The organism is Corynebacterium sp. LaCa_70, assembly GCF_058182015.1.
This window is the reverse complement of the sequence record NZ_CP190914.1, coordinates 518348-576018: the sequence shown is the minus strand read 5'-3', so window position 1 is coordinate 576018 and position 57671 is coordinate 518348. Positions and strand designations below refer to the sequence as shown.

The 57671-nt window shown below is 57.1% G+C and carries 46 protein-coding genes, 4 tRNA genes, 1 pseudogene and 1 riboswitch (2 of these 52 running past the window's edge); of the genes and pseudogenes, 19 read left to right on the top strand and 32 right to left on the bottom strand.

The genetic code is table 11. From position 1 onward, the window contains the following. The 4 genes from obgE to ACP8MI_RS02580 all read right to left on the bottom strand — a co-directional run. A protein-coding gene (gene obgE / locus ACP8MI_RS02595; RefSeq protein ID WP_126844469.1) for a GTPase ObgE crosses the window boundary here: on the bottom strand, positions 1-1513 show its 5' portion. The gene continues 17 nt to the left of window position 1, outside the view; 1513 of the gene's 1530 nt are visible here — the first part of the coding sequence; it begins with the start codon at positions 1511-1513; its stop codon lies beyond the left edge, outside the window. A gap of 124 nt (positions 1514-1637) precedes the next feature. Continuing rightward, positions 1638-1916, bottom strand: coding sequence for a 50S ribosomal protein L27 (gene rpmA, locus ACP8MI_RS02590; RefSeq protein WP_018120949.1), 279 nt, complete (start codon positions 1914-1916; stop codon positions 1638-1640). Between the two features lie 20 nt (positions 1917-1936). Further along, entirely contained in the window at positions 1937-2242 is a 306-nt protein-coding gene (gene rplU, locus ACP8MI_RS02585; RefSeq protein ID WP_018120948.1) for a 50S ribosomal protein L21, read from the bottom strand. A gap of 304 nt (positions 2243-2546) precedes the next feature. After that, a complete protein-coding gene (locus ACP8MI_RS02580; RefSeq protein ID WP_425654045.1) occupies positions 2547-6098 on the bottom strand; it encodes a translation initiation factor IF-2 N-terminal domain-containing protein in 3552 nt (1183 codons plus the stop codon). Positions 6099-6458: 360 nt separating this feature from the next. Between ACP8MI_RS02580 and ACP8MI_RS02575 the strand changes: the two genes are divergently transcribed. Continuing rightward, positions 6459-7184 carry a hypothetical protein gene (locus tag ACP8MI_RS02575; protein WP_126844472.1) on the top strand — a complete coding sequence of 242 codons (726 nt, stop codon included), beginning with the start codon at positions 6459-6461 and terminating at the stop codon, positions 7182-7184. A gap of 324 nt (positions 7185-7508) precedes the next feature. Here ACP8MI_RS02575 and ndk read toward each other — a convergent pair whose 3' ends face one another. The 4 genes from ndk to ACP8MI_RS02555 all read right to left on the bottom strand — a co-directional run bounded on the left by ndk (position 7509) and on the right by ACP8MI_RS02555 (position 12807). Beyond that, entirely contained in the window at positions 7509-7919 is a 411-nt protein-coding gene (gene ndk / locus ACP8MI_RS02570) for a nucleoside-diphosphate kinase (protein ID WP_018120945.1), read from the bottom strand. A gap of 69 nt (positions 7920-7988) precedes the next feature. Then, entirely contained in the window at positions 7989-8354 is a 366-nt protein-coding gene (locus ACP8MI_RS02565) for a DUF4233 domain-containing protein (protein WP_049167541.1), read from the bottom strand. Between the two features lie 131 nt (positions 8355-8485). Then, complete coding sequence (folC, locus tag ACP8MI_RS02560) at positions 8486-10048, bottom strand: bifunctional tetrahydrofolate synthase/dihydrofolate synthase (RefSeq protein WP_425654043.1); 1563 nt, start codon at positions 10046-10048, stop codon at positions 8486-8488. Next, positions 10048-12807 (bottom strand): valine--tRNA ligase, encoded by a 2760-nt coding sequence (locus ACP8MI_RS02555; protein ID WP_284571909.1) that lies wholly within the window; start codon positions 12805-12807, stop codon positions 10048-10050. The genes folC and ACP8MI_RS02555 overlap by 1 nt, the downstream gene beginning before the upstream one ends. 125 nt (positions 12808-12932) lie before the next feature. Between ACP8MI_RS02555 and panB the strand changes: the two genes are divergently transcribed. From panB to ACP8MI_RS02540, 3 genes are read left to right on the top strand one after another with little or no spacing between them, the layout of a single operon-like run. Next, the gene (gene panB, locus ACP8MI_RS02550; RefSeq protein WP_018120941.1) at positions 12933-13763 is read left to right on the top strand and encodes a 3-methyl-2-oxobutanoate hydroxymethyltransferase; all 831 of its coding nucleotides are present in this window, start codon (positions 12933-12935) and stop codon (positions 13761-13763) included. An 11-nt stretch (positions 13764-13774) separates the two neighbouring features. Continuing rightward, positions 13775-14641, top strand: a complete 867-nt coding sequence (gene panC / locus ACP8MI_RS02545; protein WP_425654040.1) for a pantoate--beta-alanine ligase — start codon at positions 13775-13777, stop codon at positions 14639-14641. Continuing rightward, positions 14634-15338 carry a hypothetical protein gene (locus ACP8MI_RS02540; RefSeq protein ID WP_018120939.1) on the top strand — a complete coding sequence of 235 codons (705 nt, stop codon included), beginning with the start codon at positions 14634-14636 and terminating at the stop codon, positions 15336-15338. Before panC ends, ACP8MI_RS02540 begins: the two co-directional genes overlap by 8 nt. Before the next feature lie 44 nt (positions 15339-15382). Here the strand turns inward: ACP8MI_RS02540 and clpX are convergent, their stop codons facing one another. Continuing rightward, the gene (clpX, locus tag ACP8MI_RS02535) at positions 15383-16717 is read right to left on the bottom strand and encodes an ATP-dependent Clp protease ATP-binding subunit ClpX (protein ID WP_018120938.1); all 1335 of its coding nucleotides are present in this window, start codon (positions 16715-16717) and stop codon (positions 15383-15385) included. 324 nt (positions 16718-17041) lie between these two features. Between clpX and ACP8MI_RS02530 the strand changes: the two genes are divergently transcribed. After that, positions 17042-19252, top strand: coding sequence for a sensor histidine kinase (locus ACP8MI_RS02530; protein ID WP_490290695.1), 2211 nt, complete (start codon positions 17042-17044; stop codon positions 19250-19252). Positions 19253-19302: 50 nt separating this feature from the next. Here the strand turns inward: ACP8MI_RS02530 and ACP8MI_RS02525 are convergent, their stop codons facing one another. From ACP8MI_RS02525 to ACP8MI_RS02505, 5 genes are all read right to left on the bottom strand, one after another. After that, positions 19303-19974 (bottom strand): response regulator transcription factor, encoded by a 672-nt coding sequence (locus tag ACP8MI_RS02525; RefSeq protein WP_018120936.1) that lies wholly within the window; start codon positions 19972-19974, stop codon positions 19303-19305. A gap of 457 nt (positions 19975-20431) precedes the next feature. Next, complete coding sequence (locus tag ACP8MI_RS02520; RefSeq protein WP_049148560.1) at positions 20432-21061, bottom strand: ATP-dependent Clp protease proteolytic subunit; 630 nt, start codon at positions 21059-21061, stop codon at positions 20432-20434. 38 nt (positions 21062-21099) lie between these two features. Further along, entirely contained in the window at positions 21100-21702 is a 603-nt protein-coding gene (locus ACP8MI_RS02515) for an ATP-dependent Clp protease proteolytic subunit (RefSeq protein WP_126844490.1), read from the bottom strand. Between the two features lie 246 nt (positions 21703-21948). Then, a complete protein-coding gene (gene tig / locus ACP8MI_RS02510; RefSeq protein WP_249606361.1) occupies positions 21949-23331 on the bottom strand; it encodes a trigger factor in 1383 nt (460 codons plus the stop codon). Between the two features lie 92 nt (positions 23332-23423). Beyond that, positions 23424-23497: transfer RNA gene (locus tag ACP8MI_RS02505), tRNA-Pro, on the bottom strand. 150 nt (positions 23498-23647) lie between these two features. On the opposite strand from ACP8MI_RS02505, the gene ACP8MI_RS02500 reads away from it, so the two are divergent. After that, the gene (locus ACP8MI_RS02500) at positions 23648-26002 is read left to right on the top strand and encodes an oxidoreductase (protein ID WP_201809198.1); all 2355 of its coding nucleotides are present in this window, start codon (positions 23648-23650) and stop codon (positions 26000-26002) included. A 26-nt stretch (positions 26003-26028) separates the two neighbouring features. Here ACP8MI_RS02500 and ACP8MI_RS02495 read toward each other — a convergent pair whose 3' ends face one another. Both ACP8MI_RS02495 and ACP8MI_RS02490 read right to left on the bottom strand, forming a co-directional pair. Next, positions 26029-27774 (bottom strand): pyruvate dehydrogenase, encoded by a 1746-nt coding sequence (locus ACP8MI_RS02495; protein ID WP_018120930.1) that lies wholly within the window; start codon positions 27772-27774, stop codon positions 26029-26031. A 178-nt stretch (positions 27775-27952) separates the two neighbouring features. Further along, positions 27953-28027: transfer RNA gene (locus ACP8MI_RS02490), tRNA-Gly, on the bottom strand. A 169-nt stretch (positions 28028-28196) separates the two neighbouring features. Here ACP8MI_RS02490 and ACP8MI_RS02485 point away from each other — a divergent pair. Next, positions 28197-29021 (top strand): hypothetical protein, encoded by an 825-nt coding sequence (locus ACP8MI_RS02485; RefSeq protein WP_018120929.1) that lies wholly within the window; start codon positions 28197-28199, stop codon positions 29019-29021. Between the two features lie 74 nt (positions 29022-29095). Here the strand turns inward: ACP8MI_RS02485 and ACP8MI_RS02480 are convergent, their stop codons facing one another. The 3 genes from ACP8MI_RS02480 to ACP8MI_RS02470 form a co-directional block, all read right to left on the bottom strand. Further along, positions 29096-29569 (bottom strand): ribose-5-phosphate isomerase, encoded by a 474-nt coding sequence (locus ACP8MI_RS02480; RefSeq protein ID WP_018120928.1) that lies wholly within the window; start codon positions 29567-29569, stop codon positions 29096-29098. A 144-nt stretch (positions 29570-29713) separates the two neighbouring features. Continuing rightward, positions 29714-30001: a hypothetical protein gene (locus tag ACP8MI_RS02475; protein ID WP_018120927.1), complete on the bottom strand. Its 288-nt coding sequence runs from the start codon at positions 29999-30001 to the stop codon at positions 29714-29716. Between the two features lie 2 nt (positions 30002-30003). Next, on the bottom strand, positions 30004-30615 hold the full coding sequence (locus tag ACP8MI_RS02470; protein ID WP_018120926.1) for a mycothiol-dependent nitroreductase Rv2466c family protein: 612 nt from the start codon (positions 30613-30615) through the stop codon (positions 30004-30006). Between the two features lie 206 nt (positions 30616-30821). Between ACP8MI_RS02470 and pepN the strand changes: the two genes are divergently transcribed. After that, the gene (gene pepN, locus ACP8MI_RS02465; protein ID WP_284571857.1) at positions 30822-33377 is read left to right on the top strand and encodes an aminopeptidase N; all 2556 of its coding nucleotides are present in this window, start codon (positions 30822-30824) and stop codon (positions 33375-33377) included. Here pepN and ACP8MI_RS02460 read toward each other — a convergent pair whose 3' ends face one another. Together ACP8MI_RS02460 and ACP8MI_RS02455 are read right to left on the bottom strand one after the other, a co-directional pair. Further along, on the bottom strand, positions 33378-34109 hold the full coding sequence (locus ACP8MI_RS02460) for an SDR family oxidoreductase (protein WP_049148546.1): 732 nt from the start codon (positions 34107-34109) through the stop codon (positions 33378-33380). Positions 34110-34154: 45 nt separating this feature from the next. Continuing rightward, the gene (locus ACP8MI_RS02455) at positions 34155-35399 is read right to left on the bottom strand and encodes a cystathionine gamma-synthase (RefSeq protein ID WP_490290694.1); all 1245 of its coding nucleotides are present in this window, start codon (positions 35397-35399) and stop codon (positions 34155-34157) included. Positions 35400-35537: 138 nt separating this feature from the next. Here ACP8MI_RS02455 and ACP8MI_RS02450 point away from each other — a divergent pair, with 138 nt between their 5' ends. Both ACP8MI_RS02450 and ACP8MI_RS02445 read left to right on the top strand, forming a co-directional pair. Then, on the top strand, positions 35538-36587 hold the full coding sequence (locus tag ACP8MI_RS02450; RefSeq protein ID WP_018120922.1) for a mechanosensitive ion channel family protein: 1050 nt from the start codon (positions 35538-35540) through the stop codon (positions 36585-36587). A 7-nt stretch (positions 36588-36594) separates the two neighbouring features. Continuing rightward, positions 36595-36984, top strand: a pseudogene (locus ACP8MI_RS02445) (globin domain-containing protein); the annotation flags it as partial. A 229-nt stretch (positions 36985-37213) separates the two neighbouring features. On the opposite strand, the gene ald reads toward ACP8MI_RS02445, so the two are convergent. Then, on the bottom strand, positions 37214-38302 hold the full coding sequence (gene ald, locus ACP8MI_RS02440) for an alanine dehydrogenase (protein WP_049167490.1): 1089 nt from the start codon (positions 38300-38302) through the stop codon (positions 37214-37216). Positions 38303-38539: 237 nt separating this feature from the next. After that, a riboswitch (TPP riboswitch) is annotated at positions 38540-38652 on the top strand. On the opposite strand from ald, the gene thiC reads away from it, so the two are divergent. The 3 genes from thiC (at position 38640) to ACP8MI_RS02425 (ending at position 41714) form a co-directional block, all read left to right on the top strand. Continuing rightward, positions 38640-40553 (top strand): phosphomethylpyrimidine synthase ThiC, encoded by a 1914-nt coding sequence (gene thiC / locus ACP8MI_RS02435; RefSeq protein WP_284571860.1) that lies wholly within the window; start codon positions 38640-38642, stop codon positions 40551-40553. It overlaps the preceding riboswitch by 13 nt. A gap of 208 nt (positions 40554-40761) precedes the next feature. After that, positions 40762-40974, top strand: a complete 213-nt coding sequence (locus ACP8MI_RS02430) for a hypothetical protein (protein WP_126855241.1) — start codon at positions 40762-40764, stop codon at positions 40972-40974. Beyond that, on the top strand, positions 40974-41714 hold the full coding sequence (locus ACP8MI_RS02425) for a Fic/DOC family protein (protein WP_337891679.1): 741 nt from the start codon (positions 40974-40976) through the stop codon (positions 41712-41714). Before ACP8MI_RS02430 ends, ACP8MI_RS02425 begins: the two co-directional genes overlap by 1 nt. Positions 41715-41776: 62 nt before the next feature. On the opposite strand, the gene ACP8MI_RS02420 is transcribed toward ACP8MI_RS02425, so the two are convergent. The 8 genes from ACP8MI_RS02420 to ACP8MI_RS02385 form a co-directional block, all read right to left on the bottom strand. Continuing rightward, on the bottom strand, positions 41777-42709 hold the full coding sequence (locus tag ACP8MI_RS02420) for a trypsin-like serine protease (protein WP_147578682.1): 933 nt from the start codon (positions 42707-42709) through the stop codon (positions 41777-41779). Between the two features lie 30 nt (positions 42710-42739). Then, the gene (locus ACP8MI_RS02415) at positions 42740-43885 is read right to left on the bottom strand and encodes a DUF418 domain-containing protein (RefSeq protein WP_126844783.1); all 1146 of its coding nucleotides are present in this window, start codon (positions 43883-43885) and stop codon (positions 42740-42742) included. Positions 43886-44060: 175 nt separating this feature from the next. Then, positions 44061-44762 carry a DUF8185 domain-containing protein gene (locus ACP8MI_RS02410; RefSeq protein ID WP_249606358.1) on the bottom strand — a complete coding sequence of 234 codons (702 nt, stop codon included), beginning with the start codon at positions 44760-44762 and terminating at the stop codon, positions 44061-44063. Further along, positions 44762-45412 (bottom strand): acyl-CoA thioesterase, encoded by a 651-nt coding sequence (locus ACP8MI_RS02405; RefSeq protein ID WP_018120914.1) that lies wholly within the window; start codon positions 45410-45412, stop codon positions 44762-44764. The genes ACP8MI_RS02410 and ACP8MI_RS02405 overlap by 1 nt, the downstream gene beginning before the upstream one ends. Before the next feature lie 60 nt (positions 45413-45472). Then, on the bottom strand, positions 45473-47143 hold the full coding sequence (gene ettA / locus ACP8MI_RS02400) for an energy-dependent translational throttle protein EttA (RefSeq protein ID WP_126844784.1): 1671 nt from the start codon (positions 47141-47143) through the stop codon (positions 45473-45475). Between the two features lie 118 nt (positions 47144-47261). Continuing rightward, on the bottom strand, positions 47262-47822 hold the full coding sequence (locus ACP8MI_RS02395; protein ID WP_049167489.1) for a single-stranded DNA-binding protein: 561 nt from the start codon (positions 47820-47822) through the stop codon (positions 47262-47264). Between the two features lie 240 nt (positions 47823-48062). Further along, complete coding sequence (locus ACP8MI_RS02390) at positions 48063-49064, bottom strand: GDSL-type esterase/lipase family protein (protein ID WP_049167488.1); 1002 nt, start codon at positions 49062-49064, stop codon at positions 48063-48065. A gap of 66 nt (positions 49065-49130) precedes the next feature. Then, a complete protein-coding gene (locus ACP8MI_RS02385) occupies positions 49131-51407 on the bottom strand; it encodes a bifunctional copper resistance protein CopD/cytochrome c oxidase assembly protein (protein WP_126844785.1) in 2277 nt (758 codons plus the stop codon). Positions 51408-51517: 110 nt separating this feature from the next. Here ACP8MI_RS02385 and ACP8MI_RS02380 point away from each other — a divergent pair. From ACP8MI_RS02380 to ACP8MI_RS02355, 6 genes are all read left to right on the top strand, one after another. After that, positions 51518-51591, top strand: a tRNA-Arg gene (locus ACP8MI_RS02380). Positions 51592-51752: 161 nt separating this feature from the next. Then, positions 51753-52550 carry a mycolate reductase gene (gene cmrA, locus ACP8MI_RS02375; RefSeq protein ID WP_126844786.1) on the top strand — a complete coding sequence of 266 codons (798 nt, stop codon included), beginning with the start codon at positions 51753-51755 and terminating at the stop codon, positions 52548-52550. A gap of 56 nt (positions 52551-52606) precedes the next feature. After that, complete coding sequence (orn, locus tag ACP8MI_RS02370) at positions 52607-53287, top strand: oligoribonuclease (RefSeq protein ID WP_126844787.1); 681 nt, start codon at positions 52607-52609, stop codon at positions 53285-53287. Positions 53288-53336: 49 nt separating this feature from the next. Further along, positions 53337-53412: transfer RNA gene (locus ACP8MI_RS02365), tRNA-His, on the top strand. 309 nt (positions 53413-53721) lie between these two features. Next, positions 53722-55245 (top strand): molybdopterin-dependent oxidoreductase, encoded by a 1524-nt coding sequence (locus ACP8MI_RS02360; protein ID WP_126844788.1) that lies wholly within the window; start codon positions 53722-53724, stop codon positions 55243-55245. 70 nt (positions 55246-55315) lie between these two features. Then, complete coding sequence (locus ACP8MI_RS02355) at positions 55316-55585, top strand: hypothetical protein (protein WP_126844789.1); 270 nt, start codon at positions 55316-55318, stop codon at positions 55583-55585. Positions 55586-55588: 3 nt separating this feature from the next. On the opposite strand, the gene ACP8MI_RS02350 is transcribed toward ACP8MI_RS02355, so the two are convergent. Continuing rightward, positions 55589-56839 carry an NAD(P)/FAD-dependent oxidoreductase gene (locus ACP8MI_RS02350; RefSeq protein ID WP_126844790.1) on the bottom strand — a complete coding sequence of 417 codons (1251 nt, stop codon included), beginning with the start codon at positions 56837-56839 and terminating at the stop codon, positions 55589-55591. A gap of 51 nt (positions 56840-56890) precedes the next feature. Then, positions 56891-57671, bottom strand: partial view of a branched-chain amino acid transport system II carrier protein gene (gene brnQ / locus ACP8MI_RS02345; protein ID WP_238635901.1) — the 3' portion only. 605 nt of this gene lie beyond the right edge of the window; the window shows 781 of its 1386 coding nt (coding positions 606-1386); the start codon falls outside the window, past its right edge — the gene reads right to left on this strand; the stop codon is at positions 56891-56893.

Sequence of the window (57671 nt, the reverse complement as noted above, 5' to 3'; positions counted from 1 at the left end):
CGCGATCCGATTGTTCTTCTTCCACATCGCCGTACACCAATTCATCGATCAGACCACGGCGTGCCTGCGAAGCACGTTTACGTTCAGCTGCGGTAGCACGATTGGTGGTTTCCAGGCGGGCATCGCGGCCACGGCCAGCCAATGTAGGATCGCCGCCAATCATCGGCTCCCACTCGAAGGTGATCTCGCCAATGGTGACCGGGCAGCCTTCCACCGCGCCCTGCCGGAAAAGCTCGTCTTCCACACCGGCGCGGGCGAGGCGATCAGCCAGATACCCGATGGCCTCGTCGTTCTCGAAATCCGTCTGAGAAATCCACCGCTCGATCTTCTTGCCGTCGACGATGAAACCACCCTCGACCTCTGGATCCTGCCGGACAGTGAAATCGGCGTGGTGGCCGCCCCGTTTAGCACCACGTCCGACAACCGCCTGCGGGCGGATGATTTCTGGGGCTGGCTTCTCGTCATCAGTCGGGCGCTGCTCACGGTCAGCCTCGACAATTTCGGCTAGCTTGTACCGCAGCGCATCCAAGCCTTGGCGAGCCACCGCAGAAATGATGAACACCGGCCAACCGAATTGTTCTTCTAGGTCTTCTTTGACAAATTCCGCGAGCTCACGAGCTTCCGGCACATCAGCTTTATTCAGGACAATCACCCGTGGGCGCTGCATGATATCGCCCAGCCCGGTGTCTTCTTCCAGTGCATCTTGGTACTGCGCCAATTCGTGTTCCAACGCTTCAATATCCGAAACCGGATCACGGCCCGGCTCAATCGAAGCAGTATCAACAATATGCGCCAGCACAGCGGTGCGTTCAATGTGGCGCAAAAACTCCAAGCCCAAGCCCTTACCCTGCGAGGCACCCGGGATCAGCCCCGGCACATCAGCAATGGTAAACACCTTATCGCCAGCCGAAACCACACCCAGGTTCGGGCTCAACGTGGTAAACGGATAATCACCAATTTTCGGTTTCGCCGCAGAAAGCACGGAAATCAGTGACGACTTGCCCGCGGACGGGAAACCGACCAGCCCCACGTCGGCAACAGATTTCATCTCCAGGATCAGATCGTGCTCCTCGCCCGGTTCGCCCTTCAGCGCAAACCCTGGCGCCTTACGGGAGGCGTTGGCAAGTGCCGCGTTACCCAGCCCGCCGTAACCGCCTTCTGCGGCCATGAAACGAGTGCCGATCGTCGTCAAGTCCGCCAACATCTCGCCCTGAGCATTCCGCACGACCGTGCCGACCGGGACTTCCAAAATCAGGTCCTGGCCACGCTTGCCCTGCCGGTGATCGCCTTCGCCATTTCCGCCGCGTTCTGCTTTCACGTGCGGGCGGAAGTGGAAATCAAGCAAGGTATGCACCTGGTTGGACACTTCCAAAATAATGTCTCCGCCGTGGCCACCGTTGCCACCATCGGGGCCACCGAGTGGTTTGAATTTCTCGCGGTGAACCGAGGCACAACCGTGCCCGCCGTCGCCTGCAGAAAGATGCAGGGTTACTCGATCAATAAAGCGAGACATGGCGCGGGCCCTTTCTAGAAAAATACTGGCGGTAAAGACCTATTTAAGCAAAAAAGCGCAGCCCCACGATCAGATGGGAACTGCGCAGCGGAACCGAGTGGGTTCCATGTGAAGCTCAGGCTTATTATGCGCTGGCTTCTACGGCTACTTCCTGTGCCGGAACGATGTTAACTACCCGACGTCCGCGCTTAACACCGAAGCTGACGGAGCCAGCCTCGAGAGCGAACAGGGTATCGTCGCCGCCACGGCCGACGTTCTCACCTGGGTGGAACTTGGTGCCACGCTGACGAACGATGATCTCACCAGCGTTGACTTTCTGGCCACCGAATCGCTTAACGCCGAGACGCTTAGCCTCGGAATCGCGACCGTTCGAGGTGGACGATGCGCCCTTCTTGTGTGCCATTGTGCTATCCCCTTAGTGCTTTACTTAATTCCGGTGATTTTAACGACGGTCTGAGGCTGACGGTGGCCCTGACGACGCTTGTAACCGGTTTTGTTCTTGTACTTCAGGATCCGAACTTTAGGACCCTTGGTCTGGTCTACGATTTCAGCGTTGACGGAAACACCGCTGAGCTCATCAGCCTTGGTCTTGACAGTTGCGCCATCGGCGAGCAGAACCGGGGTAAGAGCCACGGCATCGCCTGGCTCGCCCTCAAGCTTCTCAACCTTGACGAGGTCACCTTCAGCAACCTTGTACTGCTTTCCGCCGGTCTTGACGATCGCGTACATGGAGGGTTACCCCTTATCTATACTCGGCTCGGAGCTTGCGCGCCGCAGGCTGCTGGGCAGCTGCAGTGCATAAGCCCCAAGATGGACTTAATTACTAAAAAGCGTTATTCGCCGCGCTATCCACGTGCTACCTAGAACACTAAGCACCTAGATCACTAGGCCGGATAACCATCTCAAATAATTATCCAGCGCGATAGCTTCCTAGATATTAGCTTCTAGATATTGGCGCGCAGGCTCATAACAGCGACTGCCCAAGACTACCGTGTACACGCCACAAAAGACAAACCCGACTATTTCCAGCCTGCTATTTCTTCGCTGGACGCCGCACTACACGACGCCGCCGTGTGCCCTTGCGCACAGCCTGCTGCTTGTCGCCATGGTCTTGCTTGTCGTCGCGGCCGTTCTTGTCGACGGACGCGCCATCCCCGGCCCCGGTGCCACTCGCCTGTTGCCCGGCGTCGTTCGCCTCACCGTTAGCGCTGATATTGGCGCCTGTTCCGCTTGCCGACGAAATCCGCCGCACCACACGACGCCGCTTCGAGGATTTGCGCACCGCCGATTCTGCCGTCTTGTTACCAGCGTTGGTTTGCTTGGCAGCGCTAGTTTGCTTGTCAGTTCCGGTATCAACATTGGTGCTAGCACCGTTTTCGTGGCGCCCGTCCGCAATACCATGCTGACTGTCACCTGTGCTTTTCGCAGCAGTGGCGTGCCGATCCTCCCACCGGAAATCCTTCTTCCGTGGGCGGTGATCTGAGCGCGAATTGCCGCGGGTACGACGACGCCGCCGCGGGCTGGATTCAAACTCTTCGACGGCCTGCTCATAGGACTTCTCAGCCACCCCACTATGAGCAGCACTATCAGCAGATTTTTGGTCAGCAACATTTCCGCCAGCGGCATTTTCGCCAGCATTATGCGACCCAGCACCATGTGAGCCGGAGGCATGGGTATGGCTAGCCCTGACAACACGCTTTTTGCGGCGGCCCTTGCCGCGTTTCCGGGAAGCTTCCTGTGTGGAATCCGTATCCACCTCCGAATCCGGCTTCTGTTTCCCGATCACACTAGCAGCTAGATTCTCAAATTCCGCTGCTGCAGCACGCTCACGCTCGCGGCGCTTCCGTGCGCCCTGGTCTTGTGCGTCGACCTGCTCGTCATCGATAACGGCATCAACGGCATCGCCGTCGTCGTCAAGCGTTGCCACCCGACCGCGGCCATAGCCATTTTCCGGCTCATGCTCATGTGCTTGGGCAGCAACCTCCGCCTGCTTCAGAGCATCCACCGGGTCACTGTTGATCAGCAGGCCCCGGCCAGCACACGTTGGGCAATCCGTGGCATAGGCCTCCAGCAGACCCGTGCCGATGCGTTTGCGGGTTAGCTGCACCAGCCCCAAGCTGGTCACTTCAGAGACCTGGTGGCGGCTGCGATCCGAGGTCAAACGCTCCTTCAGGCGTCGCAACACCAGATCCTGGTTTTCTTCCAAGATCATGTCGATGAAATCAATCACGATCATGCCGCCAAGATCACGCAAACGGATCTGGCGCACAATTTCATCAACGGCCTCCAGGTTGTTGCGCGTGACGGTTTCTTCCAGATTGCCGCCCTTGCGCTTACCAGTGAATTTCCCGGTGTTAACGTCGATGACGATCATCGCTTCGGTGCGATCAATCACCAGCGAACCGCCCGACGGCAACGACACGTTGCGCGACAATGCCTCTTCGATCTGCTCATCAATGTGATACGCGGTGAACGAATCCTGGCCCTGGAACGCAGCGCGGTCATGCTTGCTGATGCGCTTAAGCAGATCCGGCGCCACCGACTTCACATACGAATAGATGACTTCATACGCACGGTCGCCGTCGACAATAAGCTCAGAGTAATCCTCATTAAACAAATCACGAACAACCTTGACCAGCATGTCCGGTTCTTCGAACAGCGTGACAGGCTCGGAAGTTTTCGCTTCCTTTTCTTCCTCCACGCGCTGTTTAATGTGCAGCCACTGGTTGTGCATCCGATCGACGTCGGCAGCGATGGCACGCTCCGGCACACCCTCAGCGGCCGTGCGGATGATCGTGCCGCCGTCTTCTGGCACGACGCGATCCAGCATTTCTTTCAGACGCCGACGTTCTTCAGCAGGCAGTTTGCGCGAAATTCCCGCGTTGTTTCCGCCCGGAACATACACCAAGTAGCGCCCAGAAAAAGAGATATGCGCGGTCAGCCGGGCACCTTTGTGACCCAAAGGATCCTTCATGACCTGCACGAGCACCTGATCACCAGGCTTCAACGCAGCCTCGATACGACGCTGGCGGCCGTTAAGCCCCCGGGCTTTCCAATCCACTTCCCCGGCATAAAGCACGGCATTACGGCCCTGGCCAATATCGATGAACGCGGCTTCCATATTGCGCAGCACGTTTTCCACGCGTCCAAGGTAGATATTGCCGATCATCGAACCCTGGTTTTCGGCATTCACGAAATGCTCGACCAACACGTCATCTTCCAGCAACCCGAGCTGGGTGACTGTGCCCGGGCCGTCTACGCGCTCACGCTCGCACACCACCATCTTGCGCGTTATCGCCGCACGGCGCTCCTGGAATTCGCTTTCCGAGACAATCCGCTCAGTCTTGCGGGTTTCTTCCCGTAGCTCATTACGACGACGCCGCTGTGCCTCCAGCCGTGCCGGGCCGCGCAGCCCGCGGGGCTCATCAATCTTTTCGACGGTGTGCTTTTCGGGAGTGTGGTTTTCGCTAGCGTGGTTTTCGGCCGCTGGCTTGGTGGCGTCTGGTTTTGCGGTGTTTGGCTTTGTGCTGTTTGGCTCGGCGGAATCGTGCTTTCCTGAATCCTGCTTTTCAGCGTGCTGATCGTCAGAGCGCTGGTTATCAGAGTGCCGATCATCAGCCTGCGGTTTGCCAGAACCTTTGCTCTGCTCAGCGTGCTTGTCCGCAGCATCCTGGGCTTGCTGTTCAACGCCGCGACCACGCGATCCACCTCGGCGACCACGACGGCGACGCCCACGGGAATTCGTGTGCCGACCACCACGCATATCCGCCGACTCACCATCACCTGCGTTACCGGCCTCATCAGAGGCAGTACCGGCGTCGGTACCACCGGCCATGCCATCACGGGAGTCGTCGGCAAGATCGCCAGTGGCGTCCTCGGCGTGTTCTGCGGCAGCGACAATATCGTCAATCACGGTTTCGTCGAGCCCGGCCTCATCAAGCGCGGGATCCACATCCGGCGCGCGGAACACGGGCACATAGGCGTTCATCGTAGGCTCAGCCGGGGCTGGAACATCCGGGGCGGGTGCGGGCTCGTCGCCAAGCGAAGAAACAGGCAGATCGGCATCGACTTTTTGCGCAATCTGGTTGATTTCATTTTCGACGTTCTTGCGCACGCGGTGGCGTAGCTTTTCTTCGGCTTCTTTCTGCGCGGCGGCTTCTTTCTGCGCGGCCGTGTCGGTGTCAGGCTTAGCCTCGTCGATACCTGGCGCTGCCTGCGCAGTATCGGTGTTGGCTGCGCTTTCGGATTCATTAGAACCGGCCTTTTTCGCCGAATCCGATTTCTTTGCTGAACCCGATTTCTTCACTGAGTCGGGCTTCCTCGCTGAGTCAGGCTTCTTCGCTGAACCCGATTTCTTCACTGAGTCCGATTTCTTCGCCGCAATATAATCCAAAACCGCAGTCACCTGATCCGGCGACACATTCGATTGCGCGCGCTTCGAAATCTGCAGATTCGCTAAGACCTCAATCAATTCCCGCGAACTAAGCCCGAGGTTCTTCGCCAACGTATACACGCGGGTCTTCTCCGGCCACGCCGAGCTGGTCAGGTTCGAAGCCTTTTCAATTGTTTCCGGGGTGAAATTCACCGTTACCGTGTCTCCTTGACATCACATTGTGCCCCGGGCGCAGCCACTTGGCCGCTGCCGCACAGGGCATCATAATTATTCACATATAAATTCGTCTTCAGCAGGCCGTACGCGAAACTTCCGCGCAGAAACCACACAGTTGGCATTATGTCACAGAACTCTTGCCGACGAATACCTGCACGACAAACCCAGCTACACGTCCCCGCCTACACGCCCCCGCCTACGGGGCTGCTCTAACCCCTCCGCTGCACCGTTGGATGCATTGCACTGTTGGAGCGTCGCATCGTTTGACCCTTGCCCCGTTGCATGAGTTTTGCCGAATCGCGGCGACGACCCTGCCCTCGGAGTTAAAATAAGGACATGCTTAGCAGAAAGGGTCACCACCGTTCGATAACCACACAATTGCTTTTCAACGCTAGCGCCGCCGTGCCCGCAGGGCTTGGTTATTCGTTGATACTGCACGAACACTGGATAGCCGCACTGCTCAGCTTTGTCTGCGCCATCGGATCCGGTGCCTGGCTGTTCCGTGATTATCTAGTCAACGTGTACACCGAAGAATACCGGGATACCGATTACACGCCGAAGCAAAAGCTCATGCTGTATCTTCCGATATTCCCGTGGGGAGCCATTTTGCCGCTCCCTTTTGCGCAATTAGACGGCGTGCTACACCCAGCTGCCTCCATCGCGGTGACCGCGGCAGTAGCGACCATCGGCTTGGCTTTCCAGATCCTCGGCACGAATATTGGGCCACGACGCGTCGGCAAGCGGCGGATCCAGCAGGTTCTTGCGAAAAGCGATCTGGAGGCCGTGACCAGTGAGCGCCTTGAGATGGTGGCCCACAACCCGAAAGTACTGCGAGACCTGGCTGCCATCGGTGCCGGGGATAATGTGTTCGTGAATGTCGCCGAGTTTGCGAGCGCTAGCTGCCGTGACACTGATGAGTTGATCGCGGAGCTGGAGACGCTGCGGAAAGCACAGCTGGTCGAGGCGAAGAAAATTACCGTGCGCGAGCAGCCGCACAAGTGGCAATACAGCTTAACCCCCGCCGGTATTCAGTGCTTGCAGCACTACCAGCAGGGGCGTTAGCGAAGTTCGGTGTTACAGGGATTGGCGTTGCGTTGCTGTGAGCAGGGGGTTTGCAGCGCCGCCCTTGGCGTAGGCGTTTGACCTAGACGTTGAAATAGACATTGGCGGCACCCTAGCTCGTTTGTGGCAATTCCAGCTACGGTCGATGTTGCTTTTTTACAAATAGTGCTACGAAATCGCCGGTTTTGCGGCCACTATTTGTAAAAATGCACCAAAATCCTTCAAATTCGGGCGTTTCGGCCTGGATCTTTGGCTTCCAGGCCATCGGAGATCTTTGGGCTCTAGCCCATCGGACCAAATTCCCCTGAGGTCAGAACCCGCTGCTTACAGGTTCGGGAACCAGATTCCGATCTCACGCTCTGCGGATTCTGGGGAATCAGAGCCGTGAACCACGTTTTCTGCCACAGACAGCGCGAAATCACCACGGATGGTGCCCGGGGTGGCCTTGCCGACGGGATCGGTGCCGCCAGCCAGCTGGCGCCACGCATCAATGGCACGGTCGCCTTCCACGATGCCGGCGATCAGTGGTGCCGAGGTAATGAATTCCACCAGCTCACCGAAAAATGGCTTATCTGCGTGCTCGGCGTAGTGCTTTTCTGCAGTTTCGCGGTCTGCCACGCGCAGGTCGAGTTCAGCCAAGCGCAGCCCTTTGCGCTCAATGCGGGAGATGATTTCTCCAACGTGGCCATTCTGTACACCGTCAGGTTTGATCAAGATCAAAGTACGTTCAGTCATGGCGCCCATTCTACAACTTGTATGAGACGGGAATTAACGACAATCCACGTTTTTCCACGTGATTCCACGTTATTCCGTGCCCAGGTGCTGAGTGGTCAGCAGGCCACGACGCATGCGCTCAAGCAGCATCGAACGCAGATACAACATGAACGCCCACACGCCAATGAACAGCAGCATGATCACGCCGATGGACCAGTGGATAAAAAACATCAATAAGCCCAGCGCTTGCAGGACTAAGATCATCGTGATTGCCCAGGGCTTGCGCACGAAAAATACCGCCACCACATGCAGCGCGCCCAGCACAGTTACTGTCACCCAGTTCGGCGTCGTCCAGTACACCCCGCCATCGATTTTCAAGATGACAGTCAGGCCCAAAAAGATGCTAATCGCCTGCATGATCAGGGTGCCCGACATCATTCCGGCAAGCCCACGCATCGGGTCTTTTACCGGGGCCTTTCCTGGGCCTAATGGGCCGTACTCGGCGGCTCCATTCCGGGAGGCTCCGCGCCGAGCATTGTCACGGCCGTCACGACTGTCGTGGCTGTCGCGGCGAAACTTCTTTTCTGTCACGACGGTTCCTTTCCAAATAGCGTGCGCGCTTCCCCAGCAGTAACCACCGAGCCGGTGATCACGATGCCCGAGCCGGATTGCACTTCGGCATCTTCTGCCAATTCGACGGCCAGCGCGTAGGCGCCCGGCAGATCGTCGATGGTATGCACGCGCTCTTCACCGAAGATTTCGACGGCGTATTCTGCCAGCGTATAAGCATCCAGCGCGCGCGGAGAACTGTTTTGGCTGATCACGACCTCATCCAGGTGTGGTTCCAGCGCCAGCAACACGCCCTTGGCATCTTTATCGTCAAACACGGCGACCACGCCGATAAGCCGCTGGAAATTAAAATCCCGCGAAAGCGCAGCACCCAGCGCCTGTGCGCCGTGCGGGTTGTGCGCCACGTCGATGAACGTCGTCGGCGAGGTACGCACGCGTTCCAGGCGGCCAGGCACCGACACGGTGCGGAAGCCTTCCCGCACAGTATCCAGGTCGAGCCCGTGCCCGGCGCGGGCACCGAAGAATGCTTCCACTGCTGCCAGGGCACAGGAAGCATTCGCAGCCATGTGGCTGCCCGACAGCGGAATGAAGATCTCCGGGTATTCCCCGCCCAGCCCGCGCAGGTGCAATTGCTGCCCGCCAACTGCGACGGAGGTTTCCAGCACCCCAAATTCACTGCTGTAGCGCGCCACTCCGGCTTCTACCTCGACGGCGCGGCGCAGGATCACGTCCATGGCTTTCGGGTCCTGCTCGCCAATGATGGCGATATTCTCTGAGGGTTTCAGCACGTCATCCAGGTCATCACGCTTTTTAATGATCCCAGCTTTTTCTGCCGCGATTTCTTCGATGGTCTCGCCCAGGTAGTTCTGGTGGTCCAAGCCCACGGGCATGACGACGGATACCTCTGGGTTCACCACGTTGGTGGAATCCCAGGTTCCGCCCAGACCGACCTCCACGACGGCGACTTCCACCGGGGCATCGGCAAATGCTGCATAAGCCATGGCGGTTAAGATCTCGAATTTGGACAAGCGCACGTCGAAATGTGCATCGGTCATCTGCACGAATGGTTCGATTTCTTCCCATTGGCGCACGTAATCACGCGCAGGAATCGGGTTGCCGTCCAGGCAGATGCGCTCGGTGACGCTCTGTAGATGCGGCGAGGTGAACATGCCGGTGCGTCGGTGGAAACCACGCAGCAGTGAATCGATCATGCGCACCGTCGAGCTTTTACCGTTGGTGCCCGCAACGTGAATGACGTGGAAGTTTTCTTGCGGGTTGCCCAGCAAATCCAGCAGGTATTCGATGCGTTCCAGGCTCGGATCGATCTTGGTTTCCGGCCAGCGGGTATCCAGTTCCGCCTCCACGGCAGCCAGTGCGCTGAGTTCTTCCGGCGTGGCCTGCAGCGGGGCCGGTGCGTTGCGTTCTTCGTCCGGCAGGCCCAGGTTGAGCTTCAGCCCGTGCTCGTCGACTTCCACAGCATCACCGGCCAGCGCGGCGAGGTCGTGCTCTATCGCGTCTTCTTCAGAATGAGCCCGTCCGGCGCGCTTGTCTCCAGAACCCGTGTGTTCGTTTTCTGCCACTAGTTCAGTGCCTCCAGACGCGCACCAATGCGGTCGACTTCTTCTTGTGCCAGTTGCTGGCGTGCTGTGATCTTGTCGACGACATCCTGCGGTGCCTTCGCCAAGAACTTCTCATTCTGCAGCTGGCCGCTGGTCTGCGCCAGTTCCTTTTCGGCCTTCTTCAGGTCTTTTTGCAAGCGGGCGCGCTCTGCTTCGACGTCCACAGCACCCGAGGTATCCACCGCTACGGTGATCGTGGCCTGGCTCAGGCGCACTTCGACGGAGGCGGACTCGGTGAAATCGGCACCTGGTTCTTCCACATTCGCCAGGTTGCGCACCAGGTTTTCCTGGCCAGCCAAGTCAGCCGCAGCGAAGTCTAGCGTGCCCGGGATCTTCTGCGACGGCTTCACGCCCTGGTCGGCGCGGAAACGACGCAGCTCGGTAATCAGTACCTCGGCATCAGCAATACGACGCGCGGCAACCTCGTCAACCTCGACCCCGCCGTTGGTGTCAGCGGCGGTAGGCCAATCCGCAACCACCAGCGATTCGCCGCCGGTCAGCGCCTTCCAGGTCACCTCGGTGACAAACGGCATGGTTGGGTGTAGCAAACGCAGCACGACATCGAGCACACGCCCCAGCACGATCTGGGTGTTCCGCCCCTGGGCAGATTCACCTTCGCGCGGGATTTGGGTTTTCGCGATCTCGACGTACCAGTCACACAGCTCGCCCCAGGCGAAGTGGTACAGCAGCTCGTTGGCTTTCGCGAATTGGTAATCGTCCAGGTACTTGTCTACCTGCCCGCGTACTTGTTCCGTGCGGTCCAAGATCCAGCGGTCGGCGTCGGTAAGCTCACTGCGCTCGGGCAGCTCGCCCATGCCCGCGCCATTCATCAGCGCGAACTTGGTGGCGTTAAACAGCTTGGTGGCAAAGCGCTTCGAGGCTTCCGCGGCCTCATCGCCGACCGGCAGGTCCACACCCGGGTTGGCCCCGCGCGCGAGAGTGAAGCGCAGCGCATCCGCGCCGTAATCGCGGACCCAGTCCATGGGGTCAATGCCGTTGCCCAAAGACTTCGACATTTTCCGGCCGTGCTCATCGCGTACCAGGCCGTGCAGGTAGAGATCCTTGAATGGCACCTGTGGGCGCCCGTCGGCTGTCGTGCCGAAAGTTTCCGGGTCCTGGCTGGCGGCAAAGGTACCGAACATCATCATGCGCGCAACCCAGAAAAACAGGATGTCGTAAGCGGTTACCAACACCGAGGTGGGGAAATAACGCTCCAGATCCGCGGTTTTGTCTGGCCAACCCATAGTGGAAAATGGCCACAGCGCAGAGCTGAACCAGGTATCCAACACGTCTGGGTCTTGCTCATAGCCTTCGGGGGCTTGCTCATCCGGGCCGACGCACACGATATCGCGCTCGCCGTTTTCATCTTCTGGGCCGTACCAGATTGGGATACGGTGGCCCCACCACAACTGACGCGAGATGGTCCAGTCGTGCATGTCATCTACCCAGTCGAAATAGCGCGGCTCCATCGACGCCGGGTGAATCTTGGTATCACCTTCACGCACGGCATCGCCAGCCATCTGCGCGAGTTTGTCCACCTTCACAAACCACTGCAGCGACAGGCGCGGCTCAATCGGCTCACCGCTGCGCTCCGAGTGACCAACCGAGTGGGTATACGGGCGTTTCTCGGCGACGATGCGGCCCTGCTCAGCCAACGCCTCGCGGACTTTCACACGTGCTTCCTCGCGGCTCAAACCATCAAACTGGGTGCCAGTACCAGCGATATGGCCGGTGGTGTCCATGACCGTCGGCATGTCCAGGTTGTGGCGCAAGCCCATGGCGTAGTCATTCGGATCATGCGCCGGGGTGATTTTCACGGCACCGGAGCCGAATTCCGGATCCACGTAGTCGTCGGCAATAACTTCCAGCTCGAGATCATCGCGGAACGGATGCGCGAACTTCTTGCCCACCAGGTGCGTATAGCGCTCATCATCCGGGTGTACGGCAATAGCGACATCGCCCAGCATGGTTTCCACACGGGTGGTGGCGACGATGACGTGATCCTCGTCGTCGGCAAGCGAACCATAGCGCAGCGAGACCAGCTCACCGTCGACGTCTTTGTGCACCACCTCAATATCACTGACCGCGGTCTCCAGCACCGGCGACCAGTTGACCAGGCGGTGCGCGCGGTAAATCATGCCGGCATCAAACATCTGTTTGAAGATGTGCTGTACGGCGCGCGACAGCCCCTCATCCAGGGTGAAACGCTCGCGTGACCAGTCGACGGAATCACCAATCGCGCGCATCTGCTGCTGGATGGTGCCGCCGTGTTCTTCCTTCCACTCCCAGACCTTGGCGATGAAATCCTCGCGCGAATAGTCCCAGCGCGACTTGCCTTCCTGTTCGCGCAGCTTGGCTTCCACCTTGGTCTGGGTAGCAATACCCGCGTGATCCGATCCCGGCAGCCACAGCGTGGAAAAGCCCTGCATGCGTTTACGGCGAATAATCGAATCCATCAGAGTGTGGTCCAGCGCATGCCCCATGTGCAGCTGACCGGTGACATTCGGCGGCGGCAAAACCACAGAGTAGGCGGGCTTGTCGGCATCCTCATCCGGGCGGAAATAGCCTTGCGCCTCCCAGGCGTCGTATAGAGCCTTTTCTACCTCGCCCGGCTGCCAGTTTTTCGCCAGCAGATCGCTGCGGTCACGACCCGGCGCGGCATCGGTTGCTGAATTGCGGTCATGTGGGTGGTCTTCTGGGTTTTGCTGGTTTTCCGTCATCACGGCGCCTATTCTAGCGCCCACCTGCAACATGGGCGGCACTGCTACAGCAAACGCTACGGCAGCTATAGCGATTGTCCAGCAGATCCCCAGCGGGAAGCCGTCGCGCTGCTAAAATCCGGCCTATGTCTACCCAACCGTCCCGCCCCCTACAACGCCTACGCACCCATTATTTTTCGCGCGCCAAAGCCAGCGGCACCCCGTTCACTGCGCTAACCAGCTACGATAGCCTGACCGCCAGTATTTTCGACGACGCCGAGATCGATTTGCTGCTCGTCGGCGATTCCGCGGCCAACGTGGTCTTCGGGCACAGCTCCACCCTTCCGATCACCACCGAGGAGCTCATTAGCCTGTCCGCAGCCGTCGTGCGTTCCACCCGTCGCGCGTTCGTCGTCGCCGATCTTCCCTTCGGCAGTTATGAGACTTCCCCGGCCCAAGCCGTGGATACCGCGGTGCGGTTTATGAAAGAAGCCGGAGTACAGGCGGTCAAGATCGAAGGTGGCGTGGAGATTGCGCCAACCATTAAAGCGCTTGTCGACGCCGGCATCCCGGTGTGCGCGCACATCGGTTTTACCCCGCAGGCCGAGCACGCACTCGGCGGCTACCGAGTGCAAGGCCGTGGCGAAGCCGCCGCGCAGCTGGCCGCTGATGCGCAGGCCGTGGCCGATGCGGGCGCATTCGCCGTGGTGATGGAGATGATTCCGAGCCAGCTGGCTGCGCAGATCACCCGCGATTGCGCCATCCCCACCATCGGCATCGGCGCTGGTAACGAGACCGACGGACAGATTCTGGTGTGGACGGATGCTTTCGGCCTGGGCACTGGCAAACCACCGCGGTTTGTGCGCCAGTACGCCAATCTTGCCGACGAGCTACGCGCAGGTGCGCGCGCCTATCGCGAGGATGTGGCTGCTCGCGCATTCCCGAACGAAGCGGAATCGTTTAGCGACGAGAAATAATTAAGAACTACATGCACATTATTCACACTGTCTCTGACATGCGCGCTTTTTGTGCGCAATCACGATCCGGTATGGCTGCCCCGTCGATAGGCCTCGTGCCGACGATGGGCGCGCTGCACGACGGGCACGCCAGCCTCGTGCGCGCCGCTCGTGCCGACAACGACATCGTGGTGGCATCGGTTTTCGTCAACCCACTGCAATTTACTGACCTCGGCGACTGCGACGACTACCGCAACTACCCACGCGATCTCGACGCCGACGCCGAGTTCTTGCGCGGTCTCGGCGTCGATGCTGTGTTTTCCCCCAGCGTGGAGGAAATGTATCCGGGATTCAACACAGCCCCCGACCGGCACCCGCAAATCTGGGTGCGCACCGGCCGCATGGGCGAGATTTTGGAAGGTGCCTCCCGCCCGGGGCATTTTGATGGCGTGGCCACCGTCGTCGCCAAGCTTTTTCAGATCATCCAACCAGACCGCGCCTATTTTGGGCGCAAAGATGCCCAGCAGCTAGCGATCATTCAGGCGTTGGTGCGGGATCTAGATATGCCCGTTGCCATCCACGGATTGCCCATCGTGCGTGGCGACGACGGGGTGGCTGAATCCAGCCGAAATCTGCGTTTGAGTGTGGACGAGCGTCGGCATGCGACCGCACTGTCACAGACGTTATTTGGCCTACGCGATGGAAAGTTTGCCAGTGCCGACGAGGCCGCAGAGCATTTGGCTAGCTGTGAGGGCGTGGAATTGGATTATTTGCGCATCGTCGATCCCGCGGATTTACGGGATGTACCTGCTGGTACCCGGCCGGCCTTGGCGTTGACAGCCGCCTGGGTCGGGCCTGTGCGCTTGATTGATAACTTGGCTTTGGAGGCACATGAATAATCGCGACGAGAATGCTGAGAATGCTGACAACGATGACACTGCTGTAACCACAGAGCTAGCGGCTGCGATCACCGAGTTCATCCGCCACGGCTACGAGCACGCGGACATCTCACAGCTGAAAGACACGCGAAGTGGCGCACCAGCGGACAAGCTCGAGTGGTATTCCCATGCCATCGCCGCCTGCATGGATGCGATTACTCCCCCAGCGTCGGCACTGAGTACGGATTCTCCGGTGCCCGCCGAATGCATGGCGCATATCGTGCACGCGCTATTTACCCAACTCGATACGCATCGAGACGCGGTAGCACTGCTGGCGGCAGAATCGCTGCACCCAGTGCTGGAGGCTGGAACCACCACGACGATGATGGAATCATCCGAACTGGGCCTGCATCTGGACCGAGTGTTGTTACGCGGCCAAGAAGCCGGGGCGTTCCGGCCCGGAATTTCCGCGCATGATGTGTTTTACCTAGTGATTTCGCTGAGTTTTTCCCGGCTCAACCACCGGCACCTCATGGCGATGACCACGCGGGTTGATACCTTATCGGCGGCGAACACCGCGGGAGTGCGCCGGCTGGTCGTCGATGCGGTGCTGTCGTTTCTGACATCGAATATCGCCGATTCCGAGCACGAATCTTACCTGGCCACCACCAGCGACGAAGACCGCGATGATTCCGGATTGGGCATCTACTGGGACTAATCCCGGGGCTTGCGCCAGCCGCGCCGACCAGCTACGTCTACCGATTACGCCGACTGCATATTTTCTGAGTAGCGCAGCTCCGGGGTATCTTCCCCGCGCACCGCAGCCGCGGTAATAACCACTTGATTGACGTCCTCGCGGTCTGGCAAGTCATACATCACCGGCACCAGCAGATCCTCCAAGATCGCGCGCAAGCCACGCGCACCGGTGCCGCGCTCAATCGCCAATTCTGCGATTTCGCCGAGCGCATCATCGTCGAAAAGCAGCTCAGCACCGTCCATGGCAAACAGACTACGATACTGCTTAACCAGCGAATTCTTCGGTTCCGTGAGCACCTGCACCAGCGAGTCGCGATCCAGGTTTTCCACCGTCGCCACCACAGGCAGGCGTCCGATGAATTCTGGGATCAGGCCGAATTTCACCAGATCCGCGGTGCGCACCTGCGAAAACAGCGCGGCATTATCCGTATCTTTCCGCGAGTCAATCTCCGCGCCAAAGCCGAGGCCCTTCTTGCCGACGCGCTCCGCGATGACCTTATCCAGACCATCGAAGGCACCGGCAACAATGAACAACACGTTCGAGGTATCCAGCTGGATGAACTCCTGGTTCGGATGCTTGCGCCCACCCTGCGGCGGAATCGACGCCGTGGTGCCTTCCAGGATTTTCAGCAGTGCCTGCTGCACGCCCTCACCGGAGACATCGCGGGTAATCGACGGGTTTTCACTCTTGCGCGAAATCTTGTCGATCTCATCGACATAAATGATGCCGCGCTGAGCGCGCTCCACATCAAAATCGGCGGCTTGCAGCAACTTGAGCAGGATATTTTCCACGTCTTCGCCGACATAACCGGCCTCGGTCAACGACGTGGCATCGGCAATGGTAAACGGCACATCCAGCATGCGCGCCAGGGTTTGCGCCAGGTAGGTCTTACCAGAGCCGGTTGGGCCCAGCATCAAGATATTGGATTTCGCGATCTCAATATCTTCTTCCGCATGAATGGAATCTGTGCGCGCAGCGTAATTCCCGCCGGGTGATTTGTGCCCCGAGCGTGCACCGGAGCGGGCAAACTCGTCGGCACGCATACGCTTGTAGTGGTTATACACAGCCACCGCTAAGGTGCGCTTGGCCTGATCCTGGCCGATGACGTAATTGTCCAAAAACGCGGAAATCTCCGACGGCCGGGGCAGACGCTTGGCATCCTCGGTGTCCTGCGCGCCCGGTTCATTGGCGATTTCCTCTTCGATGATCTCATTGCACAGCTCAATGCACTCATCACAGATATAAACGCCGCCACCGGCGATGAGCTTTTTCACCTGTTTCTGGCTCTTCCCACAGAAGGAACACTTCAGCAGGTCAGCGCTTTCTTGCATACGTGCCATAGGGTCTTTACGTACTTCTCATTTCGCGGTCGTGGACAGTGCGTGAAGATATCTCTGGCACATCAGGGGCACCAGATTATTGGCTCTAGTGTAGTCATCATGTGCGGTTTCACCGGTAGCCACACGATAGCAGTGCCAATGCGACTAACCTAGACCTGTAATGGAAAAATCGTAGACATGGCTGCTCCCCACACCGCATCCGACATTCGTACCGAAACTGCAAAATACCAAGGGCACTTTTTAACTGCGCTCCTGAGTCGGGTTCGCCGCACCATGGGAGACGATTCTGTCGAACTAACTGCGCTACGAATCTGCTGTGCTGCGATGGCAGTGTCCCTTCTGGTCTACCTGGGATTGCAATACATCACCTATGGCTCGGGATATATCGGCGACTGGTACGGCTACCTCACGAGCGCCGGATTAACCCTGAGTGGATTATTCATGGTGGCTGCGGCGATCGTCGGCAAGCTGGTCTGGCTGCGCTGTTCCTTGTACGCCAACGCGCTGGTGCTGGTGGTGGCCAGCGGGGCGTTTCCAGTGGCCTACTACACCATGACAGATCTGGGCCCCTCGGTTCTGCGATTCACGGATTTTACCGGCATCTTGGCGATCAGCGTGGTGCTGCTCTCGCCCACCAAACGGGCAGTGTTGGTTGCAATTTTGATCCAGGTCATTCCTAGCACGATGCACTCCATCGTATATGGACGCACGAGCATTCCGGAGCTACTTGCGGTCACCGGATTCGCGGTACTAATGAATCTAATTCCGTTTGTGCTAGGGGCCGTCACACTGATGCGGGTGGCGCGCACCATCGACGAAGCTGAGCAGAAGGTGCGGGATTCTTTGACTGAATCCGAGGCAAAACGCGCCGCAATCACAGAGCGTAAACGCCTTAACGGGCTCGTCCACGACCATATTTTGGGCTCCTTATCGGCTATCTCGCGTGGACAAGGTATGCAGACCGACGCCGCGCATTCGTTGCCTTCTCGGCCTGCCACCGGTGAAGAAGTTCCGCTGGAAAAGTTGCTTGCCGACGTCACCCGCAGCGTAGAAGCTATCAGTCCGGATTGCGTCACGACCGTCACCGGGCTTGTGCCTAACGGCCGCAACACTCGCGATGGGTTTTCCACCATCAAAGATTCCGCGGCTGAAGCCGTCCGACTGTCTGTTACTGAAGCCGCACGTAATTCCCGCAAACATGCAGGACCAGCTTCCCGACGTCGATGCATGATCAACATCACTAAAAAGGAACTCATCGTGGAATTTTCTGATGATGGCTGCGGTTTCGATTTAGCAGCACGCGATCCACAACGGGCAGGCATCAACGTGTCAATTTTGCACCGTATGCGCAGTATTGATGGCGGTGATGCCCAGATCTTTTCTTCCCCAGGCGCGGGCACAACAGTCACCGTACGCTGGTGCCTGGACTCTGCAGAATCTCAATTCAACGAACGCTTAGCAGCGCATGCAAACGGCATTTCAGAAGATCAGCTCACTGCCGGAAGTTTAGAACAGCAGCTGCTGCAGCCAGCACAAGTTTCTCGCTCTTGGGCGCGCCCATATCTAGGACTAGCTGTTATTAGCATCATATCTGGCACGTGGGTGAGCTCTGGTGGATTCCTGACGGCGTTACCAGCAGCCATCGTCGCAATCGCTACATTAGCCCTGATCGTATTAGACAGCTCGCCCCGAATTTCGGGTAGCAAACGTTTCGCCATAACTGCGGGCTTTCTTGCGTTGGGGCCATTAAGTCTTTGGCAACGCGCAGATTATGCTGCGGGATGGGAAAACCTATGGGCATTATCCATCATTGCTTTGCTCACCTGCATTCTGGTTTTGCGGGGAGAGATCTTGTGGGGCATAGGCTGCTTCGTTGGCAACACTGTGTCAATGAAAGCACTAACCTTGTTCAGTGGTGGTGTTATAGATAGCCCACCGTTAACAAATATTTTAATACAAGTAAATCTGGTAGTTGCCGCAACGGTAGTCTTTCTTGCTAACAGTAATTTGCTCAAGAATTTACCTCGGTTACAGCTGGAAAAACGCGCCGCGAATGCGGAGGCGGCACGAATCCACCAAGTTCAATTGATACATAAACATTGGCACGAGCGTATCGAGTTGTACGCCGCCCCGGTGTTTGAGTCGGTGCAGCATTTCCAGGATCCTCCACCGCTGCTGCGTGAGCGGGCACGTCTAACGGAATTGGCAATCCGCGATATGTTGCGCGCGCCATTGTTAGACCGTCCCGAGATAAAAACTGCTGCGTGGGATGCACGACAAGCGGGTGCGACGGTGTTGCTTCTAGACGACCGCAGTGAACATGATGCCAGCACAGATGGCCGCAATTCCGACGGTCGTGATGCCGGCGCCGCGCTAGAGCGGCTCGTTCCATTGGCATTAGAGTGCCTCAACTTTGCGGGAAAAGATAAGGTGACCATCCGCATTCTGCCACCTGGTCGCAAATATTTCGCGACTCTCACCTCCGACAGCACGGGCATAACCCGGGTACCGTTCCCGGAAACCCAAACGACGTAGACGTGGCGGTTGCGGAGAAATCCAGGATCTTTGTTTAACGGCTAGGGACGCTAGCGTGGGTCAGTAGGGCCAGGTAAAAATCCGTCTTCTTGAGCTCTCTGATATAAGTCAAGCTTCGTAAAGGTATCGCGTCCAACGCTGGAGTACTTCTGACGAACTCGGCTCAGATAGTCGTTGACTGTATCTTGTTTCAGGCCAGTCAAACGAGCGACGCGCTTGGCTGGTTCACCAGACGCATATAATTCGAGCACTTCGCGTTGCCGGTCAGAGAGATCCACCGCTTCCAGCAGCGGATCACCGTCCATTGCGGCTGCCATTTCTGTCGAAATTGCTGGCTTGCCACTTAAGGTACGCCGGATCGCCGCGACGACTTCCTCTGACGGCTGCGTTTTGCTTAAGACTTCTGCCACACTGGTTTTCAGCACCTGCCGCAACAAATAGGGGCTTTCCAACGAAGATAGGACCACGATGTTGTCAGTGAGCTCTTCAATCTTTTCGACGTTGTCGATAGGCTGGCTCTCATCCGAAAGCCGGAGATCCAACACCACGAGATCCACCTTGCGTTTTCTACCCAGTGCGGTGAATAGTTCAGGCACGTTGGCCGCACTGGCGATGACGTTGAAATCAGCATTGTCATTCAGCATGGACTCGAGCCCTTGCCGTGTGAGCTCATGGTCTTCCACGATTGCTAGCCGATAAACCTTGGAGCCTGATGCTGCCATACCAATTGCCTTGTTTCTCGTGTGCGTATTGTTCTGTGGGGCTTGCTTTTCTGTGGGGCGTGGATATGAACGTGCGGCGGTGAGTACCAGACGTCAGTGATTGCGGGATAGCACAACGTCTATTTAGTGATTCACACCATGTATTTCATATCATTCCTAACAATAAATTCTAAGGCCTCACACGATGAAATAGCGATTATGGTTGACACCACAACGCACCCCAATTTTTAGGGGCTAAAACTGCCCCGCCTGATCGCACCTGAACACAATTGACCGCGCTGGCCATCGCAACGCACAACGCGCAGCGCCCCAACCACACACAAGAATCCACAAGCAGACATACGCAGACAGAGAAAATCCCTTCCGTCGCGCTTAGGCAGCGGAAGGGATTTGTGGGGGAACCGCTATAGTTCCATCGACAATAGCCAACCTACGATGTAGGACGAATGACTACACACTAGTTGTGGTTAGCCTTGCGGTACTCAAAGACGCGATCGATGATGCCGTATTCCACAGCGTCCTCGGCGGTCAGAATCTTGTCACGGTCGGTGTCAATGCGGATCTGTTCCGCGCTGCGGCCGGTGTGTTCTGCCAAGGTGCGTTCCATCAAGGTACGCATACGCTCGATTTCAGCGGCCTGAATCTCCAAGTCAGAAACCTGACCCTGGGTTCCGGAGGTAGCAGGCTGGTGAATCAACACACGAGAGTTCGGCAGCGCAGCACGCTTACCCGGTGAACCTGCAGCCAGTAGCACAGCAGCGGCGGATGCAGCCTGGCCCAGGCACACTGTCTGCACGTCACAGCGCACGAAGCGCATGGTGTCATAGATTGCCATCAACGCAGTGAAAGAGCCACCTGGCGAGTTGATGTACATGGTGATATCACGGTCTGGATCCTGAGATTCCAGTACCAACAGCTGTGCCATGATGTCGTTGGCTGCGGTGTCATCAACCTGAGAAGCCAAGAAGATGATGCGCTCTTCAAACAGCTTGTTGTACGGGTTGGTTTCCTTCGTGCCGTTCGCGGAGTGCTCCAAAAACGACGGCAGCACGTACCGCGACGATGGCATCTGGGATTGGTTCAACATGAAAGTAGTTCTCCTCTAACCTGTTTCGTGGTTCGTGCCTAGTTAGTGACGGTGCCGCCTTGGGCGGCGGAAATAACATGGTCGACCATGCCGTACTCCAGTGCCTGCTGCGCGGTGAACCAACGGTCGCGGTCAGAGTCTTTCGTGACCTGCTCAAAAGTCTGCCCGGTGTGTTCTGCAATCAGTTCCGCCATCTCACGTTTCGTTTGCGCGAACTGCTCCGCCTGAATAGCGATATCCGCTGCGGTACCACCGACGCCAGCTGATGGCTGGTGCATCATGATGCGCGCGTGCGGCAGGGCAAAACGCTTGCCTGGTGCACCCGCGGTGAGCAGGAACTGTCCCATAGAGGCAGCCAACCCCATGCCGTAGGTGCGCACATCGCACGGCGAATACTTCATGGTGTCGTAGATCGCCATACCAGCAGTCACCGAGCCACCTGGGGAGTTGATGTAAAGGGAAATGTCGCGGTTTGGGTCCTCCGCGGACAGCAACAAAATCTGCGCGCACAACTTGTTCGCAATTTCATCGTCCACCTGGGTACCCAGGAAGATGATTCGTTCACGCAACAGACGCTCATAGACAGAGTCGCCCAGGTTCATGCCTGTCGAACCTGCGTCGCTCGTAATTTTGTCAGACATTAGTGTTTCCAACTCCTGTTAGTCGTCGTCCTCAATGACACCAGAGTACCCGCCGCTTTCGGGCACGTCAGGTGTGTTCGCTGTCAGCGTTTGCACCAGCCCAGTACCCACTAGCACCTGCTGCACACCTCCGATGCGCAAGGACTGGCTGCCAGTAATAGACCAGTGCTAGCTAGACAAAACCCGCCGACCGAGCTGCATGAGCTCGACCCGGCGGGCATTATGCATCAGCGTGCTGAAAAGATTTTACTTCTCTTCGGTGTTTTCCTGTGCTTCGGCAGCAGCATCGTCGGCGCCGTCATTGTTGTCTTCCTCGCCGAAGTAATCCTTCGGATCCACGGAGTTGCCGTCAGTGTCTTCAACAGTGACGTTGCAGATAGCCATAGCCAGCGCTTTGCCGCGACGGACGTCGGCGAACAGGTTTGGCAACTGGTTAGCCTGCTGCAGCTGCTGCATGAACTGGCCCGGCTCCATGCCGTAGGAACGAGCGGTGAACATGATGTGCTCAGTCAGCTCTTCCTGAGAAACCTCTGGCTGCTCCTGCTCGGCCACAGCATCCAAGAACAGCTGGGTCCGTACAGAATCCTCGGCGGATTCGCGCGCTTCCTTGTCGAACTGCTCGCGGGAAGTACCCTGCGCCTCCAAAAGCTGTGCCAGGGCCTTCTCATCGCCACCAACCTGGCCCAGCACCTGGTGGTACTGGTTGTGCACCTGGTCATCAACCACGGTCTTTGGCAGTTCGAACTCAACCTTTTCCAGGGCAGCCTTCAGGATCTCATCGCGGATCTCTGCCGCCTGCTGTGCCTTGACGGATTCCTCAGCCTGAGTACGGATGGCATCGCGCAGTTCGTCGGCAGTGTCGAACTCAGAAGCCATCTGGGCGAACTCATCGTCGAAGTCCGGCAGCTTGCGCTCCTGGGTCTTCTGTACGTGTACGGAAACTTCCGCTTCTTCACCTGCGTGCTCACCGGTTTCCAGCTTCGCGGTGAAGGAATTATCCTCACCAGTTTTCATGCCACGCAGTGCGGTGTCCAAGCCCTTGATCAAGTTGCCGGAGCCGATCTGGTAGGACATCGCCTCTACCTTGGCATCCTCAATCTCTTCACCGTCGATTTCGGCAGACAAGTCGATCACAGCGAAGTCATTGGTCTTCAGCTGACGCTTGGTTTCCTTCAACTCACCGAAACGGTCACGCAGCTGGTCAACCTGCTCTTCGGTTGCCTCATCCAGCGACTTCAGTGGAGCAACGGATACCTTGAACTTGGAGAAGTCCGGTACCTCAATATCTGGCTGGACATCAACCTCTGCGGTAAATTCCACGAAGTCGTTGTCTTCAATCTGCTTGATATCAACCTCAGGCTGACCGATTGGGTTGATGTCGTTTTCTTTCATGGCCTCTTCGTACTTGACCGGCAGCATGTCGTTGACGACCTGCTCCAGTACTGGGCCACGACCGAAACGCGCGTCGATCAACTGACGAGGAGCTTTACCCTTACGGAAACCTGGGATAGTCACCTGCTGCGCGATGGCCTTGTAGGCTGCGTCGATTTCCTTATCAAGCTCAGAGAATGGGACATTCACGGTGAGCTTCACGCGGGTATCGCTCAGCTTGTCGACGGTTGTCTTCACGAGTAACTCTCCTGGTTTCTCATCGAGGGATAGTTCTATTACTTATTTTATTAAACAGGGGCCCTTAGCGCTCACGCCCAGGGCCCCATTTGTCGGGGCGACAGGATTTGAACCTGCGACCTTCTACTCCCGAAGCAGACGCGCTACCAAGCTGCGCTACGCCCCGTGATCACTCACACGCAGCAACCGCATGTGAACACGACCCCGTAGTCTACCTGCCCTATTTTCATCGCGCACAGCCGGGGTCGACTATTTCTCCCCACCCATGAGCGGTGACGAATTTCTGTTATGCAGCACACACGCTATTGTGTAACGCATGACACATTCCGTGACTGATTCTGCTTCTCAATCCACTGCCAACGCCACTAACCACGATTCGCCTGCCAACCCTGCCACCGACGCTTCCGCATATTCGCGACTACTCCAACCGATCACCGTCGGCAAGAAACGCTTCCGTAACCGCGCAATCATGGGCTCGATGCACACCGGCTTAGAAGACGACCCGGCCGACGCGCCGAAACTGGCAGCCTACTTCGCAGAACGCGCCCGGGGTGGTGCCGCGGCCGTAGTGACCGGTGGGTATTCCCCGAATCAGCTGGGTGTTTTAAGCCCATTTGCACACCCGTTCAATAACGAGGACATGGTGAACGCCCACAAACAAGTCACCGCGGCTGTCCACGAACACGACAGCCTGGCGTTTCTGCAGCTACTGCACGCAGGACGCTACGCCTTCCACATGGAATCGGTCAGCGCTAGCGCCACCCAAGCACCGATCAGCCCGTTTCCTTCTCGTGCGCTGTCCGACGAAGAAGTCGCACAAACCGTCCAGGATTTCGCTCATTCGGCCAAACTCGCCGCCGAGGCCGGCTACGACGGGGTGCAGATCATGGGCTCGGAAGGCTACCTGATCAACCAATTCCTTTCCTCACGCACCAACCAGCGCGACGACCGCTGGGGCCAGCAACGCAGCCTGTTCGCCTTGGAAATCGCCCGGGCTGTGCGTGCAGCCGTGCCCGACGATTTTCTGGTGGATTTCCGCATGAGCATGCTTGAATTGGTCGAAGAGGGCCAAACCCAAACCGAAATCCTAGAGCTTGCACGTGGCTTGGAAGAAGCCGGAGTCGACATGCTCAGCACCGGTATCGGCTGGCATGAAGCCCAGGTACCAACGGTGATCACCAGCGTGCCGCGTGCAGCATTTAGCTGGGCCACCGCGCGTGTGAAAGAACATGTCAACATTCCGGTGGTCTCATCCAACCGCATCAACACCCCAGAAGTTGCCGAGCAAGTACTGGCCGGAACCTGGGATGACACCGGCGTAGAAACCGATTTCGTCTCGATGGCCCGGCCATGGTTGGCGGATCCAGAATTTATCAACCGGGTGCAGTCTGGAAACGCGCGCCAGATCAACCACTGCATTGCGTGCAATCAATCCTGTCTGGACCATGTTTTTGAAAACAAGCGCGCTACCTGCCTGGTCAACCCCCGTGCCGGTTACGAAACCGAGCTGACCTTGCAGCCGATCAACGGAGGCAACACTGGTGCTGATGAAATTCCTGGTAGCTCAGGAAACGCTGCCCCCAAAGCTGCGGTGATCGGCGGCGGTGTCGCTGGCCTATTTGGTGCAGAAGCACTGGCTAAACGCGGATATTCCGTCGAAGTATTTGAAGCAGCAGACACCGTCGGTGGGCAGTTCCGCCTGGCAATGCAAATCCCTGGCAAAGAAGAATTCCACTATTCCTTAAAATCGGTGCTCACCCGGCTGGATGCGCACAACGTGAAAATCACCACTTCTACCCCGATGACGGCCAACGAAGCTTTCGCCGCAGGTTTCGATGAGGTTGTGATCGCCACCGGCGTGCGCCCACGCATACCGGAAATTCCCGGCATCGAACAGGCCATGGCTGGCGAGTTCAACGTCGACGTCATCACCTACGCGGAATTGCTCTCTGGTGCCAAGCAGGCTGGCAAGAAGGTGGCGATTGCTGGTGCCGGTGGGATCGGCTTCGACGTCGCAGAGTATTTGGTGGAAGCTCCAGCTGATGCGGGGGCTGATGGAACTGCTGGAACTGCGGACACCACCACCGCAGACATCACCGCCGAGCCGCAACCAGCAACCATTGGCGAATGGGAATCCGCCTGGGGTGTCAGCCGCCGCGCGGATCTGCCCGGCAACCTGGAACGCCCGCACCCGCCACGGGCGCAGCGCAAAATCACGATGCTGCAGCGCAAGCCTTCACCGCAAGGGTTGGGCCTGAACCGCACCACCGGATGGGTGCACCGTATTTCCGTGGCAGCAGCCGGTGTAAAGCAGGTCAGTGGCGTTGCCTACACGAAGATCGACAACGACGGGCTGCACCTGAATGTGCCGGTCAACGACGCCACCAAGACCTCGAAGGCTATCCGGAAGGCACAGAAGGCGGGAGATAAAGAGAAGGTCGCCGAGCTGGAAGACGACCTGAAAAATAACCGCACCGACACCGTCTTGGATGTCGACACGATCGTGTTGTGCACCGGCCAAGAGTCAGTCATCGAAGCAGACTTCGAGAGCTTAACCGAGGAGCAACGCTCCCGCGTGCACGTTATTGGTGGCGCGGATGTTGCCGCTGAGCTCGACGCCGCACGTGCTATCCGCCAAGCTGTCGAACTCGCGGCCGAGCTGAAACGTTAAACCGTACGCGCTTACGGCGTAATTTTTTATGGACGCGGAATGTTGCGCAAATTTGACCGCGCCATCGACAGCATCTTGCCCACACCACCGTCGAGAACGGTCCGGCCAGCTGCCAAGGCGAAGCCCTTGAGCTGCTCGAATTCGAGTGTTGGCGGCATGGACAGCGCATTCGGGTCGGTGATGACGTCGATCAATACCGGACCGTCCATCTCCAAGGCCTCTTTCAGCTGCTGGCGCGCCTTCTTCGGGTCCGTGATGCGCACCGAAGGGATGCCCAAGGCTTCAGCAGCACCGGCATAGTCCACGCCATCGTGGTCGGTGCCGAATTCCGGCATGCCCTCGACCAGCATCTCCAGTTTCACCATGCCCAGCGAAGAGTTATTGAAGACCACGGTTTTCACCGGCAGATTGTTGCGACGTACCGTCAACAACTCACCCATCAACATCGCCAAGCCGCCATCACCAGAGAAGCTCACAACCTGACGGTTGCGATCTGCTTGCTGCACGCCAATGGCTTGTGGCAGCGCGTTGGCCATGGTGCCGTGCTTCCAAGAACCAATCACGCGGTTACGGCCAGTGGGGTTGATATAACGAGCCGCCCACACGTTGCACATTCCGGTATCGACGGTGACCACGGCGTCGTCGTCAAGCAGCTCATCAATCTGATCGGCGAGGAACTCCGGGTGGATCGGGGTGTGCTTCTCGACGTTTTTGGTATACGCATCCACCACATGCGTCAACTCGCGCTCATGCTTTTTCAGCATCGCGTCCAAGAAGGAACGGTCCGTCTTTTTCTTCGTCTTTTCCAGCAGCGCGTTGACGGTTGGTAGCACATCGCCGCAGATAGCGTGGCTGAGTACCGCGCGGCGTCCCAGATGCTCCGGGTTGTTATCAACCTGCGCGATCACGACGTCAGAGCCATCTGGCAAGAAGTCCACGTATGGGAAGTCCGTACCCAGCATTAACAGCAGATCGGCATCCTGGCAGGCGTCGTAGCAGGCGCCGTAGCCCAGGAGGCCGGACATGCCGACGTCATACGGGTTGTCGTATTGAATAACTTCTTTACCGCCCAGCGCGTGCCCGATTGGGGCGTGCAGATGAGTCGCTAGATCAATAATCTCGTCGTGCGCACCGGCAGAACCAGCACCAACAAACAGCGTGATCTTTCCTGCTTTGTCGATGGCGGCAACGAGCTTGTCGACGTCGGCAGCGTCCGGAATCATCTGCCCCTTCTTGCGGGCGATTACTCCACCGCTCACCGGCTCGTCGACCTTCTCCGCCGCGATATTACCGGGGATAACCAGCGTGGATACTTGCTTGTTGCCAATCGAATTCTGCATGGCGGTGTGCAGGATGCGCTGACCCTGCTTCGCGGAATGCGCGACTTCGATATAGCCGGAGCATTCCTTCAACACTTCTTGCGGGTGGGTTTCTTGGAAGAAGCCGGTGCCAATTTCTTCACTCGGGATGTGGGTGGCCAGTGCCAGGACGCGGGCGCCGTTGCGGTGGGCGTCGTACAGCCCCTGCACCAGGTGAGTATTTCCCGGCCCGCAGGAGGCGGCGCACACGGCGAGTTCACCAGTAACGAGGGATTCTGCGCCAGCGGCGAAAGCTGCGGATTCCTCATTGTGGACGTGGATCCATTCCATGTCCTTGTGGCGGCGAACGGCATCGACGATGGGGTTCAGGCTGTCACCGACGAGGCCGTAAATGTGGCGCACGCCTTGTTTGGCGAGGGTGTCGATGAGGAAGTCTGCGTAGGTTTTCGACATGTAGTCAAAGCTCCTTGGAATACGCTGTTTATGAATAATTGTTCAACAGCATTCCAGCCTACGCCGATTTGGCAGTAGAAAAATCCCGTGAGACTGATCTTACAACTGAGTGTTTATATCTGTGCAGATATTTCCTCAGCGCTGCTAGGTTACTAGCGATCAGCCCCACGGGATGATGTGGAGGGAATGACGGGAATCGAACCCGCGTCTTCAGCTTGGAAGGCTGAGGTATTAGCCACTATACGACATTCCCCTTACACCTTTGCGGTGCGTTCAATAGCCTACAACATAATCGCGATAGCGCCAAAATTCGCCCCTTAGCTCCAATTAATAGCTGGTAAAGCGGCACGGATACTCCTGTACACCGCTGCCGTACAGAATCGTTAGAATGGCGACAAAACATTTTGGGAGTGAGAGTAAGCATGGAAATTCTGTTGATCGTTCTGCTTGGCGTCGGCATCGCGTTTTATGTCGCCAGCCGGAACAACAAGAAGCAAATAGAACAAAACAACCAGAATGAGCTGGACGACGCGCGTGCCGACGCACAGCGCTGGATCGACCGCTTAGGTTCGCAGGTCTACAGCATCGACGGCACCGATACCGCCTCGAAGCAAGCCATGTCTGATGCCTCCGAGCGCCACAACGCGGCAACCTCGGCACTATCTTCTGCCACCACCGTGAAGCAAGCCCGCTTGGCCCGCGAATCCGCACTCGAAGGTATGCACTATGCCAACGCGGCACGCGAGATCATGGGCATGTCTACCGGTCCGGAGATCCCACCGCTGGAAGGCCAGCGCAACGCTGGCAAAGTAACCGAGCGCCGCGAGATTGACCACGAAGGTGAACACATCATTGCTTCGCCGAAAGCCAGTGACGATGCCCCGCACTATTACCCTGGCGGTAAGGTTGCTGGGCGTCCGGTACCAGCTGGCTGGTATTCCACCCGCTGGTGGGAGCCTGCACTGCTTACCGGCGTATGGGCCATGAGCTCGGCGATGATGTTTTCCATGATGTTTTCCGGAATGGCAGGCGTTGGCTATGGTGCTCAAGATTTTGAATCCGGGGCTGGCGAAGGCCTAGATGGTGCTGGAGCCGACGGTGCCGATGGTATGGACGGCGCAGATGGCGGCGACATGGATGGAATGGATGACATGGGCGGCATGGACGATGCAGGTATGGACGACGGCGGTGGTCTATTCGGGGGCGGCGATGACGGCGGCCTGTTTGACCTCGGCTTCGATTTCTAAAACCAAGGCCTAAGCTAAGCAAGCACCCCATTGTTGGTTCAACAATGGGGTGCTTCGTCAGCAGCCTCAGTTATTTAGGCGCTTGGTACTTCTGGGGCTACACCAGTGCGCTCGTATTCCGCCAAAATATCAATGCGGCGCTGGTGGCGCTGCGCTGCCGACCATTCCTGATCCAAGAACGCATCGACGATCTGCAGTGCTTCTTCCTCCGAGTGCATGCGTCCACCGATACCGATCAGCTGTGCGTTGTTGTGCTCACGCGCCAAGCGTGCAGTTTCTGGCGACCACGCCAATGCGCAGCGTGCACCTTCTACCTTATTAGCGGCAATCTGCTCACCGTTTCCAGAACCGCCCAGAACGATGCCCAGCGAGCCTGGATCGTTCACGGTGCGTGTCGCTGCGTCGATGCAAAACGCTGGGTAATCATCGTCGGCGTCATAGGTGTGTGCACCGCAATCGATCACCTCATAGCCAGCTTTGTTCAGGTGGTCTTTGATCAGGTTTTTCGTCTCAAAACCTGCGTGGTCTGCTCCAAGATAAACGCGCATACACACAATAATAGCCGCCTGGCAGAAACCAGACGGCTAAATTGTTCAGCGTTGCGGTAGTACGGTGCAATAGTTCACCGCACTGAGACGCTAAGGCGCTAAAACCACACTAAAACACAGTGTGCACGCCTACCGCATCAGCGATTAACGCGCTGGACGCTGCGCCGGAGCATCAGCTTCAGCACCAGCAGAATTGCGGTTAGTAATCATGCGATAAACCAACCAAATGCCCAATGCCAGCAGCAGCCATGGCAGAAGCTTGAACACGACGGCCACGGTGGATGCCAGGCCGGTAATCACAGCAACGATGGAGGCAACCAAGCACACGCCTGCAGAAATCAAAGCCACCATGGCATTTTGCCGCCAAGAATAAAAGGCAGCGGCACCGCCCAGAGCAGCGATGATCAGAGAAGTAATAAAAGTACCAAACATAGTTACACCTGTGGGTTTTCGGTTCGGGAACGTTTCAGTTCGAAGAAGTATGGATACTGTCCTAAACGCAGCGCAGCGTCGAAAAGTTCCCCAGCCTCTTCGCCTTCTGGAACACGGGTAATAACTGGGCCGAAGAACGCCGCATCACCCAATTGCATTACCGGAGTTCCCACATCATTACCGACCAAGTCAATGGCCTGCTGGTGGTATGCGCGCAGCTTCTCATCGACCTCGTCGCTATTAGCCAATTTCGCCAGCTCGACGTCGGCGTCGATGTCTTGCAAAGCCTGCACGATCAAATCATCGTAAGCACCGTAGCCCTTTTGGCCGCCGTTGCCTTGCTTATGAATCAATGTGCCCAAAGCCGTGTAATAGGCATCAACCTTGTCAGGGTGCTGATCTTTCAACGCGGCAGCAACCCGGGCTGGTCCCCAGTTGGCTTTCATCATCTCGGCATAATCGGCCGGAATATCTGCGCCCTCATTCAGCACGGACAGAGAAAACGGCATCCACTCGACCTGCACGTCGCGGACTTTCTCGACTTCCTTCATCCAGCGGGATGTCTGCCATGCAAACGGGCAGGAAGCATCAAACCAAAAACGTACGGTTTCCATTGTGTTCTCCTTAATTCTTATTTGACCATCCTTAAATGGTCCTTATTTGGACTTAATTGGCCACCACCCATCCTATGGAGACATTAAGCTGGGTGCGAACAACTTCATGACCTAATAGCACTGCGGTACCGGGCGCAACATCGACCGGCCGTAGCATGGATCAACCGCAGCATTAAGTACAACGCAGAAGAAAGGTAATTCATTCCGTGACTTCTCTAAACCTGACGCGCGATGAGGCTCAACAGCGCTCACGACAGATCAAGGTGCACAACTATAAGGTGGCGCTGGATCTCACCGTCTCCGAGAAATTTTTCACCTCCCACACCGTCGTCGACTTCGAAGTCCGTGACGGCCAGCAGGCAGATACCTTCCTGGATTTGCGTGCCGACGAAATCGTGGAGCTATTTATCGACGGCGTCGAAAAGCCGACCGAGTACGACGCCGAGTACGGCATCCCGCTGCAGGGTCTGGAGCCGGGCCGCCACAGCGTTGATGTCACAGCGCGCATCCCCTATTCCCGCACCGGGCAGGGGCTCCACCGCTTCGTCGATCCTGCTGATGACCGCGTATATCTGTATTCGCAATGCGAAACTGCCGACGCGAAACGCATCCTGGCGTGCTTTGACCAGCCGGATATGAAGGCGACCTACGATTTCTCGATTACCGCTCCGCGCGACTGGACGGTGATCACCAACGAGACTTCCACGGTTACCGATAATGGCGATTCCCGCGAGTGGAATTCACGGATCGGCTATCAACTTTCCACCTACCTGATCGCCGTGTGCGCCGGCCACTACTACCAGGTCAGCGACGAATGGACAGGCACGCTCACCGCGCACCCGGAAACCAGCGAGGAAGAGCGCGAAATTTCCGTGCCGCTGGCACTGTTCTGCCGCCAATCACTGGCGAAACACCTCGATGCCGAGCGCCTGTTCACTGAGACCAAGCAGGGCTTTGATTTTTATCACCGCAACTTCGGCATTGCCTACCCATTCGGCAAATACGACCAGGTGCTGTGCCCAGAGTTCAACATGGGCGCGATGGAAAACGCCGGTTGTGTCACCCACCGCGACGAGTTTGTCTTCCACAACAAAGCCACCCATTACCAGTACGAACGCCGCGCCGACACGTTCTTGCACGAGATGGCGCACATGTGGTTCGGCGATCTGGTGACCATGCAATGGTGGGATGATTTGTGGCTCAACGAGTCCTTTGCCACCTGGGCCGCGGCGATCTCACAGGCCGAAGAAACCCAGTACGACACCGCGTGGGTCACCTTCGCGAACATCGAGAAATCTTGGGCCTACCAGCAGGATCAGCTGCCGACGACGCACCCGATCTCCACCGACGCCTCGGACATCGAGACTGTCGAGCAGAACTTCGACGGCATCACCTACGCCAAGGGCGCTTCGGTGCTGAAGCAACTGCAAGCTTATGTCGGCCGCGAAGAATTCTTCGCCGGTGTGCGTCGCCACTTCGAGGCACACAAATTCGGCAACGCCGCCTTCGAAGATCTGCTGGGCCACTTGGAGGATGCCTCCGGCCGTGATCTGAGCTGGTGGGCGCAGCAGTGGTTGAAGACCACCGGTGTCAACACCTTGGCTGCCCGCACCGAGGATGATGGCAAGACCTACACCTCTTTTGCCGTACACCAGGCCGGTGAGACCCTGCGCACCCACCGCATCGCCGTGGGGCTGTACCGTTTCGACGAACAGTCGCAAAAGGTGGTGCGCACCAAACGCGTCGAGCTGGATATCGACGGCGAGTTCACCAACGTCGACGAGCTGGTCGGCACGCCAATCGCGGATTTGGTGCTGGTCAACGACGACGACCTAACCTACTGCCTACCGGAACTCGACGAGCGTTCCCTAGCCACCCTGTTGCAGCACATCGACAAGATCGCCGATCCGATGGCTCGCACCCTGTGTTGGTCTGCTGCGTGGGAGATGACCCGCGACGGCAGCCTGAAGGCCCGGGATTTCGTGCAGCTGGTTGCCCGTGGTGCGCAGGCAGAAACAGAAATGGCGGTGCTCGAGCGCATCACTGGCCAAGCCGTCACCGCCCTCACCGCCTACGCGGACCAGGAGTGGGCCGATGCCGAAGGCGCGCAACTCCTCGGCGAGGCTTTCCAGGCTGCCGCAGAAAACGGCAGCGAAGACCGCGCGCTGATCTTCATCAAGACGTTGTCCCACCTGCCGTTGGTCGATTCCACTCGCATCTACCTGCAGGGCATCCTGGATAATGACGAGGATGCCGGGCTGCGATGGAAGGCACTGACTGCACTGGCTGCCGACGGCGCCATCGGTGAGGAAGCCGCCGTACGCGAAAAGATCGCCCAGCAGCGCGAGCTGGACAAAACCTCGTCTGGCGCGCAGGCTGCGCTCCAGGTCGAGGCTGCTATCAACAGCGACGAGAATAAGAAGCGCATCTGGGATGAGCTGCGCACCGGCGAGTTGGGCAACTTAGAAGCCCGCTTCAAGATGCTGGGGCTGACCTTCACAGGCTCGGCGAAGCACCTGGAGCAATTCAATGAGTCCTACTTCGCCGATGCCCAGAAGGTGTGGGCAGAATTTTCCCCAGAAATGGCACTGGCAGTATTGACTGGCACGTACCCATTCTGGGACAAAACCGAAGAAGGCTTGCAGCGTGCCGACGACTTCCTGGCTGGCGATATGTCTGCTGGCTTGCGCCGGCTCGTGATGGAAGGCCGCGATCGCACCGCTCGTGCGCTGCGCAACCAGCGCATTGACCGCGGCGAGTAATTAGCGGTCTGCTAGCTCAATGCGCGGGCGCACCCGCAGTTCAGTGAACTGCGTGGTGGGGCCCGCCTCCACGCAGCTGCGTACTGCGCGCGCTACTTCCGCCGGTGCAATCATGTGCTCGGCGTTGTAGTCGCCCATCAAGCCTTCCAACATCGCGGTATCCGTAGGGCCCGGCGCGACGGTAGTCACGCGGATATCGCGTTCATCCTTGCGCAAGCAATCCGCTACGGCGTACAGCGCATGCTTGGTGGCGGCGTAGACGACGTTGTTCGGATGCCCACCGTGGCCGGCTCCGGAGTTGATGTAGATGACATCGCCTTCGGTTTTCCGCAGGGCTGGCAGCAGCTGGCGCGTCAGTTCGGCGGCGGCGAAAACGTTGATGTCGAAATGTTTGCGCCAGTCTGCCGGGGTGGCATCGTCGACGGATTTCTTTTCTGCAATCGCCGCGGCGTGCACAACAACGTCGACGTTCTCCAAGCCGAGGACGTCAGCAAGCTGGGCGCCCGGCTGTGCGTCGTCGGCAAGCAATTCTGCCACCAGATCGGCATGTACCGGGGTGATGTTGGCGCATTCCGCAAGCTTATCGAGGCCTGCTTGGTTGCGTCCCAGGGCGTACACGACGTGGTCACGCGAAAGGTCAGCAGCGATCTCACGGCCCATACCGCCGGTAGCCCCGGTGACAACGGCAATCTTGCATTGCTGTTTAGACTGGGCGTGTTCTTCCTGTGTCATTTCGGCTCCATATTTTTAGGTAAGGTTTTCGGCTAGATTTCTACGCTATTTCTCGTCCAGTTTGTCCAATGCGTGCGTGAGATCAGCGATGAGGTCGTCGATATCCTCAATACCGATGGACAGGCGCACCAGATCAGCCGGTGGCGAAAGCTCGGAACCTTCGGCAGACACGTGAGTCATGCTGGTGGGGTGTTCTACCAGTGATTCCACACCACCGAGGGATTCCGCCAGCAAGAACAGCGTCGTGTTCAGACAGAACTGCTTCGCTGCTTCCTCGCTGTGGAAACGCACGGACATCATCGCGCCATAGCGCTTCATTTGCTTGGTGGCAGTCTCATGGCCTGGGTGATCTGCCAGTCCCGGGTAGAGCACGGATTTGATCTCCGGGCGGGACTGGAAAAATTCCGCGATTTTTTCTGCGTTATCGCAGTGGCGGTCCATGCGCACCGAGAGAGTTTTGATGCCACGAGTGGTCAGGTAAGCATCGAAGGGCGAGGCGATAGAACCGACGGCCCCCTGGAACCACAGCAACTCGGCGTCGACGTCTTTATCAGCGGTGACCACTGCACCACCGACGACGTCGGAATGCCCGCCCAGATACTTCGTGGTCGAATGCAGCACGTGGTCAGCACCCAAGCTAATCGGGTTCTGCAAGTACGGCGAAGCGAAAGTATTGTCCACGACCAACGACGCGCCGCCTTTGACCTCGGCGATAGCAGAAATATCGCTAATGGATAGCGCAGGGTTGGTTGGCGTTTCCAGCCAAATCACGCGGGTGTTTTCGCGGATCTCGCCAGCCAGCTCGTCGACGTCGCAAGTATTGACGACGGTGTAATCAATCCCCCATGGTTTGAAGACAGACTCGATCAAACGCCAGGTTCCACCGTAGGCGTCGTTGCCTAAGATCATGTGATCACCTGGGCGCAGCAGGATGCGCAACAGCGTATCGGTGGCGGCCATACCGGAGGAAAATACGCGCGCGTACGGGGCCTTTTCCAACGCAGCAAGCGTGGTCTCCAGGCTACGCACCGTCGGGTTCGCCACCCGCCCGTATTCAAAACCGCCGCGCAGGCTGGCTAGACCGTCCTGGGCGTAAGTGGTGGAGGCATAAATCGGAACGTTGACAGAGCCAATGTGCGAATCCGGTTCGTAGCCTGCGTGAATCGCAGCCGAGCTAAAGCCTTTGAGGTAGTCAGCCTTCGCATCCTCGGTGAGTTTATGGTGCGCAGCCGGATATTCCGGAGCCGGAATCCGGTGCGGGGTCAGGTTGTTTTCTGCAGGTGAATTCATACCACCCACCATAAACCACATGCGCGAATTGTATTGCGAAGATCACCGCCGCTCTCACAGGAAACTTACAGCCCGAACCCGTAAGATGGCCAAAGTTGCAGCGGAAATCGATTGCCAAAGCAAAGACTTAAGGATGAGATGAACACGAATATTTTTCACCTCGCATCAAATTCTGTTCCTTCGGTGCCGTCTGCCGAGGAAACAGTGAACACTGTCAACAATTGGTGGAATAACCCAGAAACCCAAGCCTGGTTGTTCCAGCGCCCGATCTATATTGGCTTGATTATCCTCTTCGCGTTGCTGGCGCACTGGATTTTGGTGCGCGCCATCAACAAGCTGGCCAACCACAACATGAAAGACGGCCGCAAGAAGACTGCGGAGCGTCAAGCCGAATCAAAGCACAGCCATGAGGTGCCAGAACCTGATCCGGAAAAGATGCACCAGATCCGGCTGATGGAAAAATCGCGGGAGAACCGCCGGAAATCGCGCATCAAGACCCTTTCCGGGGTGGCAAAATCCGCCGTCGCCATTTTTGTCTGGGTCTGGGCCGTCATCGCCATCTTGGACGTTGTCGGCATTAACGTCGGCCCGCTGATTGCTTCCGCCGGTATCGTCGGTGTCGCCCTTGGTTTCGGTGCACAATCGCTGGTCCAGGACTTCCTGTCCGGTATTTTCATGCTGATCGAGGACCAGTACGGCATCGGCGACGTCGTCGACTTGGGCGATGGCACCATGGGCGAGATCGAAGAAATTTCACTGCGCATCACTTCCCTGCGCGATATCGACGGTGCACTGTGGCACGTGCGCAATGGTGAGATTTTGAAGGTCGCAAACCACTCCAGCGATTGGTCGATCGCCCGTTTCCAGATTCCGGTCAGCCACAGCAACGACCAAAACAAGGTCTGGAAGGTGCTTACCGAAGCCATGGCCAAGGCTGCTGCCGACGAGCGTTGCGCCAACGAAATCATGGAAGCTCCAGAAATTCAGGGTGCTTCGGAGTTCAACCCGGATTACCTGTCCTACCGCGTTTCTGTAATCACCATGCCCGGCGAGCAGTGGCACGTCATGCGCGTGATGAACGGTTTGATCATGAACGAGCTGGCCGAAGCCGGAATCAAGACTCCATACCCATACGGCATCGGCATTGCTGGCCCAGGAGGCGAGCCACTTGGACGCTCACAGTCATAACCAAGACATCCGCTCCGGTGAGCGCCCGGGTTCGGTCTTTGAAGCCATCGGCGGGATGGAAACCTTCGAGACGCTTGTCGACGGTTTCTACGCCCAGGTTCCTGACGACGACATCCTGGCGCCGATGTACCCGGAGCAGGATTTCGACGGTGCCCGCGACCGCCTGCTGTGGTTTCTCGTGCAGTTTTGGGGTGGCCCGAAACTGTTTAATGAACGCCGCGGCTCGCCCCGGTTGCGAATGCGGCACGCGGAATTTCCGATTGATACCGCTGCAGCGGAGCGTTGGCTCGAGTTGATGGGCCGCTCGTTGGACAAGATCGACGAGAAAACTATCCCCGAGGAATACCGCGCCGCGATCTGGAATCACATGCAGAAGCTGGCTTATATGCTGCGGAATATACCGGACGAGCCGCTACGGCAAGACCAGGCCCACCAGCAAAAACCTGATCTGGGTATTCTGCGCCGGGACCTTGGTTTGCGGTAGACGCTCGGCGCCATCGCATTCTTTGCACGCCGCAAGTTTGCCTAAGCTCAAAGGCTGCACAGGCACAATGCCCGCTTAGCTAACAGCAAAACGCTCCCATCCGATACGGGTGGGAGCGTTCCTTATTTTCGATGGTGAAAAACTAGTCCTGCCAGTCAAAGGCCTCACGCACGGGTTTGGACAACAGCTGGCCGTCGCGCGTCGACAAGCCATCGGCCAAACCTGGGAAGCGCTCAATAGCCTGATCCACGCCACCGGCAGCAACCGCGCGGATGTACGGCAGCGTTGCCGACGTCAGCGCACGGGTAGAAGTATTCGCCACCGCACCAGGCATATTAGCCACGCAGTACATCAGTGCATCGCCAACGCGGAATACCGGGTCTTGGTGGCTGGTCTTGCGGGACGGCTCGAAACAACCACCCTGGTCAATCGCCACGTCCACCAGCACAGAACCGCGCTTCATGCGCTTGATCAGATCTTCCGACACCAGCTTCGGAGCCTTGCCACCAGCAACCAAAACAGCACCAATCACCAGATCAGCTTCCAGCAGCTCTTCTTCGATAGTCACTGGATCAGAAATCTGGGTGCGCACGGTACCGGCATATTGGTCATCGAAACGCGCCAAAGTACCTGCATCAATATCCAGCACGGTGGTTTCTGCGCGCAGACCATGCGCCATCGCAACCGCCGAGGCACCCACCTGGCCACCACCGATCACCACGACGCGACCCGCTTTGGTGCCCGGCACACCGGAAGGCAAAACGCCACGTCCACCGTGGTGCGACAACAGATGGTGCGAACCCTCCAGCACAGCCAAACGGCCAGCGACCTGCGACATTGGGGTCAGCAGCGGCAGCGCACCGTTTTTATCGGTCACGGTTTCATATGCCAGCGCGGTGGTGCCAGCGTTCACTAGCGCGTCGGTCAGCTCACGCGAAGCAGCCAGGTGCAGGTAGGTAAACAGCAGCAGGTCCTCGCGCAGGTACTGATATTCCTCTTGCAAAGGTTCCTTGACCTTCAACACCATCTCTGCAGCCCACGCGTCGGCGGCGGTATCAACAATGGTGGCGCCACGGTCGGTGTAGTCGCTATCGACATAGCTGGATCCCTCGCCAGCGCCAGATTGAATAAGCACCTCGTGACCGTCGTCGACAAGAGCCTGTGCAGCCGCCGGGCTCAGAGCCACACGGCCTTCGCTGTTCATGATTTCTGCGGGAACGCCAATCTTCATGGGATTGATCCTCATTTCTGGTTGCTTCGTGCATGTTCGTGCATCGGGCAGGAAAGTGAGATCTCGACAGGGTTGGCGCCGAGATCTCTTTGCCTGCCACCAGGGTACGTGTTGTAAGCTGGCAGCAACGGTTATGCGAAATGCACCACAGTTTCCGAGAATTTCGATAAGTCTATCGAATTTCCAGGAATCATAGCGGCCACCCGGCCCAGCATTGCGCGGCCGTCGACAAGTTTATGCACCACACACGGGTGCCCTGCTGGTACAGGGCTGAGATCACGCTAATACCGCGTGAGCACCGTTCGAACCTGTTGGTTAGTACCAACGTAGGAAGGAGGTGGGCACTGTGGCGAACCATGACGCGCACACCGCTGCCCCCGAAGACGAGATTCATTTCAAGCACTCTTACTCCCCTATCCGCAAGGATGACCTGGAAGTTCCAGAAACTGAAATCCAGCTTGATGATTCTCCCACTGGTCCGAACAAACCATTCCGCGTCTACCGCACCCGTGGCCCGCAGGCCGATGTGCACCGTGGGCTAAAACCGCTACGTATGCAGTGGATTAACGACCGCGGCGATGTCGAAGAATACGACGGCCGTGGACGCGATCTTGCCGACGATGGCCGCTCCGCACAACGCCGTGGCGCCGCCAGCCAGGAATGGAAGGGCGAATCGCGCCCGCCGCTGCGTTCCAAAGAAGGCAAAACTGTCACGCAGATGCACTACGCACGCCAAGGCATCATCACCAAGGAAATGCAGTTTGTTGCGCTGCGCGAACACTGCGATCCGGAATTCGTGCGCAGCGAGATCGCCCGCGGCCGGGCGATAATCCCGAACAACATCAACCACCCAGAATCTGAGCCGATGATCATCGGCCGGAAGTTCCTCACCAAAATCAACGCCAACATCGGTAACTCTGCGGTGACCTCCTCCATCGAAGAAGAAGTCTCCAAATTGCGTTGGGCCACCCGCTGGGGTGCGGACACCGTGATGGACCTATCCACCGGCGATGATATCCACACCACCCGCGAATGGATCCTCCGCAACTCCCCGGTTCCGATTGGCACCGTGCCGATGTACCAGGCACTGGAAAAAGTCAACGGTGTAGCCGAGGACCTAACCTGGGAAATCTTCCGCGATACCGTCATCGAGCAGGCCGAACAAGGTGTGGACTACATGACCATCCACGCCGGCGTCCTGCTGCCCTACATCCCGATGACCACCAAGCGCGTGACCGGCATCGTTTCCCGCGGCGGTTCCATCATGGCCGGATGGTGCCTGGCCCACCACAAGGAATCGTTCCTGTACGAGAACTTCGACGAGCTGTGCGAGATCTTCGCCCGCTATGACATCGCTTTCTCGCTTGGCGACGGCTTGCGCCCCGGTTCTATTGCCGACGCCAACGATACCGCGCAGTTCGCTGAGTTGAAGACCATCGGCAAGCTGACCCAGCGCGCTTGGGAATACGACGTGCAGGTCATGGTGGAAGGCCCAGGCCACGTTCCACTGGACAAGGTGCAGGTCAACAATGAGCACGCCCAGGCCTGGACCAACGACGCCCCGTTTTACACGCTGGGACCGCTGGTTACCGATATTGCCCCTGGCTACGACCACATCACCTCAGCAATTGGTGCTGCCAACATTGCCATGGGTGGTACCGCAATGCTGTGTTACGTCACACCAAAAGAGCACCTTGGTTTGCCGAACCGAGACGACGTAAAAACCGGCGTCATCACCTACAAGCTGGCGGCACATGCCGCGGACGTCGCCAAGGGTCACCCCGGCGCGCACGAGTGGGACGATGCCATGTCGAAGGCACGTTTCGAGTTCCGCTGGCACGATCAATTTGCGCTCTCGTTGGATCCTGATACCGCGCAGGCTTATCACGACGAAACCCTGCCTGCAGAGCCTGCGAAAACGGCGCACTTCTGCTCGATGTGCGGCCCGAAGTTCTGTTCCATGCGCATTAGCCAGGACATTCGCGATGCCTTTAGCGACGATATGGCGGATCTGGGAATGCCGGCGTTCCAGAAGCCGGTCGACGACGATGTTGCCACAGCCGTCGCAGAAGCCAATGGTCGGGCTGCCTCCGACGGATGTGGTTGCGGATCATCGGACGCGGACGCTCCGGTGGCTGGCGCGGCTGCCGAGGAAGCCGCAGAAGAAGGCATGGAAGAAAAGGCTCAAGAATTCCGCGAGCAAGGTTCCGAACTGTACCAGCACGAGGGCAGCTACGTACCGAAGCGCTAAATTTGTGCTAAACCTGCGCTCAAGGATGGGACCGCCAGTCGGCACAATACCGTCTGAATCAGGCGCCTGAACTGAGCGCCTGACCTGGGTGCCTGAACTCTTGGGCCCCTGAAATTAGTGTCTGAGCTGGGAAAACTTCCGAGAAAGCTCCTGCATTTTAACACCCTTCCGGGTAAGCTGGAATGCACGAGAACTCGGAGGTTTTCTTATGTCTGTACCTTCGCGGCGTTCTTTGCCGGGAGCTAAAGCAAGCACTGCGCCACTAACCCCAGCTGAGAAATTATCAGATGGTGCACTCGGCGCAGCGGGCCATTCTTTAGATGATCCACACTTACGCGAGCTCCGCAGACTCGTCGCCGTCGGAAGTTTGACTGGCGATGATGCTATTCGTCGCGGCCTCGATCACCTCAAGAATCGTTAATGCACAACGACGGGTGGGGATATGAAAGCTGGGAAGACTACTACATTCCCGGCACAAAGGTGGTAAGCAATAAATTCCGCAGCGCAGACAAGCCTTACGGCGAAGATGATCCCGATCGTCTGCGCAAGATGGAAGAGTTTGTCACCGCAGTGCGCATGGCGGAGTTACACAATGCTCCAATTGCAGGCAATTTCGACTACGCGCATATGAAGGCAATTCACGGCTACATCTTCCAGGACATCTATGACTGGGCTGGGGTACCGCGCGTCGGCCCACACGGGTGGATGACTAAAGAAGGCCCTAATGTTCTACACCCAGATGACCCCGATAATCCCACGATGGCTTTTACCTATTATCCGGGCACGGAAATCATGCACGAGGATGCCCGCGAGCAATACCGCAGGCTAGCCGAGAAGAATTATTTGCGCGGCCTGGACAAGCAAGAATTCGTGCAAGAATTAGCTGAAGTCTGGGGCGAACTGAACGTCATACATGTTTTTCGCGAAGGCAATACCCGAACGCAGTTCATTTTCTTCGAGCAACTGTGCCGCAAAGCCGGGTACCAAATCGACTCCGAGCGCTTCGCTGTCCGCGATGGGGCAACCATGCAGCGCGAAACCGCAACCGGCAAGCCACATTTACGTGAGGCCTTCGTGCGCGCCCGATTTTATAGCCAAGCTACCGGCAGCAATAAACGCCTGGCCGAAGTTCTCGACCAGGCGATATCACCCTTGCACTAGCACCGTTGCCTTAGCACCGTAGAGAAAGCACCGCAGGCAGTACAGTGCAGTGCTCGCAGCTATTATTTCTTCGGCTTACGCGCAATACCCAAACCGACAACCAGTGCTACCAACACCGCGCCGCCACCAAGCAGCCACCAGGTGGTATTGCTGGAATCATCTGCAGATTCCCCAGCAGCAGAGGTATCAGTGCTGGTCGTCGAATCACCATTGCCCTGCGAAACATTTGCTTCATCAGAGCTGACGGATTCAGACTGCTCCGTCATCGTCTTGATCATCCAATCATAGCTTTCCGCAGCCGGGGCCACCACAGACTCTGGGGAAGTCGTCGACTCCGGATCATCCGGGTTGAACGCTGCCGAAAGCACACCATACAGCTTGCCGTCCATGAATACTGGTCCGCCCGAATCGCCCTGCTGGAATTCCGCATCATTATCCAGACGCGCAATCGCAGCCTGATCACCGCCGAACAAAGCAAAGTTATTCAGCTCAGTGATCTTGCCGTCTGCCTTTGGCAGCTTCTCAGTTTTACCGGTGCCTTCCGAGGACCAACCATAAGATTCAATGGCACCCTCAGCCGGGGTTTCTTGCATGATCTCCGGGTATTCCTTCAAACCAATTGGCTCCGCGGTACGAATCAAACCGATATCGCCAGCTGGAGCTTTGTACCAGTCCGCGACCTTCACCCGCTTTTGGTCATCGCCTTGGCCAATGCGAACGCTACCGCCCGGGGTTTCGGAGTTTTCCAGGCAGTGCCGCGCGGTGACAACCCAGTAGTCTGCCACCGCGGTACCGGTGCAGTTTCCGTCCTCGTCGCCGTCGTCGCCAATTTGTTCCGAGACCACCGCGTTAGCGTGCACGGAGTCTTCAGCGAACTGGTCACTGATCATCGCCTGCGCAGGTACGGCTGCGGCAAGCATGCCGCCAAGTGCCAAGGTTGGTGCGGCAATAGCCAGCAAACGGGAGGTCTTCGAGTTTTTCGCAGTTTGAGACATGATGATTTTCTTTCTATACGGAAATGGGTATTAGTGATTCGTGGTGGTAGAGATCTCACTGGTTTTATCAGCGTGATTGCTACCGTTGTTGTCGCTGCGTTTGCCGGTGATTCCTGCAACCGCTTGTGCACCTGTCCGTGCCACCAGGCCAAGCACGTATTCCAGCGGGCCATAGCGGAAGAACATCGCCCAGATACTCGTGCCGACGACCGCGACCACGATGGTGCCGATAGCCAGCTCAGGGTACTGCGTGGCGATGTGTCCCCGGTTGATGATGCCAGCGGAGATCACGTGCCCCAGATACACAGTCAGTGCCATCGATCCCATGGCTTTCAGCGGGAATACCCAGCGGTCAGTCTGAACGAGCAACAAGCACAACAGGATGACAGTCAGTGAACCCGCAATGGTAGCCAGTGCGTCGACAAGCCCACCACTGTGCGGTTTCGCATCAAAGAACCCGTGCACAGCGATTCCGAGATTGTTCCGCGTGGCGACGGCGTAAGCCGAATCGATCCAGTCGCGAGCCAGTACTCCCACCACCGAGATGACAACTCCTGCGGCGGCTACCAGAAATCCAGAGGCCGACGATGGTGTGATCTGCCAGTTGTTGTTCCGCAGCCAATGTGCAAACAGTACACCAGCCGCCATGTAGGCCAGCCAGGTCACGATTGGATACGGCTCGCGCAACAACGCGTGGAGAGTGGTGTGCAGTGTAACCACGTGCACGATGCCGGATACTGCGAGCAATACCGCAAAACCGGTGGCGACCCACTTGGTGGACCAGCGTGGGATCTGCAGCAATGCAAACACGATATAGCCGATACCCAGTGCCTTAAGAACCACGATGATGGTTCCGGCATATGGGGTAACCACAATGCCGATGACCACGAGGATGATGCCGCGAATAAAAACATCGACGGCTCCGCGCTTGCTGAATATGATGGTCATCGAAATGCCGGAGAGCACCGCGAAAAGAGCTGATGGGAAGCCTTCCAGGAATGCGCCGGCAAATCCTTTGAATGGATATAAGTGAGCGATGATCATCGCCAGCAATGCGATGCCACGGGCAACATCAATTCCGATGATGCGCCCGGTCACAGGCTTCGGCTGGTGATCAATATCGCCGGCGGGACTATGACCGCCGGCGGTGGCTGTGTGTTGGACAGTATCTGGCATGTCCACAACCCTAACCCCATTTACTGAAAAGAACTTGCATTAATCCTTACTGCTTGCGGATAGTTATCTGGCCGATAGTTTAGAACACCGAAAAAACGCCGCGTACGCTGTGTATTGTGCGTATGCGGCGATCTAGTTCTGGGAAATCCCTGGTTAGCGTGGTGCGTGAGTGCTACTAAATCAGCACGGAAAGCCCCCGTGCGTGGTAGACACTGCCGAAGGGCGCATCCACGCGTGCCCAGCGTCCATTAGCGGAAACCCGCAGGTGGCGTGGGATATCCATGGATGCGGCAAACCCCGGGATGAGCCCTAAGTTGGTGCACGCGAAAACCATCCGCATCGGGATTTCAACTTCTTCGCCGTCTCCCAAGGAAGTTTCCTGTGGGTTTCCTGTGAGTTTGCTGGACTTAGCGGATTCCTCGGCCGGGCGTACAGTGAGCACAGTTTGGTTCATCAAACTCTGCGGCGGGCCCATGGGTCCAGAAAATTGCCGGGCAAGATCGCGTCCCTTATCGGCGAGTTCACGCACCACATGCACCGGTAAGTTATCCACCAAGTGAAATCCCTCAACCGGTGGCAACGCACCTGGCCAGGACATATCGCGGGCTGGGCCAAGGTGGGTTTGCCCCGTTTCCAGACAGTGCAACAAAGCACTGGCTGCTACCACTGCCCCGTCGCGGGAGACGGTGCCTTTGACGCGTCGACAAGCAACCACGTCAAATGGGGTGGTCACGAAAACGTCAATGAGTTCACCGTCACCGGCGTCGCCTTTGAGGACGCGGAACCGTGCCGAAGCGCTGGCATCGAGGCCAACAGCCCGCGCAATGAGCGCGCGTAGACCGGGGCCACCTGCGGTAACTTCGAGGGATTCAGACATTAGTCGTCGTAACCAATCTCATCGCCATAGTCGATTTCATCACCGTAATCGACCTCGTCACCATAGTCGACTTCATCGCCGTAGCTGATTTCATCGTCATAGCCGATCTCATCGGCAAACGATTCAGCGCTCGCGGTATTCGATGCTCCCAGGCCCCCCGCTGCACCGACAGACCCCGCAAGACCTGAGGGTGCGGAACCAGCGGCAGCTTCCGCCTTATCTGCGTCTTTCGCAAGAGTAGATTCCAGACGCATGACTTCGCGCTCTTGCTCGGTCAACGGCCGCGGCATCTGGGTGTCCATGTCGACGGCGACGGAGACAGTTTCAATCACGCACGCTACCCGACCATGTTTATCTTTAATTTCCTGGCGGGTAACGAAGGAAGAATTGCCAACCTCGACAACCTGAGATTCCACAAGCAACACCGAATTGCCCTCTGGCTCAATGGGTTTGCGGAAATCTAAGTCCAGCTTGCGCACGAAAGCAGCGAAGTCTTGCATGCCAGCCGGATCGAAGTAGGCCTCTTTGTACGCCAAGCGAGCTTCCTGTGCGATTTCCACGTAATTGGCATTCATCACATGCCCATAGCGGTCGAAGTCCGACCACCGCAGGGGTACACGATATTGATGGATTGCAGGATTATCCGCCATAAAACCTCGGAAACCTTTCTGGAACACTCGCGCGCGGTTGACAGCCGCGACGCAGCAAAACTAGCGAGTCAGCTTGCGGTGGGTGACACGGGATGGACGCGCAGCATCTTCGCCGAGGCGTTCCACCTTGTTCTTCTCATAGTCGCCGAAGTTACCTTCGAACCAGAACCACTGGCCTTCTTCCACATTGCCTTCCCACGCCAGAATGTGGGTACAGGTGCGGTCCAGGAACCAGCGATCGTGCGAAATGACCACGGCGCAACCCGGGAATTTCTCGAGCGCGTTTTCCAAAGATCCAAGGGTTTCGACATCCAAGTCGTTGGTTGGCTCGTCGAGCAGAATCAGGTTTCCGCCCTCTTTCAGCGTCAGCGCCAGGTTCAAGCGGTTACGCTCACCACCGGAAAGCACCTTGGATGGCTTTTGCTGGTCTGGGCCCTTAAAGCCAAAGGCGGAAAGGTAGGCGCGCGAAGGCATTTCGTTCTGGCCGACGTGAATATAATCCAAACCGCCCGAAACAACCTCCCAGACCGTAGCTTCTGGGTCAATGTTTTCCCGGTTCTGGTCCACGTACGACAGCTGCACCGTCTCACCAACGGTGACCTTGCCATCATCCGGTTCTTCCAAGCCCACGATAGTCTTAAACAGCGTGGTCTTACCCACACCGTTCGGGCCGATCACACCGACGATGCCGTTACGCGGCAACGTGAATGACAAGTCCTTGATCAAGGTGCGATCGCCAAAGCCCTTGGTCAGGTTGTCTGCTTCGACAACCTTATTGCCCAAACGTGGCGGGGTTGGAATCTGGATTTCTTCGAAGTCGAGTTTCTTGTACTGCTCGGCCTCAGCAGCCATTTCCTCGTAGCGCTCCAGACGCGCTTTGTTCTTCGCCTGACGAGCCTTGGAACCAGAGCGAACCCATTCCAGCTCGTCCTTCAAACGCTTGCGCAGCTTGGCATCCTTCTTACCGGCAACCTGCAAACGTTCCTGCTTCTTTTCCAGGTACGTCGAGTAGTTACCTTCATATGGGTGCAATTTGCCGCGGTCAACCTCACAGATCCAGCCCGCGACATTATCCAAGAAGTAGCGGTCGTGAGTCACAGCCAGCACGGCACCCGGATAGTTTTCCAGGTGCTTTTCCAGCCAGTGCACGGACTCGGCATCCAGGTGGTTTGTGGGCTCGTCGAGAAGCAGCAAGTCTGGTTCCGACAACAGCAGCTTCGCCAGAGCTACGCGGCGACGCTCACCACCAGAAAGGTTGGTAACCGGTTCATCCGATGGCGGGCAGCGCAGTGCCTCCATGGCCTGCTCAATCTTAGAATCAACTTCCCACGCATCCGCATTATCCAGGTCTTCCTGGAGTTTGCCCATTTCTTCCATGAGCTCATCGGTGTAGTTGGTAGCCATTTCTTCAGCAATAGCTTCGAAGCGCTGCTTCTTTTCGAAGATATCGCCGAGGCCTTCTTCCACGTTGCCGCGAACGGTTTTTTCTTCGTTCAGCGGTGGCTCCTGCTGCAAAATGCCGACGGTAGCACCGGGGTCCAGAAATGCTTCACCATTGGATGGCTCAGACATTCCGGCCATGATCTTCAAAATCGACGACTTACCGGCACCGTTCGGGCCGACGACGCCGATCTTTGCGCCGGGGTAAAAAGCCATGGTGACGTCGTCAAGAATGACCTTGTCACCAACAGTTTTGCGTACATTTTTCATCGTATAGATGAACTCGCCCATATTTCCCCTTCGCGAAATTAGGTGGAACGACACTAAATCTTTATCTCTGACGAGAATACATGACTTTCACTGCCGCCCCACCACGGATCCCGCACGATATGGGCATCGCTGTGGCTAGCTACCGTGCACCGACAGGTACTGCGGCGTTATCTGCAGCTTGCTCGTTTGTCTTCTTATTATCCGTTGCTGATTGTTCGCCAAACGGAGTTGCTGATGCATCAGTAAACCCAGATGTAGATGGGCCAGCCAGCGCATCCTGGTCAAAGACGACGCCTTCGACGTTAAGAACCACCCCGCCATTATCATCGCGGTCTGCTTTCCGCTTGGTCAGGGCGGCGGCATAGTGTGCAAGGTCTGGGGCGATGTGGGTGGCTTTCAACACCGTTTTCGAGTGTCGTTTTTCCTCACTATCTTCCCACTGCTGGGTCACCAGCGAGCCCACCAGCACTACTGGATAGCCCTTGTGCAGGCTCGCAGCTGTGTTCACGGCCAACTGTCCCCAGGCTTCAACGTCCAGAAACAGATTGTCGTAATCACGCCAGCCGGATTCTTGTTCATTGTCACGCACGGCACGCGAGGAGGCAACGCGCATATCAAGCACGCAATTTCCTCCAGCGACGCGACGCAGGCTGGGTTCTTGGGTAATCCGACCAGTGATGGTGATGTGGTGTTGCGACATGGTGTGCGCTCCCCTTCCAAATCTTTAGGTGACCAACGCGATCTGCGCTGGTAGCACCTAGTGTCTGGGGAAACGACGTCCGCAACAACTACAAAGACTGCCCGGCTGTGGATAAACAAAGTTATCCACAGAAACTGTAGAAATTGTGCTGGTGGGGTTGCACAAAGAAATACCCTGCCGCACCGAAGATAACGGTGAGACAGGGCAGCATACGCCACAATCCGTGGCTAATGGGCTAACTTAACGCGCAATTTCAGCGGCTATGGCCTGTGAGCCTTTCACGGTTGGGTGCATAGCCATGGTATGAGTCGGCGCAGTCGTATCCACCCAGATGGCAGATACATAGCGCTCCGCATCAGGTGCACAGGTGTGGTGGTCGCGGGTTGCAGAACGGACATCCACAAAACGTGCACCTGCTTCATGGGCAGCCTCACGCTGGATGTCCGCCAATGCCTGCTCATAACGCTGCGCGCCCGGAACCACAAACCCCAATGGCTGATTCGGGATTACATTAACGAAGCAAACGTGCCCTTGCGGTGAGGAAACACTCAAATACGAGGGGACCGTCACCCGCGCATTCGGCGCGAGCTGACGCACCTGGTGAGTGATATTCGCTACGCGGGCTTTGTAGCGGTCAATAACTGCCTGTGGGTATGGAAACGGAATCTCATCCAATTTAAACCGCCACGGATCCAGGCCACCCACCGCAATCACAACTTCCTCAGTAGCCGGGCCGATATTGCCATCGCGCAAAGCTTGTTCCAGCTGATGCTCAACAACGCTGCGGGACGTTGCACCATTGCATGAGTAATCACCCAAACTACGCTCAGTCATGCCTGCCAACTGACGTGGCCAGTTATCTGGATCCTGCCCACACCCACTCAGGCCTAATTCCACCGGCCGGACGAAACCTTTACCCGAATCACTCGAACCAGACGAAGAACCCAAACTTTCTTGCGGGATTCCCCGCTGCAACCAGCGGAAACCACGAACGTGGCCGTTAGCAGTAAATGAATCCCCCAGTGTGACCAATTGCTTGCCTGGGTTTGTGGAATCCCCTGGCGCTCCAACCGCATCGCGGCTAGAGCTTGAACTAGAGCTACCACCGTTGGACGACAAACTGGAGCCCGAGCTCGAGGCCTCCGTCGACGGCGACGCAGCAGCGATACTTGGCGTAGCAGTCAAGCAGAGTGCAGCAGTAGCCAATGCGCTCAGCGCAACGGCGAGTGGGCTCTTTTTCATAACGAAAAAATCCTTGGTGGTTGACAGTCAGAGGATTACCGGCAAGTGTTGGTGCGCTCCAAACCGCTATTCCGGGGCGTTCCCCCAACCGGAGCCATTCCCGCCACGCTTCCTACGGAAACGGGATTGGCCCATCTCGGATTCGTGATACTCATCCTCGATGTGTTCTCCACGGCTCATCTTTTCCAACATCGCATTATATAAATCTAGAGCATTACCTGAATCGTTACTTAATTCAGAGTCTTTTTTCGGCGTTTTTACAGACTGTTGAACACCAACAGTTTTCTGTGCAGCAAGACGGTCATCATCGGCGAGGCCATCGTCGGCAAGGTCGTCGTCGGCAGGACCGTCGTTGACGAGGTCGTCGGTGAGATCATGATCCGGCACCCGGTCCATCTCCGCATCGATGGCCTCTTGCTGTTCGCGGTCATAAGTAAACAGTTGCCGGAACAGCTCACCAAAGACGACGATCAGCGGGAACGAACCGGCAGCCCAGCCGATACCAGCTCCGACGCGCTGGTCCGCCAACAAATCAATCGCCCACGGCAAATTAATCGAGGTATAAAACTCCTCGCCGTAAATTTCGGTCAGCTGCATCATGTAGACACCCAGATACAGGTGGATCGGCATAGAGAAAAACAGCCACGCCAAACGCACCAGCGGTTGTTTGCGCCCCGGCAACGGATCCGGCCCCATGACTTCCCAAAAATAGATATAGCCAGAGACTAAAAACGCCCAGTTCATGATCACGTGCCCGGCATGATCGGAAATCGCTGCTTGGTACCAATCAAAATTCAAGTACAGCGCATAGAACACGAAGATAAATTGCGCCAGGTTGATCGGTGGATATGTGATTATGCTCAGTCCACGGGACTGACAAAAAGCACGGGTCCAATCGTGCAGGTTGGGTTTTCCAGCCTCACCTGGCTCCCAGGCGGTCATGATCAGCGTGAGCGGCGCGCCCAGCACGAGAAAAACCGGGAATGTCATCGACAACAACATGTGGCCGATCATGTGCATCGAGAATGTCGCCGGAATAATCATGCCGACGCCCGAACTCATAATCACCGCCATGCCCAGTGATCCCAGCAAGAACCACGCCGTGCGACCACGCGACCACTCGTGGCCTGCGCGACGCGCGCGACGAACCGCATACAGGTAACCGGCAGCTAGAAGGATTCCCAATGCACTGAACATGACGTCGAAACGCCAGACAGTCCACACATTGAGAATGTCTGGCTCAAATGGGATGTCGTAGCCGACGGTGATTTCCATCGTCGACAAGTTCGGGTCATCCGGTGCAGGTGGCGGGGTGCGCCCCATGGTGACCGCGATTCCGGCTGTCAACGCCATGACGAGGACTTCCACGATGGCTATGCGACGGAAAACCCCCGGGCGTTGCGCTAGTTGCGGGATGCTGCGTTGCCGGTGCAGCCATCCGAGACCGACGAGGACGAGGGTTAGCACGGTTTTGGCGGTGATGATCCAGCCGTAATTCGTCGTAAAGAGATGGTGCGGGCCAATGCGCAAGGCAGCATTGACAACGCCGGAAATCGCCATCACCGCGGCGGCAAACAGCGCCAGACTGGAATAGCGGCGAACGGCAAGTGCCAAGTGGTCGCCGAGGCGACGCGAGTGCGCGATCAAGGCGGTGAGCCCGCCGATCCACAGCACCATAAACACCAAGTGCCAGAGGTAGGAATTTGTGCCCCAGTCGTGGTCCCCGCCAGATGCCGAGTGGCCTTCCATACCCAGCGGAACGACGGTGAGTACAGCGCCGATGAGCAAGATTGGTTGCATGGTCCAGCGGCGTGCGAACAATCCGACGATGCCGACGGCGGCGGCCAGCAGAGACATGATCAGCCAGGATTTCGCTTCGGCAACCTGGTCTAGGGCCACATTCCAATGCGCGAAGGTACTGAAAAATGGGGTGCCGGAGACATCAGAAAACGTCATCGAGACCATGACCAACGCGACAGCGGCGACCGCGAGTAAACTCAGCGCGCCAGTGCGTGCCGCCAGGTGTCCGTCGACGCTGAGGCGTGCTTGGGCAAGACCAGAATTGGGGGTGGGAGCATCTGGTGCGGGCTCCGGCATCCGCGGTGGGATGAGGAATGCGGTGAGTAAATAGGAACCGACGGCGAGCGCAACGAGGATCCAAGCAGCCGCGCGGAAAAATGGCAGACCAAAGGTGGTTAGCATGCCTGGGTCTGGGATACCGAGCGCTGCGAGCGATTCTGCAAGGAACTGTGCAGAGATAATGCCGGCGCCAAGACCGGCGACCAGCAGCATTGCCAGGTACCAGGGCCAGGTGGAACGCACACGAGAGGTCGGGGTAGCCATAGGTTCTAACCTACAACCGATCGCACGGGATTCTTAACCGGTGTGTCACCTACTTGCACAATCCGGTATAGTTTTCATGCGGATCGGCGCTCATTAGGCACGATCTGTCGGCCTCCATAGCTCAGTGGATTAGAGCAACGGGTTTCTACCCCGTCGGTCGCGGGTTCGAATCCTGCTGGGGGCACTTTTATGGCGACAACCGAGCCTCTTATCGGGGGCACACTCCAGTTTCACACCAAGGTAGGGTTGAACGAAACAAGACCCAAGAAAGCTACGCAACAGCGAGACCCCGGTGTGCCTTATCCCGCGACAGCGGTACGGCGCGTCCATTTCATAAGGAGAACCATGGCTCTTCCCCACCCGCGACCAGACTCGTACGCCCTGGTTACAGGCGCAAGTCAAGGCATCGGCGAGGCCATGGCACGCGATCTCGCCAAGGCCAGCCACAATCTCATCCTCGTCGCCCGGCGTGAACAGGTCTTGCACACTCTTGCCGACGAACTTAGCTCCCACGGCATCACAGCCGAAGTTTTTGCCGCAGACCTGTCTAACTACGACGAAGTCACGGGTTTGCTGGAATACCTGAAAGATAAAAACGTCTCTATTGCAGTCAATTCGGCGGGCATCGCAAGCTTCGGCAAATTCGTCGAACAAGACTGGGATTATGAAACCAACCAGTTTCACCTGAACGCCACGGCGGTGCACCGCATCACCAACGCGGTTGTCCGCCCTATGCGGGAACGCGGCGAAGGCGCGATTTGCAACGTCGGCTCAGCCGCAGGCAATATCCCGATCCCGAATAATGCCACCTACGTATTCACCAAGGCGGGTGTCAATGCTTTTACCGAGGCGCTGCACTACGAGTTGAAGGGCACTGGCGTCAGCTGCACGCTGCTCGCCCCGGGGCCAGTGCGCGATGCCGCCGTGCCGGACGAGGAACAGTCAATCGTCGATAAGGTCGTGCCAGACTTTTTATGGACCACCTACGAGTCATGCTCGGCCGAAACCCTGGAGGCCATGGCCAAAAACCGGCGCCGCGTGGTTCCCGGACCGCTATCAAAAGCAATGAACGTGCTTAGCCAGGTAATACCGGTGCCAATGATCGCGCCGCTAGTCGGCAGTTTTTATTCCAAGATGGGCTAAACAGGTTTTGCTTAGTTAGAGCCGCCCGCAAATTTTCACGCAAGAAAGTTTTACTCATGACAACTGCTAATTCTGAAAATTCCGCACCACATCACGCTGCTTCTACAAACGGAATTCCCGCGAAAAGCAACCGTCTAGTGTGGATCGACCTGGAAATGACTGGCTTGGATCCGAAGCAGCATGTCATCGTCGAAGTTGCAGCTTTGGTCACCGATGCCAACCTGAATATTCTTGGCGACGGCTACTCCGCGGTCATTCATGCCAGTGCAGAAGAACTGGCCAAGATGGATGAGGTCGTTGTACGCATGCACCAAGCTTCTGGCCTGGATAAAGAAATTGCGGAGTCCACCACCTCCATCGGCGAAGCTGAGCACGCTGTGTTGGATCTGATTGCGCAGCACTGTGAGGAAGATTGGACGGTTCCACTGGCCGGTAATTCGATCGCTACTGACCGCCGGTTTATCCAGGAATACATGCCAAAGCTGGATCAGCGCTTGCATTACCGCATGGTGGATGTCTCTACGATCAAAGAGCTTTCTCGTCGCTGGTTCCCTCGCGCATATTTCCAGCAACCGGATAAGGGCCAGGCGCACCGCGCGCTAGCCGACATTGTGGAATCAATCCGTGAGTTGGATTACTACCGTCGTGCGGTTTTTGTGGATCCAGACGAGCTTTCTAGCAACGATGCCGCCCGCGCGAAGGACGACGCAACCGCCACCTACCAGCGGTTTTTGTAAACTCGCGATGATGCGCTAGTCTAGTGCGTGCTGCTTTAGAGTAGCGATGGTGGCTGTAGTTCAGCTGGTAGAGCACTAGGTTGTGATCCTAGGTGTCGCGGGTTCGAGCCCCGTCAGCCACCCCAAAGTTTCACCCTTTCGGTCGCAGAAATGCTGCCGAAAGGGTGTTTTCACGTGGCAGGCTACATATATCCGGAACAGAGCGTGGGCGAGACTTTCGCCAGAATAACCCCATTATTTGTTCTATTTTCTGATAACTAACCTTGCACACACATAGAAAAGCTAAGGCTTTTCAATCATAAATCCCCAGCTTGCCGAGCTGTAACTGACTGTCTTTTTCAATTTATAAGTGTTACGTTATAAAAGAGTAGTTTCGAAGATTTTTCCCAATCACGTCCCATGACTGCTACCCCCCTTGATTGAAGGAACAGCCAATGGAAATTAATCCAGATTTCCCACTCTGGCTCCGCGCCAGCCACCTCATCAACTTTGTCCTGATCGGCATCCTCCTACGTTCCGGCTGGGAGATGCTCGCCTCCATGCCTCGCCTGTGGTGGCGCAATGACTGCGCACCAGGCACCGAGTGGTTGAAGTTCACCAAGCGTGAGCTTCCCAAAGAAGAAGGCGTCTACACCTCCCTAATGGATGAAAAGTCTGCTTCCCCAATTTTCACTCTTCCGGGCCGCGAAAACATCGGCTTAGGCCGTCACTGGCACGGCCTAGGCGTGATGCTGTGGGTGCTTAACGGCGTCTTCTACGTCATTATGCTATTTGCCACCGGGCTGTGGAAACGGCTAATCCCAACCTCCTGGGATGTTTTCCCCGAAGCCTGGGACTCGTTCAAAACATACATGTCGTTCACCGCACCAGGCATCGAACACTTCCAGCCTTACGACGCGTTGCAGCAGCTGACGTACTCATTCGTGATCTTCATCCTGGCTCCGTTCATGATGCTGACCGGCGTCGCAATGTCGCCTGCCGTGCGCCAGTCCATGCCGTGGTACGTAAAAATGTGGGGTGGGCATCAAGGTGCACGTTCCCTGCACTTCATCGGCATGGCGATGATGTCCGGCTTCGTAATCATGCACGTCGGTCTGGTCATGCTGGTACACCGCAATCACAACACCACGAACATGGTCTTCGGCGTTATGTCCACTGAACGCGCAGGCCAGGCGCTGTTCATCATGGTGCTTACCGTCGTGCTGGTCGTCTGTTTCTGGATCGGACTTTCCTACTGGTCGCTGTCGGATCGCGTCCGCGCCCACAATTTCTTGGTGCTTACTACCGAATGGGGCCGCAAAATCTTCCTGCAGAAACTGCGCCCACGCGGAGCCAAGCAGAAAGCCTACACTGACGACGATATTTCGGAATTCCACTGGACCAACGGTCTGCCACCAACGGAAGACGAATCCGAGTACTGGATCGAACAACGCGATAGCAACTGGGACGGCTATGAAATGACAGTCTTTGACGATGTCCGTGACGTCAACAAGACCATCACCTTGGATGACCTCCGTGCCCTTCCCCAGCACTCGTACATCGCCACCCACACCTGCATGCAGGGATGGTCGGCCACGTCGCGCTGGCGTGGTCCGAAACTTACCGACACGCTCGAGCTATTAGGCGAACGCCCAGAAGGGGCCCGCTACGTACTAATCGAGTCCTACGGTCTGGCGCAAAAGATGATTGATGATCGTCCCCGTGAGCCATTTTACGCCGCTATTGACCTAGAAACTGCCTACGAAGATGACACCATCCTCGCGCTGGACCGTAATGGCGAACCTATCGATAACCACCTGGGTGCACCGGTGCGGTTGCGCGTAGAATCTAACCACGGATACAAGCACGTGAAATGGGTATCGCGGATCGGCTGGATTAAGGATTACCAGGACTACCAGGATGGTCGTGGTGGAACCCGTGAAGATTCCGCACTGCAAGCTTTTAACGGCCGCATCTAGATACTCTTTTCGGTAGTGCTAAAACCTCTCTAGACCCGTAATTCTGGAAACCGTATTTCCGAGGAGAATAATGGCACCATTACAGACCACGCACTTTGCCGTTGCAGGTGTAGACAATAAAGACGGTGGCAAGACAAGCAAGAAGATTTTGCAGGCGCTTTACGACATCTTCAGCAGCAAAGGGATGGGCTATGCTGCCTTCGAATTCTCCCCGAATGCACCCGCACGGTTGATCATCAAGCACAAAGCTGACCAACAACCAGATATCGACGCACTCAACGCGCAAATGGCGAAGGTCAGCACAGCGGAAATCTCAGAGGTGCTGTTCAAATCACGGTAGGTTTCATCCCAGCCACGTAAACCGTTCTGGATGAATCTTTCCCATCCAATCGGGCATTGTCTCTCCCGCAATCACACCAGACACCAACTGTGCAGTCCGGGGCGCAAGGCTGATTCCTTGCATGGCATGGCCCGTGGCGACGACGACATTCGGGAATTTTCGCAGCGCGCCAATATGCGGCAAACCATCCGGAGTCATCGGTCGCATCCCCTGCCAAGGTTCCAAGTCATACTCATTGACTGGCCATTCTGGGAAGAAGCTCCGCACGCCTTTGAGAATTCCTCCGGCACGAACATGATCCAGGCTTTCATCAATTCCGCTGAATCCCATGGTTCCTGCAACCACCACGTGGTCCCCCATGGGTGTGGCAACCACTTTGGCATCTGTCATATACAGCGTGTCGGTGAGCCAGCCTTCTTCCACCGGGAAATCAAAACCATATCCCTTACCTGCCTGCAGCGAAATGCGCTGACCGAGTTGTTGTAAGACCTCCCCGGTCCAAGCCCCAGCAGCAACCACCACGTGGTCTGGGTCGATAAACGAGCCATCCACGATCACGCGTGCCTTCCCAGAGCCACGATCGCGCAACCACGCACGCGAAGCGACAAATTCCACCCCGGCTTCCTGGCATGCTTTATACAGTGCAGCCGTAAACTTCGCGGGATCCAGGTGCGCATCTCCTCGCGATTCGATTCCACCCTGCACATCTTTCGACAACGCTGGCTGATATGTACGCAATTCCGCATCATCCATGCGTCGGTAGCTCAATCCCGGAAAATTATCTGCAAAATGCGTCAACTCATCCAAACGCGCATCCATACCAGAGGTATCTTTAAACAGCGTGCGCATCGTGGCGAAGTCCAAATCAACCTCGACGCCTTCGGCAACAAATTCATCGAAGGTGCTAAACGTTTCTTTGGACAATTGAATCAGCGTTTCTGTGCCAGCGGCGTAGTGTTTACTGCTGGTGTGCTGCAGCATTCGCAGCAAGAAAGTATAAAACCGCCAGTCTGCAGATGGGCTGATATACAGTGGCGAATCCTTTTTCCACAGCCACTTCATCGCTTTTGTTAATACGCCCGGCGCTGGAACTGGCTCACTCATGGTCGGCACTACCCAACCGGCGTTGTGGCTCGAAGCCTTGGATCCCGGCGCGACCGGGTCCACGATGGTTACGTTATGGCCTTCCTTGGCCAGACGAAAAGCACTGGCCATACCGATGGCTCCCGCACCGATGACGACGATGTCTTTCATGGTTTCTGCCGCTCCCTTCTCACTCTTGTTGGCTTAGCAGCCATACTTGCGTTAGCTTTCAGCTTGTTCGTCGGCAAGCTCCTCCATCGACTGTTCCTCCACTATCTCCGGCTTTCCAGAAGTGGCTTGCGCGTAGATATAACCAATCACAGCCCCCAGGATCGCGGGAATAATCCAACCACCGTAATCAGTAAACAGCGGGATAAACGACAACGCGGAGTCAATGTTGCTCATGTCGACGTTGGCGGCGCGGATCGCGTCAAGGATCGCGAAAGGCGCGGTAGCAATGGTCGCCCCCACGTAGACAGCCCGTGCTTTACCGAAAATTTCGTCGACAAGCGTCAGCAGAATGAGCACCATCGAGAGCGGGTAGAGCAAGAACAATACGGGAAGTGCGGCAGAAAGAACCGTCTCCAACCCCAAGTTAGCGATGCCAAAGCCCAACGTTGCGTTGATCCACACCCACTTTTTGTAGCCAAAGTTCGGGAATACGCGCGCGAAATAATCAGCAACGGCGGTCAAACAAGCCACGTTGGTGGTCAGCCCCGTCAAGAAAACGACAGCGCCGATCACGTAAAGGCCTGGTTGACCAAGCAAATAGCGAGAAGCTTCGGCGAGCAATTGTCCACCGTTGTCCATGCGTCCGATGGCGTCAACAGAACTTCCACCGATCCATGCCAGCGAAATATGCAAGATCGCCAACGCAACAACAGTGAACAATCCGGCTTTGAAAAAGACCGTGGAAATTCCGCGATTGCTGTTCACACCTTGACTACGAATCGCCTGGATGAAAACACCGGCAAAAACTAACGCGGCAGCGGCATCCATCGTC

Coding starts and splice junctions, on each gene's coding strand:
- rpmA (WP_018120949.1), bottom strand. CDS start 1,916: ATGGCACACAAGAAGGGCGCATCGTCCACCTCGAACGGTCGCGATTCC.
- rplU (WP_018120948.1), bottom strand. CDS start 2,242: ATGTACGCGATCGTCAAGACCGGCGGAAAGCAGTACAAGGTTGCTGAA.
- ACP8MI_RS02575 (WP_126844472.1), top strand. CDS start 6,459: ATGCTTAGCAGAAAGGGTCACCACCGTTCGATAACCACACAATTGCTT.
- ndk (WP_018120945.1), bottom strand. CDS start 7,919: ATGACTGAACGTACTTTGATCTTGATCAAACCTGACGGTGTACAGAAT.
- ACP8MI_RS02565 (WP_049167541.1), bottom strand. CDS start 8,354: ATGCGTGGGCTTGCCGGAATGATGTCGGGCACCCTGATCATGCAGGCG.
- ACP8MI_RS02555 (WP_284571909.1), bottom strand. CDS start 12,807: ATGACGGAAAACCAGCAAAACCCAGAAGACCACCCACATGACCGCAAT.
- panB (WP_018120941.1), top strand. CDS start 12,933: ATGTCTACCCAACCGTCCCGCCCCCTACAACGCCTACGCACCCATTAT.
- panC (WP_425654040.1), top strand. CDS start 13,775: ATGCACATTATTCACACTGTCTCTGACATGCGCGCTTTTTGTGCGCAA.
- ACP8MI_RS02540 (WP_018120939.1), top strand. CDS start 14,634: ATGAATAATCGCGACGAGAATGCTGAGAATGCTGACAACGATGACACT.
- clpX (WP_018120938.1), bottom strand. CDS start 16,717: ATGGCACGTATGCAAGAAAGCGCTGACCTGCTGAAGTGTTCCTTCTGT.
- ACP8MI_RS02530 (WP_490290695.1), top strand. CDS start 17,042: ATGGCAGTGTCCCTTCTGGTCTACCTGGGATTGCAATACATCACCTAT.
- ACP8MI_RS02525 (WP_018120936.1), bottom strand. CDS start 19,974: ATGGCAGCATCAGGCTCCAAGGTTTATCGGCTAGCAATCGTGGAAGAC.
- ACP8MI_RS02520 (WP_049148560.1), bottom strand. CDS start 21,061: ATGTTGAACCAATCCCAGATGCCATCGTCGCGGTACGTGCTGCCGTCG.
- ACP8MI_RS02515 (WP_126844490.1), bottom strand. CDS start 21,702: ATGTCTGACAAAATTACGAGCGACGCAGGTTCGACAGGCATGAACCTG.
- ACP8MI_RS02500 (WP_201809198.1), top strand. CDS start 23,648: ATGACACATTCCGTGACTGATTCTGCTTCTCAATCCACTGCCAACGCC.
- ACP8MI_RS02495 (WP_018120930.1), bottom strand. CDS start 27,774: ATGTCGAAAACCTACGCAGACTTCCTCATCGACACCCTCGCCAAACAA.
- ACP8MI_RS02485 (WP_018120929.1), top strand. CDS start 28,197: ATGGAAATTCTGTTGATCGTTCTGCTTGGCGTCGGCATCGCGTTTTAT.
- ACP8MI_RS02480 (WP_018120928.1), bottom strand. CDS start 29,569: ATGCGCGTTTATCTTGGAGCAGACCACGCAGGTTTTGAGACGAAAAAC.
- ACP8MI_RS02475 (WP_018120927.1), bottom strand. CDS start 30,001: ATGTTTGGTACTTTTATTACTTCTCTGATCATCGCTGCTCTGGGCGGT.
- ACP8MI_RS02470 (WP_018120926.1), bottom strand. CDS start 30,615: ATGGAAACCGTACGTTTTTGGTTTGATGCTTCCTGCCCGTTTGCATGG.
- ACP8MI_RS02460 (WP_049148546.1), bottom strand. CDS start 34,109: ATGACACAGGAAGAACACGCCCAGTCTAAACAGCAATGCAAGATTGCC.
- ACP8MI_RS02455 (WP_490290694.1), bottom strand. CDS start 35,399: ATGAATTCACCTGCAGAAAACAACCTGACCCCGCACCGGATTCCGGCT.
- ACP8MI_RS02450 (WP_018120922.1), top strand. CDS start 35,538: ATGAACACGAATATTTTTCACCTCGCATCAAATTCTGTTCCTTCGGTG.
- ald (WP_049167490.1), bottom strand. CDS start 38,302: ATGAAGATTGGCGTTCCCGCAGAAATCATGAACAGCGAAGGCCGTGTG.
- ACP8MI_RS02430 (WP_126855241.1), top strand. CDS start 40,762: ATGTCTGTACCTTCGCGGCGTTCTTTGCCGGGAGCTAAAGCAAGCACT.
- ACP8MI_RS02425 (WP_337891679.1), top strand. CDS start 40,974: ATGCACAACGACGGGTGGGGATATGAAAGCTGGGAAGACTACTACATT.
- ACP8MI_RS02420 (WP_147578682.1), bottom strand. CDS start 42,709: ATGTCTCAAACTGCGAAAAACTCGAAGACCTCCCGTTTGCTGGCTATT.
- ACP8MI_RS02415 (WP_126844783.1), bottom strand. CDS start 43,885: ATGCCAGATACTGTCCAACACACAGCCACCGCCGGCGGTCATAGTCCC.
- ACP8MI_RS02410 (WP_249606358.1), bottom strand. CDS start 44,762: ATGTCTGAATCCCTCGAAGTTACCGCAGGTGGCCCCGGTCTACGCGCG.
- ACP8MI_RS02405 (WP_018120914.1), bottom strand. CDS start 45,412: ATGGCGGATAATCCTGCAATCCATCAATATCGTGTACCCCTGCGGTGG.
- ettA (WP_126844784.1), bottom strand. CDS start 47,143: ATGGGCGAGTTCATCTATACGATGAAAAATGTACGCAAAACTGTTGGT.
- ACP8MI_RS02395 (WP_049167489.1), bottom strand. CDS start 47,822: ATGTCGCAACACCACATCACCATCACTGGTCGGATTACCCAAGAACCC.
- ACP8MI_RS02390 (WP_049167488.1), bottom strand. CDS start 49,064: ATGAAAAAGAGCCCACTCGCCGTTGCGCTGAGCGCATTGGCTACTGCT.
- ACP8MI_RS02385 (WP_126844785.1), bottom strand. CDS start 51,407: ATGGCTACCCCGACCTCTCGTGTGCGTTCCACCTGGCCCTGGTACCTG.
- cmrA (WP_126844786.1), top strand. CDS start 51,753: ATGGCTCTTCCCCACCCGCGACCAGACTCGTACGCCCTGGTTACAGGC.
- orn (WP_126844787.1), top strand. CDS start 52,607: ATGACAACTGCTAATTCTGAAAATTCCGCACCACATCACGCTGCTTCT.
- ACP8MI_RS02360 (WP_126844788.1), top strand. CDS start 53,722: ATGGAAATTAATCCAGATTTCCCACTCTGGCTCCGCGCCAGCCACCTC.
- ACP8MI_RS02355 (WP_126844789.1), top strand. CDS start 55,316: ATGGCACCATTACAGACCACGCACTTTGCCGTTGCAGGTGTAGACAAT.
- ACP8MI_RS02350 (WP_126844790.1), bottom strand. CDS start 56,839: ATGAAAGACATCGTCGTCATCGGTGCGGGAGCCATCGGTATGGCCAGT.